Here is a 57671-nt window from a genome sequence, read left to right on the forward strand (position 1 = left end):
CGGTCAGAGCTCGGCGGCGTCCTGCTCGGTCGCCGGTATCGCGCCCGGCTTCACCCGTCGCCCGCGCCAATCGAACGACAACCGGATCCGTTGTTGCGTGAGCAGGATGCCCAACGCCACCAAGACGGCTCCGGCGGGTTCGTTCCAGCTCAGCGTCTCGCTCAGGATCAGCACCCCCAGCGCTACCCCGACAACAGGCACCACGTAGGTGACGGTCGAGGTGGCGGTCGGGCCCCACGCACGCAACACGTTGATGTTCCAGATGTAGGCGAAACCGGTTCCGAGCACGCCCACGGCGACCAGCGAGAGCACCACCCACACGTTGAGCGACAGTTCATGACTGATCACGATCGGGGTCAGCAGCAGCATGATGAACCCGGCGATCCCGATCTGCATGAACGCAACGGTGATGCCGGGGATCGGCCTGTGGCTGATGAACTTCTTCATATAGGCCAGGGTGAATCCGTAGGAAAAAGTCGCCCCGATTGACGCCAGCTGCCCCTTGAGGTCACCGGTCAGACCGGCCACCTGCCAGGGCGCGATGATCACCAGCACGCCGATGATTCCGATCGCGACCCCGAGGAACTGGCTGCGGTTCAGCGCCTCGACTCGAAAGACGAGTGTCACCATCAGCGCCGTTGCGATCGGTGTGACCGCGTTGTAGATGCTGGCCAAAGACGACGCGATGAACAGTTCGCTCCAGGAGATGAGCAGATAGGGGATGACACACCCGGTGATTGCGATGACCGTGAAGTGCGCCCACACGACGAGTTCTCGCGGCAGTGCCTGTCGGCGAACAAGCATGAACAGGCCCAAGAGGATGCTGCCCAGGATCAGCCTCGTCCAGACCACCTGGCCGAATGAGACGCCCTCGAGCGCGACCTTCATGAACAGGAAGCTGGAACCCCAGGCCAGGCCCATCCCTAAGAACTGGAAGAGTATCGTGGCCGAGCGCAGCCTGTCCCTTATTGATGTCACAGTTGAGATTACAACCCTTCTGAAGCCGTCCGTGCTCGCTCGGTGGCTCAGTCGAGCAGGTCGTGCCTGACGACGATCGCCTCCCGGTCGGCACCCACGCCGATCGCTGAGATTCGTGATCCGCTCATCGCCTCGACCGCGAGTACGTAATCGCGCGCGTTCTTCGGCAGGTCGTCGAACTCACGCACGCCGGTGATGTCTTCATCCCAGCCGGGAAACTCTTCAAAGATCGGTATCGCGTGATGAAAGTCTGACTGTGAGACCGGAACCTCGTCGTGGCGTTCTCCGTCGACGTCGTAGGCGACGCAGACCGGTATGGTCTCCAAGCCGGTGAGCACGTCGAGCTTGGTCAACACGAAGTCGGTCACACCGTTGATACGCGCGGTGTAGCGGGCGATCGGTGCGTCGTACCACCCACAACGGCGGGGCCGACCCGTGGTCGTGCCGAATTCGAACCCGTTGTCGCGCAGAAAGTCGCCGGAGGCATCGAAGAGCTCGGTCGGGAAGGGTCCGGCTCCGACGCGCGTCGTGTAGGCCTTGACGACGGCGATCACTCGGTCGATCCGGTTCGGCGCCACCCCCGAACCGGTTGCCGCGCCGCCGCTGGTGGCGTTCGATGAGGTGACGAACGGGTAGGTGCCGTGGTCGACGTCGAGCATGGTCGCCTGGCCGCCCTCGAAGAGCACGGTCTTGCCGGCGTCCAACGCCTGCGACAGCACCAGTGCCGTGTCTGCCACCATCGGCTTCAAGCGTTCGGAGTATGAGAGCAGGTCGTCGACGATCTCGTCGACGAGGATCGCCCGCCGGTTATATACCTTGACAAGCATGTGATTTTTCTGGTGGAGCGCACCCTCGACCTTCTGGCGCAGGATGTTCTCGTCGAACAGATCTTGGATTCGGATTCCCACCCGGTTGATCTTGTCGGCATACGCCGGACCGATCCCGCGGCCTGTGGTGCCGATCTGTCGCTTGCCGAGGAAGCGCTCGGTGACCCGGTCGAGAGTGCGATGGTATTGCGTGATCACGTGCGCGTTGGCGCTGACTATGAGCCTGCTCACGTCGACACCGCGTTCGATCAGGGCATCGAGTTCGTCGAACAGGACCTCGATGTCGACCACCACGCCGTTGGAGATGACCGGGATGACGTTGGGGGCCAGAATGCCCGAGGGGAGCAGGTGCAGCGCATACTTCTCATCGCCGACCACGACCGTGTGTCCGGCATTGTTGCCGCCGTTGAACTTCACCACGTAGTCGACACGGGGGCCCAAGAGGTCGGTGGCCTTCCCTTTTCCTTCATCGCCCCATTGGGCGCCGATCAGAACAATCGCAGGCATGTCAGTCTTCCCCTCTGATGACAAAAACTTCGGTCGGCGGGTTCGCCTCGGCGAGGCGCCGGATCTTCGCCTCGATCTGCTCGATCGCGGTCGGGTCTGCGTCACGCAGGAATGATGCCAGACGTGCCACCTCATCTGTCTCACCGATCGCCTCAGCACCTCGCATCAGGGCGTACAACGAGAGCAACACCCCGCGGTTGGGCTCGTGGGCATACGGAACAGGCCCCTGCCCGCGCCAACCGGCCCTACGCAGCGCATCCAGTCCACGGTGGTAACCGACCCGGGCGAAGGCGTAGGCCTCGATCACACGCCCAGAATCGAATGCCTCGTCGGCAAGCAACGCCCAGCCCAGTGATGAGGTGGGGTGCTCGGCGACCACGCCCTCGAGCGGCACCCCTGTTCGTTCAGCCTGGGCGAGGGCGTCGGCCAGTTCGGTGTCGGCGGGCAGCAGCGTCGGCGGTACCCCCAGCAAATTGTCACTATTCACATGCCCGATCCTATCGCGCCGGATTCCCGCTACCTGCGGCGCGTACCCCGCGCACCAGACGGCGGCACGTCGAGCGGTTCACCGCCCGACGAGGCCGAGTTCGGTCGCCCGCGCCAACGCATCCTCACGGCTGTTCACGTCGAGCTTGCGGTAGATGCTGCGCAATTGGCTCTTCACCGTGTTCACAGAAACGAACAGCTGTTCCGCAATCTCCGTGGCACCCGGGTGTTCGACCAGGCTGGTGAGCACGAGGTGCTCGCGCTTGGTCAGGGTGACTTTTTCGGCCTGGGCCGGTAACACGTCTGGAACCCGGGGGTCAAGTAAGAGGGTCGCGGCGTCGCTACCGGTTCCGGACAACTCCGCGAGCGCGCGACGGTCACTTGCCGGGATGAGCATCAGGGGTTGGCGCAGTCCGCAGTCCATCATTGTGCTGGTCGCTTGCCGCAGTGCGTCCAGGGCGAGTTCCGTCTGACCCCGGCGGTGAGCGGCTGCAGCGATGATCAGCTGTGACTCCGTCACAAGGCGTGGCGGAAGCGCATCGAGGCTGAGCGCAGACAACACGGCAATTGCCTCCTCCGGCTTGTCGGTGACCAGATGCACCCGTGCCCTGGCGATGGCCACCCGCGGAAAGGTCTCTGGAAGTCTTTTCAGAGCACCGGCCGCCTCCCCGGCCCGGCCGGATGCCAGCAGGAGAACACTTCGCGTGATGCTCAGCTGGGTCTGGGTGAGCGGCGTGGTCGCCGGTCGCACCCCGCGCTGCATCAGCAGCCTCAACTGGCTCTCCGCCTCCACCGCATTCCCCAGGCCAAGCTCCGCGATGGCACGTGCGTGGGCGAAGAACGCCCAGTGCTCGATCGTCTCGATGTGCGGATCCATGACGGTCACGTGCTCAATGGCGCGCCGTGAATCAAACTCCTCCAGCGCGAGAAGTGCCTCGGCCACGTGGTAAAGCGCTCCTCGGTAGCCATCGCGCCAGCCATCCGGCCAGTCGGCCCCCCGAGCGGATTCGAGAACCTGCCGCACCTGGAGGATCTCGCCCTGAATCGCCAAACCTCCCGCGATGAGGCTGAGGGCGTGCAACGCCGGCTGCTGCTGCTGGGGAGGAAGGCTGTAGCTGGCTCGAAACAGCTCCAGCGCACGGTCCACGTCACCGAGATACAGGATCGTGATGCCGACCTGGTCCATCAGCGGTGGCAAGATCCGGGCCATGCGCTCGCGCTCGTCTGGAGTCAACTGATCCAGGGTGTCCAGAAAGGTCTCGGCAGCCCTTCGGGATCCCGTGACACGCCCGGAGATTCGCAGGGCAACGCTTTCCAGCCCTGAGAACAGCGCGCGCTCCTCCGCACTCGCAGTCTTCGCGTGCAGTCGGGTGCCCAGCACGGCAACGCCGAACAGTTCCAATGCTCGCACGCGATGTGTCTTCTGTGCGTTGTAGATCAGAGCGAGCAGCAACGCCAGCAGCGGATACCGCCGGAGTGTCAGAAGCGACAGCTCTCCGATCAGTTCCCGTACCCGGAGGTGGTGCTTTTCCAGCAGGTTGAGGTAGTCCTGCTGGGCCACGCGGGACGCGAGCGCGTAGTCACCCAGACCGACGCTGAGAGCGAATGCACCGAGGTACTCGCCGCGCTCCTGTTTCCATTCGATCAGGATGCGTGTCAACGATTCCACCTCGCGCGGGAGCCGACAGCGCAACTCCCTCTGCAAAGCCTCCCTCACGAGCGGGGTGAGGCGAAGGGTTCCGTCTTCTCCCTTGCTGCGCACTCCGAGTCCGCTGTTCTCAGCGGCGAGAAGCAGCTCCCGGGCGTGGGTGGGATCCGCCATCCGCTCTGCGAGCTGAACGTTCACAGCGTCTGCCAGCGAAGTCCTCATCAGAAAATCCAAGAACCGGCCGGTACCACCATCGACGTCGAGGATCAACTCGCGCACGATATCCGTGCCGGCCGAATCCAGGTATTCGCTGAGGTCGGCCTTGTTCGCTTCAGCACCATCCCGCGAGAGGGCGAGGGCGACCGCCCGAACCATCAGCGGCAGCGCGCCCACGGATCGGTGAACCTCCTCAGCCAGCGAAGGGTCGAGGCCCTCTGAGCCAAGCACCGCCGAAATCTCATCAACGGTGAAGAGCAACTCCTCGGGGGGCACCACATTCACGTCCAGGCGAACCCGCACCGAGGCAGACTCGAGCGCGCTCACGGTCCGCGTCGCCACCACGACGGCCAGGTTCGGCACGTGGCCGAGCAACCACACCAGATCATCATGAACTTCCGGGTCTGTCACGAACTCGAAGGAGTCGATGACCAGAATCAATCCATCGGGAAGCTGCCGCAGGCCCCGTTGCAGCAGCCGTCGCAGATCATCGGTTGCCGCCAGCGCCGGGATCATCGTGCCGAGGGCCGCCCCCGGCCGAACCAGGCCGGCGTCATGCAACGTGGTGATCACCGCACTCCAGAATGAGAGCCTGTCTGCTGTGGCCTCATCGGCGGTGAACCACACGCCGGGAGCGGCGTCGCCGTCTGCCGCCTTGCACCATTCGGCAAGCAGTACGGTCTTACCCGCACCGCCCGGGGCGCGAACGACGGTAAGAGGGGTGGTCGGCCGAATGCAATCGGTCAGTCGCGGCCGGGAGATCACCGTGGCGGGCATCCTCGGAGCCCCAGACACGGGTTGGGGCGCCGAACCCGGGATGCCGGCGAACAAAAAAGCCTGCTCCTCGGCGAGCAGCTGGTCTCGCGGCGCTATGGACGGGGGCAATGAATCGTGATTCATTCGGGATGATCCTCCAGTTCGACCCCTCAGCCTAATCCGCCGCTTGCTTCGGCCGCGTGGTGAACATATCCCCAGAAGTTGGGCCCCTCCCGCCCACCGCCTGTTCGTCGCGGGTTTCCACCGTTCAAGGACCTTCGGGTTGCGCATGGCCCGAGCATCATCTAAGTTAGTTGGATTGTTACGCTTGTGTAACGACCCGACACAAAAGCCTGAAGAACTGACACGAGAAGCCTGTACTGGTACCGGAGCTATTTTTTTGTTACGAACTAAGCACGCGATTGAACCGTTGAAGCGCGGGCGCAGATCCACTGCCGTGGCTGTCCCCTCATCGGCGGTCAACAGCATTGATGTCGTCCCTCCCGCCCCGAGCGAACGGGCACGTCGCCGTCGCAGCGAAGACGCGATGAGCCTGCGGGCCCGCGTTCGCCGCATCACCGCAACCGGCGGAGTCTTGGCTGCGTGCATGGGAATGATGGTCGCCTTCGCTGTTCCCGCTCAGGCCGCCCAGACGGGCGTGTTCGACGGCCAGTTCGCCGCGCACAACCGCCTGCTCCAGCAACTGGAAGCCCAGACCCTGACGACGACGAACATCTCCGCCCCGTTGAGTGTCGTCCGCGACGGTGTGAAGGCGACCTCTCAGGAAGAACTCGATGCCGCCGCCGAGGAGAAGCGCCTCGAGCAGGAACGCGCTGCGGAAGCGGAGCGTCAGGCAGAACTGGCCAACTCGGCATCGGTGGCCAGCTCCGACTCCGGTGCCAGCTCCGGCTCGGGCGGCAGCTCCCCGGCCACCTACGCCGGCCCCCAGTCCTATAGCGGTGGGGGCGTCATCGGCTACGCATCGCAGTTTGTCGGCGTGGTTCCCTACGGTACGGGTAATCACCCCTCAGACTCGTTCTCCTGCGACGGTTACACGCAATACGTATTCGCCGGCGTGGGAATCTACCTGCCGCGCGGTGCGGACGCCCAGGGTTCAATGGGCACCCAGATCTCGCAGTCCGAAGCAGTGGCCGGCGACCTGGTCTGGTGGCCCGGACAGCACATCGGCATCTACGATGGTGCCGGTGGCATGTACGACTCTCCTGACTGGGGCCGCACGGTTCAGCACCGCCAAGGCAGTCTCTGGGGATCACCCGTCTTCGTCCGCCTTTAAATCCACTGCTCGTAAATACACTGCTCGCTCAGCTACGCGACGGCCCCAGGGAGAAGCATGGCCCTGCCGTTACGCCGGATGACCGAAACTTCGCAGATCACTGACTGAACAGATCACTGACTGAATTGATCATGACTGAACAGATCACTGACTGAAACTGACGTGCTGCATCACCCAGGCGTGCATTGTCACCGCCGCGGCAGCCGACGCGTTGATCGACCGGGTCGATCCGAACTGACTGATCTCAACGACGGCGGATGCCGCCTCCAACGCCTCGGCTGAGAGCCCCGGCCCCTCCTGTCCGAACAGAAGCAGACACCGGGCCGGAAACTCGAACGTCTCGATGATCACGCTGCCCGGCACGTTGTCGATCGCAATGATGGGCAACTCTTCCGTGGCGGCAAAGTCGACGAGGTGCGCAACATCCGGGTGATGTCTGACGTGCTGGTAGCGGTCAGTGACCATCGCCCCGCGCTTGTTCCACCGTTTGCGGCCGACGATGTGCACCGTGTCTGCCCCGAACGCGTTCGCGCTGCGCACGATGGAGCCGATGTTCATGTCGTGCTGCCAGTTCTCGATGGCCACGTGAAACGGATGCCGACTCTGATCGAGGTCGGCCACGATCGCGTCCATCAGCCAGTACCGGTACCGGTCGATCACGTTGCGGCTGTCGCCGTGGCGCAGCAGATCCGGGTCGTACTGGTCCCCCTCGGGCCAGACCCCCACCCACGGACCGAGGCCGTTCGTCGAGTGCTCGATCGAGGGGTTGTTGTTCTGGCTGGGCATCCCCCAAGGCTAATCGCCCCGGCCGCGAGGCGGCGCACACTTCGTCACAACGCCCACTTCGTCAGCGCCGCTGCCACTATCCGGCCGCAAGGCTGCCCTCGATCGGATCGCCGCTCGCCCTGTTGACGAAGCAGTAGTAGTTGCGCTGCTCCTCGCCCCATTGCGCGTCGGTCAACGGGTAGGTGCCTTCGACCCGAATGTCGGTGTAGGCCTCGGCGGCGGCGAAGTCGATCACATCGGGAGTGCCGCACAGCAGCGGGATCTGCTCGGCCAGGGCATCGGCCCCCGGGTAGGGCGCTTCGGGTCCACCCTCGAAGACATCGGTGAACACCATCTGGCTGGCGTGCGGCTTCCCGCAGTCGACGACCGCGAACGTCTCGGCCCACGGCGTGTCGAAGGGTTGCAGGCATTCGCCCCCGCGCAACTGGTCCCACGGGTGCTCGCCCTCGGCGGCCGGACCCGTGGAGGGTTCGGGAACAACCGGTAGCGGCGATGGCGAGAAAGAGGGGGGCGTTGAAGCCGCCAGGCTGGGGGAGCTCGACGGGCGTGCCGACGGGCCCGCTGGAGTCGCTCCCAGGGTGGTGCCGAGGTAGAAGAGCCCGATCAGGATGCCGGCACTGACGATGACGCCGGCCACCCACAGCAAGCATGTTCGCCGGTTGCGATGGGCTGAGACCTGCGGCGATGGGCTCTGGCGCCCCGGCGTGGCATCCGGATCGGAGGGTGTGGCCGCCGAGGTTCGGTGCTCATCGCCGGGCTGCACTACACGAGCCCCAGGTCGTCGAGTCCGATCGCGTAGTAGTACGGGTACCCGGCCGCCTCGATGACTTCGCGCGCACCGGTGTTGCGATCGACCACGACGGCCACCCCGGCGATTTCGGCGCCAACCTTCTTCAACGCCTCGATGGCGGCAAGTGGTGAGCCACCCGTGGTGGAGGTGTCTTCGAGCACGACCACGCGCTTGCCGGCGAGGTCGGGGCCCTCGACCTGGCGTCCGCGACCGTGGTCCTTGGGCTCCTTCCGCACGACGAACGCGTCATAGGCGAGTCCGCGCGCTGCGCCCTGGTGCAAAATGGCTGCGGCCACCGGGTCTGCCCCCATCGTCATTCCGCCGACGGCCTGCACATTCGGGATCTTGGCGATCACGTCGAGCATGACCTGGCCGATCAGCGGCGCCACCCGGTGGTCGAGGCTCACCCGGCGAAGGTCGACGTAGTAGCTGGCCCTCGCGCCGCTGGTGAGCGTGAAGTCGCCGTGGAACACGGCGTCGCTGGAGATATGGGCAATGAGTTGTTCTCTGGCATCCGTCACGGCACAGATTCTACCGGGCACGGGTGTTGCGCCCGGAAAGCACACGCAGCCGGTGACCCTCGGGAGTGATCCGCGCCCGGCTGCGGCCCGCGTCAATAGACTGGGCGGCATGCGTGTTGCGACTTGGAATGTGAATTCGATCAGAACTCGTGTGGGCCGCGTGGTCGATTGGATGGTGCGTGAAGACATCGACGTGCTGGGCATGCAGGAGATCAAGTGCAAGCCCGAGCAGTTTCCGGCCGAGGCGTTCGAGGATGCGGGCTATGAGCTCGCCATTCACGGGCTCAACCAGTGGAATGGCGTGGCGTTCGCCAGCCGTCTGCCGATCGAAGACCCGGCCACGAGCTTCGAGGGCATGCCCGGCTTCCTGAAGGGTGCCGAGGGCCCGGACCAGCCGCTTGAGGCACGGGCGCTCGGAGTGACCGTGAACGATGTACGGCTGTGGAGCCTCTACGTGCCCAACGGCCGCAGCCTGGACGACCCGCACTACGCGTACAAGCTCAACTGGCTCACGCAGCTGAAGCACGCGACCGCCCGGTGGCTGGCTGAGCGCCCCCACCAGCCCCTGGCGCTGATGGGCGACTGGAACGTCGCCCCGTTGGACTCGGATGTCTGGCCCACCTGGCCGTTCGAGGGCGCCACCCACACCTCGGCGCCCGAACGCGCCGCCTTCAACGCCTTCGAGACGATCGGACTGACCGACGTGGTGCGGCCGCTCATCCCCACGGGCTACACGTATTGGGACTACCAGCAACTACGGTTTCCTCGTGATGAGGGCATGCGCATTGACTTCATCCTGGGCTCACAGCCGTTCGCAGACCTCGTGACGGATGCGAGCATCCACCGCGACGAGCGAAAGGGCGACGCACCCAGCGATCACGTGCCCGTGGTCGTCGACCTGGACCTCGAGGTCGAGGACGAAGACCGCCCGATGATCTTCTGACGCCCGCTTTACCTTGACGCCCGCTTTACCTTCACGCCCCCCTCCCTTCACACCCTCTCCCCTTCACGCCCCCTCCCGACATACTTGTACACCCCGATCTGGCCGAGAGCGCAGTCGTTGCCGTTATCCGGCAATCATTACCTCACCAGCTCCCCTCTCGGCGGGCGGGCACGCAACTTTTCGCCCGGGACGCAAAACAACGCCGGGCCGCCCCGGTTAGGCTGACTAGAGAGCCGGTGGCATCCACGCGATCGGCCTTCAGGCATGCGCCAAGAAAAACTGGCCGCAGCGTTCACGACGGGAGGTTCACAATGTCTCAATTCATGCAAGACCCAACAAAAACAATTGTCGGAGAACCCGAGGTCGTCGAAGACGACGTTCACACTGAGCCCCGTCGAAGTGTCGAAGACGTTCTGTCGGTCGAGACGAACCCCGCGTGGCTGGCGCTGAAGGAGGCCGCCACCGCGATGCAGGCGCTCCAGGTGCAGGACGGCTCGATTCCCGAGGTCACGGTCAGAGGTGAGGCCCACCGTCACGTCGACACGATCACCTCGTCGATTGAGACCCTCGCACCGCTGTTCCCTCACGACGCCGAGTATCTCGCAGCGTCGGTCGTCGACTTTCGCCGCTGGGCGGACGAAGGCTTCGGCGTGCCAGACTTCTACGACTCGCTGGTCGCGTTCCAGCCTCAGCGCTCGCGCGCCGATGGCACACGCCACCTGGTCGTGTTTCCGATGTACACCCAGAACGGCAGTGCCAACCGGTTCGTCGAAGCCGTTCTGATCGAGGGTCTATGGCCGGAGTTCATCGCCGAGGTGGAAGAGGAATACACGAACAAGCTGTTCGTGCCCATCCGCTTCCTTGATTTCACCCCCGGCTACGACACCAACGCCGCAGTCCTGTTCCCAGAATCGGTTGCGATGCGCGCCATCCCAACGTTCACCTGGGGTGCGATCTTCGCCGACCGCGAGGCCGCCCGCTACCGCAGGGTCGTGCGTGCCGCAGCCGAGATCACGCGGCTGGAGCTGCCCGCCGACGCGGCGGCGCTCTTGGACGACCAGCACCTGATGGAGGAGGTCTTCGTGATGTGGGACCTCATCCACGACCGCACCCACATGCGCGGCGACCTTCCGTTCGACCCTTTCATGATCAAGCAGCGGATGCCGTTCTTCCTCTACTCGTTGGAGGAACTCCGTTGTGACCTGACCGCGTTCCGCGAGTCGGTCGCGATCGAGCACAACGAGAAGGCGAGCCCCGAGGCACGCAAGCACGCCAAGCTGGTGCAGTATGCCGTGATCTTCGACCGGATCTTCCGCTTCGCGATCACCGGCAACAGGGTACGCAACTACGACGGGCTGGGCGGTCAACTGTTGTTCGCCTGGATGCACCAGCACCACGTGCTGCACTGGACCGACACCGAGCTCAGCTTCGACTGGGAGTCGGTGCCGAACGTCGTCATCGCCCTGGGCCAAGCCATCGACGACCTGTATTGGCGCTCGATCGACCGGCCGAAGACCGCACACTGGCTGGCCGCATACGACATGATCCGGGAGACGCTCACCCCGAACCCGGCCTCGGTCTGGGCTCGTGGATTGCCCGACGAGATTCTTGCCGGGCCGCCCAAGGGCTACACGGATGCGGTCTTGGACGACGAGTTCCCGCTGTCGATGTTCTACGAGGCGCTGAGTAAGAAGATGAAGGATGTCATCGAGTCCACAGCAGGCATCACCGGACGTGACTGAGATGCCCTCCGCAGTTGCTGGTCGCACCGTGCTCATCGCCGGTGCGACCAGCAAGGCCGGGCGCACCGTCGCCGAAGCCCTCACGGCCGCTGGCGCAAAAGTGGTTGCCGTCGGCTCCAACCGGGGCCGACTCGATGACCTTCGCGAGCAGGTCGGGGATGTCGCCACCTACGTGTGCGACCTCGCCGATTTCGCGGCCGTCACCGAACTCGCGGAACGCGTGCGCGACGAACACGGTGGGATCGACGGCCTGATCCAGCTTGTCGGCGGCTGGCGCGGCGGGGGCGGGCTGGCTGGCCAGACCGACGAGGACTGGGATTTTCTGCACACCAACATCGTGCAGACGCTGCGCAACACGACGCGGGCCTTCAACGACGACCTGCTGGCCTCAACCGCGGGCAGGTTGGCCATCGTCTCGTCGACATCGGTGGCAAAGCCGGCCGCGGGAGGCGCCAATTATGCGACCGCAAAGGCTGCGGCCGAAACGTGGGTGCGAGCCGTCGGCCAGGGGTTTGCAAAAGCTGAAGCACCCGCTGCTACTACGATTTTCGCCGTCCGCGGGCTCGACGGCCTCGAAGGCCAACTCGCGGGTGCCGTGGTGGCGCTGTGGGACCAGGATGCCGTTTCGCTGAACAACAGTCGACACATCCTGCAGCCCGACGCCTCCTGAGCCGTTCGCGCAACACGGGGCGGCCCCGACCACTCAGCGGGCACCAAAAGCTCAGGAGCACAGCCGCACGGGCGCCCTCTGGGCGCCGGCTACCCGCTGCTCCTGAATTTCGGCGTGCGCAGAAATCGGGATCGGACGGCGCGGGATGCGTCACCGGGCGGGCACGGTCACCGCGCATGCAGCGACACGGCGCGGCGCGGCCAAAATCGTACTCGGCCGGAGATCCCGCGGCCACACGAATCATACGATCGTCCGGATCGATGATGACAGTGGCCAGAGCGGCCCAGCCGTGCCCGAATACAGCACCGGCTTCGGGCCGACAGCAGAGTTCTGCCTCGTCACCAGGCCACGTAACTCCTTCTCTCCGGGCCCCGAGCAGCAGTTCCCGCGCACACGAGGCAAGGTCAATCGGCTGTGGTCACCAGCTTCCCACAGGATCGCGGCACCGTCTCCTATGGCCCGGCTCGTATGGTCCGGCTCCAATGGTCCGGCTCCAAGGGTCCGGCCCCTGTTGTCCGGCTCCTATCGTCCGGGGCGCGCGCATCCGCCTTCAGGGGGATACACGATGCGCGCCGATTACCTACTCTTGAAGAATGACCGATTTCGTCGACTCCCCCGCCAGTGATTGGCAGAGGCCGCTCCCAGAGGCCGGCTGGTGGCGCACAGACCTGTGGGTCGCCATCGGGCTCGCTGCTGCCACGGCCGGAAGCGTCTCCCTCAGTCGCGCTGCCGGCGTTTTCGACGAATCACCGACGTGGCTGGTCATCATCTGGGTGATTCTACTCACGGTGCCGTTGGCTGTGCGCCGCAGGTGGCCGGAGGCGGCGGCGATCATCGTCTCCCTCACCTTCAGCGTCGGCGCGATGCTCGGCGTCGGCGACGTGTTGTTCGGGAACATCTGCCTCTATCTTTCTATTTACTCCGTCGGCGCGTGGGGCCGCAACCGGGTGGTCGCCCTCTGGGTTCGCGGTGCGATCATTCTGGGCATGTTCCTGTGGTTGTTCTGGGCGCTGTTGGACCAGTCGAATCAGGTGAATGTTCTTCCCGAACTGTCCAGGGAGGGCGCGTTCTCGCCCTACGCCGCGTTCGGTCTCCTGCAGGTTCTGATCAATATTCTCTACTTCGCGGCCGCCTACTACTTCGGGAATGCCTCCTGGAACTCCGCCCGCCGTGCGGCCAGTCTGGTGGCCCGCACCCACGAGCTTGCCGAGGAGCGGGAACGCACCGCACACCAAGCAGTAGTGCTGGAACGGGTTCGGATCGCCCGGGAGTTGCACGACGTCGTGGCCCATCACGTGTCGATGATGGGGGTGCAGGCCGGCGCCGCACGCCGGGTTCTCGGCAGCGACCCCGATGAAGCGGTTCTGGCGATCACACGCATTGAAGAGAGTGCCCGCAGCGCTGTCAAGGAGCTGCACGCCCTCCTGGGCGCCCTACGCGATGACGATGACCCGAAATCGCCGCCTGGGTCCCTGACCACCAGCGAGAGCATCAGCATCCGCGGGGCACACCAGTTGGAGCAACTGGTCGCCGAAAATCGGGCTGCGGGGCTCGCCGTCAAGTTCAGCCTGATCGGAGAGCCCATCACCGTGCCCGCCACCGTCGATGCGTGCATCTACCGCATCACCCAGGAAGCGCTGACGAACACGCGCAAGCACGCGGGTGCCGGTGCGACTGCCGATGTTCGGCTGCGCTACGAACCGCACGCCGTCGAGTTGGAGGTGACCGATGATGGGGTCGGCGCCGTGACGAGGTCGGCCGCCCCAGGCAGGGGTCTCGGCCACCGCGGCATGCGCGAACGCACGGATGCGGTGGGCGGCGAATTGCACCTTGGCGCCCGCTCACGCGGCGGTTACCTCGTGCGTGCCCGGTTCCCGTTGGACGGCGGTGCCATTTCCAACAACGACGCCGTTTCCGACGAAGGTGCGGCATCCAAACAAAACGCAGCCCCAAACAACACGGCAGTCTCGCACGACACGGCAAGCTTCCACGACGGGGCAGCCTCAAACGAAAGGCCCGCTTCAAACAACTGTGCCGCGCCGGCCTTCGGCACTCCGCTGGCCGAGAGATCGTCGGCCACCCCATGAGCCGCATCACGGTGCTGCTCGCCGACGACCAGGCACTGGTTCGCGCCGGTATCCGCACCATTCTGCACTCGGAGCCCGGCATCGAGGTCGTCGGAGAGGCCGCCGACGGAAACGAGGCGATCGAGCAGGCCACGAGACTCAACCCCGACGTGATCTGCATGGACGTGCAGATGCCCGGCCGTGACGGGCTGAGCGCAACGAGGGTGATCGTGGCTGACCCGAGCATCCGGTCTGCCGTTCTCATCCTGACCACGTTCGATCGGGAGGACTATCTCTTTGACGCCCTGCAACACGGTGCGAGCGGTTTCGTTCTCAAGAATGCAACACCGGAGGCGCTGATCGACGCCGTGCAAGTGCTGGCCCGCGGCGATGCCCTCCTCTCCCCCGATGTGACGCGGCGGGTCATCGAGCGCTTTGCTGGCGGTGGGGCGCCGACGACCCCCAGAACACTTCCCGAGGCACTCGATGACCTCACGGCGCGCGAGCGTGAAGTGCTCTCCCTGGTGGCCGCCGGCCTCGCAAATTATGAGATCGCGCGCACGCTCTTCCTGGGTGAAGCAACGGTGAAGACGCACGTCTCGAACACTCTGGCGAAGCTCGGCCTGCGCGATCGGATCCAGGCGATCGTCTACGCCTACGAGAACGGGATCGTCATCCCCGGCGCACAGGAAGAACCGCTGAACATCTGACGCCCCCCTGCAGACGGAGCCGATCTTCACCCGGCAGGCGGATGCGCTGGCAGCCGCTCTTTTCGTAACGTTGGTGGCAGCACCACAATCTCGGAGTGAACACAGAACGACAACAGGCGCCGGTAACCGGCACTGACCAGAAGGGCAACCATGCTCGAAGTAGCCGCCATCAACAAGCACTACGGTGCTCGCCAAGTATTGACCGACGTGAACTTTACGATCGGCGACGGGCGAATGACCGGCTTCGTCGGAGCAAACGGATCCGGCAAGACCACGACTATGCGAATCATCCTCGGGGTGCTTGCCGCAGACAGTGGCCAAGTGCTGCTCGACGGCATACCGTTGACTGCCGAAGTCCGCCGCCGGTTCGGCTACATGCCCGAAGAACGTGGCCTCTACCCGAAGATGCGCGTGCAGGAGCAACTGGTCTACCTCGCCCGCCTGCACGGTGTGCCTCCGAAGGCGGCCGCCGACAATGCCGACGCATTGCTCGAGCGGCTCGGCCTGACCGAGCGCGCGAGAGACCTGGTCGAATCGCTGTCGCTCGGCAACCAGCAGCGAGCGCAGATCGCCGCAGCGCTCGTGCACGACCCGGAGTTCCTGGTGCTGGACGAACCGTTCTCGGGGCTCGACCCGATCGCCGTCGAAACCGTGCTCGGGGTCCTGCGCGACTATGCCGCCGGTGGGGCACCCGTCCTGTTCTCGTCCCATCAACTCGACCTGGTCGAGCGGTTGTGTGACGATCTCGTGATCATCGCCGACGGGTCGATCCGCGCCGCCGGCCCCAGCCAGTTGCTGCGCGACGAACACAGCACCCCACGATTCGAGCTGCACGCCAATTCTGATGTCGGCTGGCTGCGCCAGGTCTCAGGCGTGAATGTGCTCGAGTTCGATGGCTCGTGGGCACAGTTCGAAGCCGAGTCCGAGTCGGTCAGTCAAGCAGTTCTGCGCGAGGCCCTCGAGCGCGGATCCGTCACCTCGTTCGGACGGGACCGCCCGAGCCTTGCCACCATCTTCAAGGAGGTCATCCAATGAGCATCCTCAGCCAGCACACGGCCACAGCTCGTCGGCAACGAACGGAGTACCAGGCGCCCACATTCGCCCAGAGCGTCTGGCTGGTGTCCAACCGTGAAATCACCGCACGGTTGCGCAGCAAGGCGTTCCTCATCTCCACCGGAATCCTGTTGCTGCTCACCATTGCGTCGGTGATCGTCGCGGGGATCGTGAGCGCCAACCCGCCACTCACCAAGGTTGCCGTACTCGATTCCACCAGCGAAGTTGTCGAGGCAACCGGCGTCCTCGAGGCGGTGTCAGCGTCCGGCGTCGCGGAAGCCGAAGAGATGGTGCGTGACGGCACTGTTTCGGCCGCGGTTGTGCCGGCCACCGGCGCCGACTCCGTTCTCGATGTGCGCGTCATTGCGCTCGACTCCGTTCCCACCAGCGTCCTGGGAGCCCTGAGCGTCATCCCGGATGTGACGGTGCTTGAGCCGGCGGCTCAGCCCGAAGTCCTGATCTACTTCGTCGCGATCGGATTCGGCCTCGTGTTCTTCCTTTCGGCGATGACATTCGGTACCACCATCGCCCAGAGCGTCGTGGAGGAGAAACAGACCCGGGTCGTGGAGATTCTCATGTCGGCAATCCCGGTGAGAGCACTGATGGCCGGAAAAGTGGTGGGCAACACCATCATGGCGTTCGCCCAGATCACGTTGATCGGGGTGCTCGTCTCGGCCAGCATGGCCGTCACCGGCCAACATGTGCTGCTGACCGACATCGGCGGACCAATCATCTGGTTCATCGTGTTCTTCACGTTCGGCTTCGTGTTGATCGCGGCGCTCTACGCGGCAACGGCATCGATGGTGTCGCGCCAGGAAGACGTGGGTTCTGTGACGGCCCCGGTCATGATGCTGGTCATGATCCCGTACTTCCTTGTCATCTTCTTCAACAACAACCCCCTCGTACTCGCCATCATGAGCTACGTTCCGTTCTCGGCCCCGGTCGGGATGCCCATGCGCATGTTCCTGGGCACCGCCGAATGGTGGGAACCCCTATTGTCCCTCGCAATCCTGCTCGTGACCACGTGGGGTGTCGTTGTACTGGGTTCACGCATCTATTCCAATTCCCTGCTGCGGATGGGCGGCCGGGTGAAGTTCACCGAGGCGCTAAGCGCGCGTTCCGGGTCGTAGGACGCGGTGCACCTCGGGCACGGCGCCCCGGACCGCCACGGGTTTCGCGAGAGAGTCGAGGGAGGTGGAAGAATGGATGACGTGACCGAACCCCTGACACTCCATGACTCTGCCCAGCGCGGCTTCGCCTCGGACAACTACGCGGGGGTGCATCCAGAAGTTCTGGCCGCGATCGCCGCTGCCAACGGCGGACACCAGGTCGCCTACGGTGAAGACGTCTACACCCAGCACCTGAACCAGGTGATGGCCGACCACTTCGGCGACGGGATCGAGGTCTTCCCCGTCTTCAACGGCACCGGCGCCAACGTGCTCGCGCTGCAGTCGCTGCTGCCCCGTTGGGGCGCCGTGATCTGCGCGACCACCGCACACATCAACGCCGACGAGAACGGTGCACCCGAGCGCGTTGGCGGCATGAAGCTCTTGACCGTGGCCAGCCCGGATGGCAAGCTCACCCCGGAGTTGATCGACGAGCAGGCCTGGGGCTGGGGCGACGAGCATCGCGCGCAGCCGCTCGCGGTGTCGATCACCCAGACCACCGAGGTGGGCACGCTCTACACGGTCGACGAGGTGCGCGCGATCGCCGACCACGTGCACTCGAAGGGCATGAAACTGCACATGGACGGGGCCCGACTTGCCAACGCCGCCGCCAGCCTCGGCGTGCCGCTGCGTGCATTCACCCGCGACGCCGGGGTCGACATCCTGTCATTCGGGGGGACCAAGAACGGGCTCCTGTTCGGTGAGGCCGTTGTCGTACTCCAGCCCGACGCATCTTCCGGCCTGCTCTTTCTGCGCAAGATGAACATGCAGCTCGCGTCGAAGATGCGGTTCGTGTCAGCGCAACTGATCGCGCTGTTGAGCGGTGACCTCTGGCTGCAGTCCGCCAGTCACGCGAATGCCATGGCCGCGAGGCTGCGCACCGCGGTCGAGGCCGGCATCGCCGATGGTTCGCTGCCGGGAGTGGGTTTCAGCCAGCCGACCCAGGCGAACGCGGTGTTCGGCGTACTCCCCGACGGCATCGCCGACCGCCTGCGCGAGTCGTTCCGGTTCTACGACTGGGATGCGGCACGCCGGGAGGTTCGCTGGATGTGCTCGTGGGACACCACCGAAGACGACATCGACGCCTTCGTCGCCGCCATGAAGAAAGAGCTGGCGCAGCACACCGGCTGACCGGGAGCTCAGACCTCACCGCAGCTCTATTCCCCCCCTTCGCAGCTTCTCCCCTCACCGAATCGTATCCCACAGCGAGCATCGCGCCACGAGGAACGCATCGCCCCTGCTTGAACGAGCGCGAAGCGTTCTGGTGGGGGCGCGGACGCTCAACCCGCGGGACCGAGCCCGCGGGACCGAGGCCGCCAGACCGAGCCCGCGGGACCGAGTCCGCTTGACGTCAGCCGGCCTTCACCCAGTAGCGGTAGTGCGACGCGGTGACGAAGCCGAGGCTTTCGTAGAACGCGAGCGCGCCGTGGCTGGTGGCCAGCACCTGCAGGCAGAGTTTGGTGACCCCCTGCGGCTCCGCGGCCGCCACGAGCGCCGCCAGAACTCGAGTGGCCAGCCCCTGGCGACGTGCATTCGGCCGCACGACCAGGGAGAACAGCGCCCCCCACTCATCGAGTAGGGCGAGCCGCCCACCCGCGCTCACGCCCGTCTCGTCGAGAATCGTGGCATAGAGAGCCGGCGCGCCGGTCATGATCGAACGGGCTGTGGCAAGGTCGGTCGTCGTTCCACGGCCGTCGACGCTCCACCACATCGTCATCCATTCGGCATCCGGTTCATCCGTGATGCTCACCTGCGCGAGGGCCTCGGACGGTATCGAGGAGAGCGCGGCTGCCACATCGGTGAGCACTGCGACCTGGGTCAGTGTCTCTCCTTCGCGGTGGTATCCCCGCGCCGCGAGTCGGTCGGTCAGATCCGGTGGCGATGTCGCGTCACTGATCTGGAACATGACGGGCAGCCCGCGTTCACGGTAGAACGACTCGACCGAGTCAATCGCCGCATCCGCGTCTTTGACCTCGCCAGCCGTGAGCACGGAATTCGCCCGACGGGTCACCCCCGAAGCGGAGCGAATCACCCAGCCATCAATTTCATGCGTGTCGGTAGCCGGCCACCCGCGGGCGGCGAGCTTGTCCAGTTCAGCTGCTGTTGCCAGCGACGTCTGTGTCATACCCCCATCTTAAGGCGCGGATGCCGGCTGCAGCGTGGGGGCGTCACTCGACCGGTGCGTGCGACTCGAGAAACTCGTACACCTCCGTGCTGTCGATGCCGGTGAAAGTCCCCGCAGGCATAGCGGCCAACAGAGACGACTCCAGGCGGGGACTCGGGAACGACTGGTCGGCCCAGCGCTCCGACAGCCCCGCCGGCGGCTGACGACAGCATCCGAGCTCGGGGCACGTCGACGCCCGACGGTTCGCGGTGTCGCGGCCGCGGAACCACTTCACGTGTGCGAACGGGGTGCCCACACTCACCGAGAACTCTCCCTGTCCTGTCGACTGGATGCTCGAGGTGCACCAATATGTGCCGTTCGGCTTGTCCGTGTACTGGTGGTACGGGCTGAACCGGTCGGCGATGTCGAATACCTGACGCGCACTCCACTGCCGGCACACCACCTGGCCCTCCACCGCCCCCAACACGTCTTCCGGAAACTTCGCGTCGTCGTTCTCGTATGCCTTCGATATCGCACCCGACGAGTGCGCCTTGATGAAGTGCACCGGAATGCCGAGATGCTCGGTGGCCAGGTTGGTGAACCGGTGGGCCGCCGTCTCGTACGTCACCGCGAAGTTGTCTCTGAGGTCTTCGACCGAGAGTTCCCGTTTGGCGCGCGCTTCGCCGAGGAATCGCACCGCATCCGCCTCGGGCACCAACAGCGCAGCGGCCAGATAGTTTGTCTCCACCCGTTGCAGGAGGAACTCGCCGTAGCCGGTGGGCTCGGTCGCACCGAGCACGTGTCCGGCGAGCGCCCGCAGCAGGGATCCGCGGGGGTCGCTGCCCTGGTGACTCACCGGCAGGTAGATGCGCTTGTTCGCCAGGTCACTGATCGACCGGGTGGAGCCGGGCAGGTCGTTCACATAGTGCAGCGAGTAGCCGAGGTATGCGGCGAGGTCGGATGCCACCCGTTGCGACAGCGGGCCACCCGTGTGCCCGACCGCCGCCAAAAGCTTTCGGGCCTGCTCCTCCAGTTCGGGAAAATAGTTGTTCTGCCGGCGCATCTGCTGCCGCAGCCGGGTATTGGCCCGACGAGCCTCCTCCGGCGTGGCCGCACGTTCCCGGTGCAACCGCTCCAGTTCGGCGTGCAGGCCGAGGATCGTCTCGATCGCCTGGTCGCTGAGCCCCTTGCGCACAGGCAGGGCGGGCAGCCCCAGTGAGGTGAACAGCGGGCCACCCTGGGCACGCTCCAATGCGATCTCCAGCGCAGCCCGCCGGCTGGGTGCCTCGGTGCTGAGCAACTGGTCGAGGGGAACCCCCAGGGCTCGGGCCACCGCTTGCAGGTCGCTCAGCCGCGGTTCACGCTTTCCGTTCTCCATCACGCTCACCTGCGACGCGGCCCGCCCGATCGCCACGCCCAGATCGTCGAGGGTCATCGCGCGATCGCGACGCAATTGTCGGATGCGCTTGCCGATCGTCAGGGCATCGAGGATGCCTTCGTCGGGATCATCCGTCGCGGTGCTGAAGTGCGCGGTGTTGAGACCCGCGGTGTCGAATGTCGCCGTGTTGAAAGTCGCCTTGTTGAAAGTCATCTGCCTACCTTGCCATGGAATGTTCTTGCGCGAAATAGAAGAACTGCGATTCTTCTATCCGCTTTGCGGGCCACGAAGCATGGTTCTTGCCCCAGAGTTGAACAAACGCCGCCGCATTCATCCGAATCGGCAGCGCAGTACCTCTCGAAGATGTACGACCAGACCGCCGAACCAGAACGATTCTTTAGGAGACGAAGACATCATGAGCATCCGCCCCGGAGACCAGACACAGACCGCCCAGGAACTCGAGCGCACCTGGAAGACCGACGCCCGCTGGAACGGCGTCGTGCGCGACTACTCGGCCGAAGACGTCGTGGCGTTGCGGGGCCGGGTACGCGAAGACCGCACCCTGGCCCGCCGCGGCTCGGAGAAACTGTGGGAGCTCATCCAGAACGAGGGCGACGAGTGGGTCTCTGCCCTGGGGGCCCTCACCGGCAATCAGGCGGTGCAGCAGGTCCGGGCCGGGCTGAAGGCCATCTACCTCTCTGGTTGGCAGGTCGCCGCCGACGCCAACCTGTCTGGCCAGACCTACCCCGACCAGAGTCTGTACCCGGCCAACTCGGTGCCCGCCGTGGTGCGGCGAATCAACAATGCCCTTCTTCGCGCCGACCAGATCGAGTCGTCGGAGAACGGGGGCCCCGCGGGAGGCATGGAGGCCGAGCGTGACTGGCTGGTTCCGATCGTCGCCGATGCCGAGGCCGGCTTCGGCGGTGCCCTGAACGCCTACGAGCTCATGCACTCGATGATCGAGGCGGGGGCTGCCGGTGTGCACTGGGAGGATCAGCTCGCGAGCGAGAAGAAGTGCGGCCACATGGGCGGCAAGGTGCTGGTTCCCACCGGGCAGCACATCCGCACCCTGAACGCGGCCCGCCTGGCCGCCGACGTGGCCGGGGCTCCATCGATCATCATCGCCCGCACGGATGCCCTCGCCGCCACCCTGGTCACCAGCGACATCGACGAGCGCGACAAGCCGTTCATCACCGGCGAGCGCACCGCAGAAGGCTTCTACAACACCACACCCGGCATCGAGACCGTGCTCGCACGCGGCCACGCCTATGCGCCGTACGCCGACCTGCTCTGGGTCGAGAGTGCGACGCCCGACCTGGAACTGGCGCGGACCTTCGCCGAGTCGATCCACAAGGAGTTCCCGAACAAGAAGCTGGCGTACAACTGCTCACCGTCGTTCAACTGGAAGAGCCACCTCGACGACGACCAGATCGCGAGCTTCCAGCGGGAGTTGGCCGCGATGGGGTACGCGTTCCAGTTCATCACCCTGGCGGGATTCCACGCACTCAACCACTCGATGTTCACACTCGCCCAGGACTACGCCGGGCGCCAGATGAGCGCCTACGTCGAACTGCAGGAGGCCGAGTTCGCTTCCGAGGCCGACGGCTACACCGCCACCAGGCACCAACGCGAGGTGGGTACGGGGTACTTCGATCGCATCGCCACCGCCCTGAACCCCGGCAGCCAGACGTTGGCGCTGGTCGGATCGACTGAAACCGAACAGTTCCACTGATCCGCGCGCCCCGCCACCGGCATCGCCACATTCACGATCCATCCACGATCCATCCACGAAAGACACGACCATGACCATCACTCAGACCCCCACCACCATCCAGGTCCACGGACCGATGTCGGAGCGCTACGACGAGATCTTGAGTTCCGATGCCCTGCGGTTCATCGCCGACCTGCACGACAACTTCGCGGGGCAGCGCCACGAACGCCTGGCGGCCCGCATGGAGGTGCGCTACCGACTCGGCAACGGGCGCAACCTCGGCTTCTTACCCGAGACGCGGGCGATCCGTGAGGACACGAGTTGGCGCGTTGCCGGAGCAGGCCCCGGCCTGGAAGACCGCCGGGTCGAGATCACCGGACCAACCGACCCCAAGATGACCGTCAACGCACTGAACTCCGGCGCGAATGTCTGGCTGGCCGACCAGGAGGATGCCACCAGCCCGACCTGGGCGAACGTGATCGGGGGCCAGCTGTCACTGTTCGACGCGATTCGCGGCCAGGTCGACTTCACCAGCGATGAGGGCAAGCTCTACCGGGTGACCGGCGACACCCCGACCATCGTGATGCGACCGCGCGGATGGCACCTGGTGGAGAAGCACCTGCAGCACGTGGATCGGGCGGGGCGCGCGATGCCCACCTCCGGCTCGCTGGTCGACTTCGGCCTGTATTTCTTCCACAACGCCGCCGCACTGATCGCGGCCGGACGCGGGCCGTACTTCTACCTGCCGAAGCTGGAGAACCATCTGGAGGCCCGACTGTGGGATCAGGTGTTCAGCTACTCTGAAGAACGCCTCGGCCTGCCGCACGGCACGATCCGGGCAACCGTCTTGATCGAGACGATCCCGGCCGCGTTCGAGATGACCGAGATCCTGTACGAGTTGCGGGATCACTGCGCCGGACTGAACGCGGGGCGCTGGGACTACATCTTTTCGATCATCAAGAACTTCCGCGGCCGCGGCGCCCGGTTCGTGATGCCCGACCGCGATCAGATCACGATGACGGTGCCGTTCATGCGCGCATACACCGAGCTGTTGGTCTCCACCTGCCACCAGCGCGGCGCGTACGCGATCGGCGGCATGAGTGCATTCATCCCGAATCGGCGCGACCCCGAGGTGACCGCGCAGGCGTTGGAGAAGGTGGCGGCCGACAAGCGTCGAGAGGCCGCCGACGGCTTTGACGGCACCTGGGTGGCCCACCCAGACCTGATCGATACCGCCCGCACCCAATTCGACGCGGTTCTCGGCGATCGGCTCAACCAGCTCGATCGGCTGCGTGAAGACGTGCACGTGACCGCCGACGACCTCCTCGACATCCCATCAGCGCAGGGAACGGTGTCAGACGCCGGGGTGCGCGACAACGTGAGCATCGCGGTGCACTACATTGAGTCGTGGCTGCGCGGGGTGGGGGCCGCCGCCATCGACAACCTCATGGAGGATGCTGCGACCGCCGAGATCAGCCGGTCCCAGATCTGGCAGTGGATCCACCAGAATGTGCGCACCACCGACGGTGAGCAGATCACCACAGCGCGCGTCGAGCAGATGCTGGCCGAACTGCTGCAGTCGGTTCCGCGCACGGCCGACGATCGGTTCGATGATGCAGCGGAGGTGTTCCGCACCGTCGCACTGCAGGAGGAATTCCCCACCTTCCTCACGCTGTGCGCCTATTCGCGCTTCCTGGTGGAAGGACCGGTGGCGCAACTGGCCGCCTGAGCGCCCATCCGCTCGTGGTTCCACGCTGGCTCGGCCGGCGTGGAACCACGAGCACCCAGCGAGATCGCCACCGTCCATTTTCTGACACGCGGATCCAGGCTGAGTTCAGCGATCCACCGGGCATCATCGACGAACACGTTGCGCAGACTGTCCAGGCCCTGGTGCACCCCCGCGGTGTGCGCTCACGACCGAAGAGACCGCGCTGGTGGCATTGCCGGATGGCTATGGTGTCAGCACCCTCGCGAGTCGGCGCACACCCTCGCGGATCTCGTCCGGGGTGGAGAAGGAGAAGGACAATCGAATATGCGCTTGTCCGCCGCCGTCGGCGTAGAACGCGGAGCCGGGAATATAAGTGACAAGCTCAGTCACCGCCCGTGGCAACAAGGCCTTTGCGTCCATCCCCTCGGGCAGAGTGAGCCATACGAAGAATCCACCTTCGGGGTTCGTCCAGGTCAACTCGGGCACATAGTCGTTCAGGGCTCCGATCATCGCAATCTTGCGCTCCCGGTAGACCTCGCGGGATGCGTGAATCTGACCTTTCCAATTGGCGTTCGCCAAGTATTCCGAGATGATCATCTGACTGAACGAGCTGGGGCAGAGCACAGAGGACTCGTTCGCGAGCACCAGCTTCTCTCTGATCTCCTTGGGTGCAAGAGCCCACCCCACTCGAAATCCAGGGGTCAGCGTCTTGGAGAAGGTGCCCAGATAAATCACGCCGTCAGAATCCAGCGAATACAGCGCATCCGGAGCCGGCTCATCGAAGTACAACAACCCATACGGGTTGTCTTCGAGGATCAGAACGCCGTTGGCCTGGCAGATCTCCAAAATCTCGGATCGACGTGAACCGGACAGCGTCACACCAGTCGGGTTCTGGAAGTTCGGAATGGTGTACACGAATTTGATTCGACGACCGGAGGCAGTGACCTCAGCGATCGTCTTGCGCAGATCGTCGGGGTTCATGCCCTCATCATCGATGCTGACGTGCACAATATCCGCGCGGTGAGAGCGGAAGACTCCGATAGAACCCATGTAGCTCGGGGCCTCGACCAGGACGACATCGCCCGGGTCGATCAATATCCCGGCAACCAGATCAAGGGCATGTTGCGAGCCGGTCGTCACCACAATGTCGTCGGCGGTGGCCTCGATGCCTTCCAGCGCCATTACCTCGAGAATCTGCTCACGCAGCAGCGGAACTCCCTGGCCCGGACCGTATTGTAGGGCCACGCCGCCGTGATCGCGCAGCACATTCGACACGGCGTGCATCACGAGATCCGGGGGCAGTGACGATTCGAAGGGCATTCCGCCCGCCAATGACACCGCTTCACTCCGTGAGACCTTGGCGAACGCCGCACGCAACTCTGACTTTCTCAATCCCGCGACACGCGTGGAGAAATGTCCGCTCCATCGACCAGTCGTGGTGAGGTCAGGGCCGCTCACGTTCAATTCAGGTTGCTCTGCAGGGCTGGCGGTTTCGGCGATAGTCGTCTTCGACGTGAGAACGCCGTTCTCCAAACTCTCATCGGTGACTGTTTTCACGTCAGACATTATTTCTCCTTATATTCGAGCCTTCAGATCCCGGCGTTTTCCGGGCGGCACAACGATCAGCATGACGAGGAGCCTCCGGGGTGGGCGGCGCGCACGGCGATCACGGGACGCGGGTGGAACGTGCTCCGATTTCAGCAACCAGCTGCGGGACTATCTCGAACGCGTCCCCCACCACGCCGAAGTCGGCGATGTCAAAGATCGGCGCGTGCTCATCGGAGTTGATCGCGACGATGGTCTTGGCCGCCTGCATCCCCGCGCGATGCTGGATCGCCCCGGAGATCCCCACGGCGATGTACAAGTCGGGCGCGACTGTGACTCCGGTTTGTCCGACCTGCGTGTTCTGCGGCGCGTAACCCGCGTCGACGGCCGCCCGCGATGCCCCGACAGCGCCATCGAGCAGATCCGCCAGGGTCTCCACCAAAGCGAAGTTCTCCTTCGACCCCAGCCCCCGGCCGCCAGAGACCACGGTGGAGGCGCTGCGAAGTTCCGGTCGATCCTGTTCAACCGTCTTTTCAGCCACCTCGCCGATGACGACATCGACATAGTTCGCTGCCGTGACCTCCACCACGTCGACGGTCGCACCCTCGGTCGCCTCGAGCGGCTCTCCGACGCCTTGACGCACCGTCACGATCGGAATGCCGTCGTGAACAGTCGACTCAACGAGGTAGGCACCGCCAAAAATGGAGTGTGCGGCCACGACGGCGCCGTCCTGCAGGCGCAGTTCGACGGCGTCGATGATCAGGTTCATGCCCACCCGCACGGCCAACCGTCCAGCCACGTCGCGCCCGTCCACCGAGTTTGCGATGAGCACGGCCGCTGGTGCAAAATTCTGAACAGCGGTCGTGAGTGCTTGCACGTGCGGCTCCACCAGCGATGCGGTCGTCTGGTCGGTTGACGCGAACACGACGTGGCCGGCGCCCGACTGAGACAGTTGCTGTGCTATCGATTCACGTCTCTCTGGCGATGCGGAGACCACACAGATCGGGTGACCGAGCGTGGCTGCGACGCCAAGGAGAGGCGCGACTGTGTTTCGGAGCTCTCCGGAGGGCGAGGTCTCAATGAATACCAAAATATTTGACATCGAAGCCCTTCCTTAGATCAGACGACCAGCGGACAGGAATTCGGCAAGCTGGGCCGCCGCTTGACCCTCATCGGTTATCTTGATGCCGGCGGTTCGCGCAGGCCGTTGGGTGGAGGTCAGGACCACAGACCTGCCACCGCTCCGGTCAGACCCAAGGTCAATATCGAGGTCATCCAGCGACAGCGCGGAAAGTGGTTTTCTCTTGGCAGACATGATTCCCCTGAAGTTGGGAAACCGCGCCTCCGGCGCCCGCTCTGTCACGGAGACGACCGCTGGCAGGGTGGTGTGGACCGTTGCGGAGGCATAGTCAGTCGACCGTTGCGCCCGCAGAGTGGTGCCGTTTATCTCGAGAGAATCGAGGGCGGTCGCGGCGGGAAGGGACAGATGCTCGGCAAGCATTGCGGGGAGCGTTCCGCCCTGACCGTCACTGGATTGGTTCCCCGTGACGATCAGATCGAACCCTTCCTTCTTCAGAGCAGCGGCAAGCACTCGCGCGGTCGTCACCAGGTCTGCCCCGACCAATTGGTCGTCGCACACGTGAACCGCCGAGTCCGCCCCCAACGACAGCGCCTTCCGAAGAGCCTCCGTCACGGATTCCGGCCCCATCGAAAGCGCCACAACCTGCGTGCTCTTGTCTTTGTCTTTGTGAGACAGCGCAATTTCGAGGGCGCGTTCGCTGATCTCATCGATCACGGATTCCTTGGCGCCTCTGACGATCACACCTGTCGCGGAGAGCTTCCGTTCCCCGTAGGTGTCTGGCACCTGCTTGATGAGAGCAACGATTTTCACGGGCTCATCCCTTCCTTCGTGTGCTTGCGGTGACTTCGTTCAGTCTCGGCGCCATCCGTGGCGACCTTACTTGGGGGCACCGGCACCCATGCTGTTCGACAAACCGTGAGGATCGACGTGGACATCAATCAGCAACGGACCGCTCCGACGTTCGACGATTTCGGCGAGACCGTCCAAGTCGTCGAGGGATCGGATGCTGACACCCTGGCCGCCCAGTGCATCTGCAAGCACTGCGAAGTCCGGCCAGGTGAACTCGGTGAGCGTCGGGTCGAGGTCGCGATTCTTGAACTGGATGTGTTCGGCACCGTAGGCGCTGTCATTGACGACAACGACGATAAGGTCACGATTGAAACGCACGGCCGTGTTGAATTCGGCAATGCCCCCCAGCATGAAGCCCCCGTCACCGGTGACCAGCACGACCGGGGCGTCCTCGGCTCCGAAAGCCATCCCGACGGCGTTGCCCATCCCCATCCCGATGGCTCCGAAGTTGTTGGTGTGGACGTACGCGTGGGGACGTGGCACACGAATGTTTCGCCACGCTTCAATCACAAAGCGCCCGAGGTCAGTGGCGAACGAACGCTCCGACGGCAGCAGCGCATTGATTCGCTGCAGCGCGGTCCGAACTGGAACAGTGCCCTCCTTGGAAGTCGCATTGGCCGCCTCGTTGGCCTCTGACGCAGCGATCTGGGCCTGCATTTCGGGGGTGCGGAAGCCGGACGGCGGAATCTCGCTCTCCTGGAGCCATTCCAGCATGGTCTCCGCAACCATCCGCGCGTCTCCGACGATGCCCGCATCGACGGGCGCGTTGTGGCCGATCGCGGCAAGGTTCGTGTCGCAGTGGACCAGGGTCTTCCCTTCGAGGAAGGAACCTTCAGCCGTGGTGAATTTGTTGAGGGCCGCACCGAACGCAATGATGCAGTCACTCTTGAGGATGATCTCGGTCGTCGCATCGCTGGCGAGCGTGCCACAGATTCCCAGATCATAGGGGTGCCCCTGGAACAGCGACTGCCCCTGAAGCGTTGTCGCCACCGGAGCGCCGATCTGATCCGCCAATCTCGTCAGGGCGTCGCCCGCGCCTGCCGCTCCCTTGCCGGCAAGAATGAGCGGACGCTTCGCGCTGGCGATGATGCCGAGCGCGACGTCGAGCGCCTCGGGGTCGGGAGTTCCGACTTGGGGGTTCTCGAATCGCAGTTCGACGCCCGTGTAGTCGATCTCCTCAAGGTTGAACTCCCGGGGCACGTTGAGAACGATCGGTCGACGCTCGGCCAGGGCCCGTCGAAACGCTTGAACCAGGTCTTCGACCGCGGTTCGCGGCGAACGCATCTGCTCGAAACCAGCACCGGTGGGCATGACCACGTCGCGCTGGGCGATGTTCTGGCTGTGGTCGCGCGCCTCGGCGGGGGTGTCCCCGGCGATCAGAACCATCGGGGTGCGTCCCCGAACGGCGTCGGTGAGAGAGGTCACGCAATTGGTCAGGGCGGGACCATGCGTCACCGTCGCGACACCAACCCTGCCAGAAATACGTGCATAGCCGTTGGCCATGAGTACAGCGTTCGCCTCATGCGCGGCCGAGACGTAGGTGCCGCCCTGTTCCTCGACGAAGCTGTCCACGAGCCACAGGTTGCCGTCTCCCATGAGCCCGAACACTGTATCGACTCCGAGGTCCTTCAAAGCGTGGGCCAAAGCCGCATGTACTTTCACTGGATTCATTCTCTCTCCCGTCGCCTGAACGGAGACGTGTCTGGTTGATGGTTGATCAGAAACTGCCGGGCAGACAGCGAAGCCTGCGCCGATCCGGGACCTGTTCGCGCTCAGGCCGAGCCGTTACCCTGTCGTGCTCTCAGCAAGGTACGGGTCAGGCACGAACGCTGCGTTCTCCCGACGGAACGAGTGTGCGAAGTCCGGCCAGAGCGAGGTCAGCCTCCCATTGCGTGGGTCGACGTACCAGGTCTGGCAGCCCTCGGACAACCAGACCGTTCCCTCGCCGCGGCTCTCGACGCCCTCGACGTAGGAGTTCTCCGCCTCGGCAGAAACCTCCAGCACCGCGTCAGGACGCTGGGCCATGAACTGGAGAGCCCCCAGGATGTGGTCGATCTGGGATTCAATGACATAGATGGCCGAGTTGTGGCCCAGGCCGGTGTTGGGCCCGCCCATGATGAACAGGTTTGGGAACCCGCTGACCGCCAGTGTCGCGTAGGCCTGCATACCGCCGCTCCAGGCATCGGCCAGACTTCGCCCCTGCCTGCCCCTGATGATGTAGGAGATGGGGAGATCGGTGGTTTCGAATCCGGTGGAGGCGATGATGACATCCAGTTCATGCACGTCACCGCTGGTCATGATGACCTGTTTGCCTTCCACCCGGTCGATTCCCGCGCACTCCAGGGTGACGTTTTCGCGGTTGAAGGTCGGATAATAATCGTCCGACCGGAGGCCGCGCTTGCAGCCGTACACAAAATTCGGCTTCAGCTTCTCCCGTATTTCCGGGTCGATCACCTGCGCCTCGCGGTGTTTGTGAGCAACCGCAGCGGCGGCTTCGAGCAGGGCTGGCAGGGCTTGTCTCTCGACCAGTCGCGCCTCGTTGTTCCAGAACATCTCGGCCCTGAGCTCCTGAAGCGATTCGGGGACCCTGCGGAACATTCTCTTCTCAGCCGCAGTGTACTGGCGGTTCGGGCGCGGCCGAACGTATGGTGCGCTGCGCTGGAAAACGGTCAGGTGAGACGCCACCTCCGCGACCTCGGGGATGATCTGAATCGAGGAAGCCCCGGTGCCGATGACACCGATGCGTTGGTTCTCGAGCGCTACGTCGTGATTCCAACCCGCCGAGTGGAAAAGATGGCCTTCGAAAGAATCAAGGCCGGGAATGTTGGGATATTTCGGGTCCGAGAGATGACCTGCTGCGGTCACCAGAACCCGACTCGTGAACGAGCCCCGCGAGGTACTGACTCGCCACAGATTCGCGACCTCGTCCCACTCGGCGCCGACAACCTCGCAGCCGAATCGGATGTGGGGCAACAGGCCCTCTTCGCGAGCCGTTTCACGCAGGTATTCGTGAATCTCTGCCTGCGGCGAATAGACGTGCGTCCAGTCGGGGTTGGGCCGAAAAGACAATGAATACAGGTGTGAGGAAACATCACACGCTGCACCCGGATAGTCGTTGTCTCGCCAAGTCCCGCCGACATCGTCAGCACGCTCCAGCAGCAGGAACGATCGCTCGCCCGCTCGGGCAAGTTTCGTGCCCAGACCCAGGCCCGAAAAACCAGTGCCGACGATGATGATTGCGACATCCGTCGTCGATCCGATGGCACCATCGTCGGTGGCTTGAAATTCGTCGCTCATGTTTCTCCGAGTATCAGGTTGTCAAATTATCAGGTGCGGCAGTCTCGTCCCGGGGGCAGTCTCGTCCGGCGCCTGCGTGAATGAATCGATCAGTTGAAAAATCTCTGCGGGCCGCTCCGACATGACGGCATGACCTGCCTTCACCTCAGCGAAGCGGGCATCGTGGATCGCCCCGAACAGCAAACGACTTTGCCGAATCGGTGCAATCTGATCGTCAGTGCAGCCGACAACCAAGGTCGGCGCCTCCACCTTTTCTGCCTCGCCGGTGAGGTCGATGCTGCTGTTCAGGAGCATCTGTCGGGCACGGTCTGGGCCCGGCCGGGATGCGTCGGCCATCGCTTGGACCTCTGCCCACGGCTTCCCCGCAAGGTATGCAGTCCCGAATGCCATGAGAACCTGGAAGGAGCCCAAAGCCTCTGAACCCGACTCCTGCAGAGTCCGGTACAGCTCGTTGCGAAGCCTCTGTTGTGGGTCGGTCGCGATCCATCCGGCGATGGCGACCAGACTTGCAACTCGATCACGGTTGCGCGCGGCATAGGCAGTCGCGATCACGGCACCGAGGGAGTAGCCGACCACGTCGACCTGGCCGCCCGGCGAGCTGTACTCCGTGACGCCGGCCAACTTGTTCACCAAGTGATCGAGGGTGAGCGGGTCTTCGCGACCCTCCTCGCCATAGTCGAAAGCGATCACCCGCCTGCGAGCAGCGAGCATGGGGAAGAGTAGACCAAAGTGTTTCTCCGCCGTCCCCCCACTGCCGTGCACCAACACAAGCGGCCTCCGGGCCTGTGCGTCGTGGCCCGAGTCGTAGACAGGAACGTTCACCCCGTCGACGCTCACGAAAGCCTCAACCACACCTGGATAAATACTCAAGTCACTCCTCATAGTGGTGGGCGAGCGCGGTGCTCCGACGATCAAACTCTGTCCTCAGGGTCATCGCCGGGGCGCCCTCAAGCCTAGGAGAATCGCGGGAAATGGGAAAAGCAAAAAACCCTATGCGGTTCATAGCTTCGAGCTATGAGTGCGTTCCGGCTACGCCCGCCCCTGCCATAGTCGACGACTATTCCGGGCATAGAAGACTTTGCTTTCCGGTTGGTCAGGAACCACTTTAGTGTGAGTTTCAAGTCTTTCGAAAAAATGAGGAGTATCCGCATGAACGACGTACGACGCGTCTTGGTCATTGGGGGAGGTGTAGGCGGCCTTGCGGCCGCGACTGCCCTGGCGCAACGCGGAGCTGACGTTCTGCTCATCGAGAAGCAGGCGACGTTCGACCTGCCCGGGGTGGGCCTCGGCCAGCCCGCGAACGCGTTGCGCGTGTACCGGAACCTGGATGTCCTTGACGAAGTGCTCGACGGCGGTTTCATCTACAACACCATGGACTACTTTGACAAGGACAGAAATCTTGTCGTTCAACACAAGTTTCTCCTCGGGGACGATTCGACCCCCGCGGTCTGCGCTCTGACCCGAGTTCGTCTGCACCAGATCCTCCGGGACGCGGCCGTCAGTGCAGGAGCAGAGATTCGGCTCAACACCACGGCAACGGAAATGAATGACTCGCCTGACGGAGTACACGTGGTGTTCTCCGATGGCGGTTCCGACACGTTCGATGTCGTCGTCGGTTTCGACGGCATCCGATCCTCCACCCGGTCCCACATCTTTGGAGAGGCGTTCGTCCCGAGGCCGACCGGCTACGGCGCATGGCGCGTCCAGCACCCGCGGCCCGATTATGTGAAGTCGATGGAATTCTTGCAGGGCATCGGCAGCAAAACTGGCGCGATGCCCCTGGACGACGATCTGTTGTACCTCTTCCACATCAGGCCAGAAGATCCCGATGTCTGGATCGAACACGACACCTTGGTCGACAATCTCAGGCAGAGGCTCGAGGGCTACGGAAGCTATGTCGCTGAGGCACGCGATGGGCTCACCGCTCAGTCAAACGTTGTCTTCAGCCCGCTTGAAGTACTGCTGATCCCTGGCCCGTGGCACTCCGGGAGAATCGTGCTCGGCGGCGACGCCGCTCACGTCGTTCCCCCGCACCTGACCCAGGGCGCCGGACTGGCGGTCGAGGATGCCGTGGTGCTCGCCCAAGAACTCCGCGGGGAGGGCACTGTCGAGGAGAAGCTCAACAGGTATGCGGAACGCCGGTACGCCCGCGCCGCATTCGTGCTCACCTTCGCACGCCAAATGCTCGACGACGAGCAGTCGGCCCGCAGCCCGCAGGCGTACGAGCGCGTTCTTCGCGACACTGCACTCTACGGCTCACAGCGAATCGCCGTGAGCGACCGAATCCTGAACACGCCCGTGATCCACGAAAGGGCCCTGGTATGAGCCTCACCGTAGTTCGTGAGGGTGCCATCGTGCACATCACGCTGAACCGTCCGGAGCAGGGCAATCGGCTCAACCGGGAGATGTTGCTCGAGCTCAAGCAATCCCTCCAGGATGCACAGGGCGCGGACGAACCGGCTGCGGTAGTCACTCTCACCGCAGCCGGTGACGACTTCTCGCTGGGAAGAGAGCGAGTGCCTGGCACCCCGCAGAACCCGAAGGCCGTCACTGCTGAATTCGAGCTGATCCAGTCTCTCAATCAGGCGCTCACCGACTGTTCAGCGGTGACGATCGCCGGCATCCGAGGGCGCGCCGAGGGGGCAGGGCTCTCGCTCGCGGCCCGGTGCGACATCGTCGTCACAGCCGACGACGCTTCACTGTCGTTCCCGGAAATTCCCCATGGGATCCCGCCAACCATAGTGCTGAGCCATTACAAGTATGTGTTGCCTCGGAACATCCTTGGTGACCTCATTTTTACGGGTCGTGTGCTCAACGGGCCGGAAGCTGTCGTGCACGGTCTGGCCGCTCGAAGTGTTTCCGCGGACACAGTCGAACAGACGGTCCAATCCCTGGCACAGCAGATCTCCGGCTATGACCACGCCTCCATCCACATGGTGAAGAACTTCTTGAGCCGGTCAGCGACACTGTCTCCAGCCGAAGCTCCCAATCTGGGCATCGCCATGTACGCCGTGGAGATGGCAGATCGGGCTTTCCCCCAGCCCGGCTAGGTTCAGCTCAGGGAAACCAGTCAACATTCCGCTCTCGCAGAACCGCGGGGCTGAGCAGGACCAGAGCAAAGGAAACACTCGTGCAGAACTTTCAGGGCAAGGTAATCCTCATCACCGGCGCCGCCGGCGGCATCGGCGCCACGACGGCGAAGCTATTCGCCGAACGAGGCGGCAAGGTCGTCCTGGCCGACCGCGACGAAGCCGGCGCTCAAAGGCTTGCGCACGAGATCGGCAAGAATGCCCTGCCCGTCGCCGTTGACGTCACGGATGCCGCATCTGTCGAGGCCATGGTTCGCGCCGCTGAGGAGGAGTTCGGCGGCCTTGACGTGCTGGTGAACAATGCCGGGATCTCGAACCCCAAGGCAAAGATCGAAGAGACCCTCGAGGCCAATTTCGATCGGGTCTTTGACATCAATATCAAGGGAATCTACCTGTGCACTCGCTACGCAGTCCCGGCCCTGCGGCGGCGAGGCGGGGGCGTCATTCTGAATTCGGCGTCTGTCGCTGCCTTGGTCCCGAGGAAGCACTCAGCAATCTATGCCGCCTCCAAGGGTGCGGTCGTGACGTTCACTCGGGCGCTCTCGCTCGAGCTCGCGCCCACGATTCGAGTCAATTGCGTCTGCCCAGGAACCATTGACACGGACTTCATGGCCACAGTCTTTCCTGACGGCGACGACCTCGCGTCGTTCCGCGACCGGCTCCACTCGAGCCCCGGCCACGGCGTTCCGATGGAACGCCTGATCCAGACCTCGGACGTTGCAGAGGCATTCGCCTTCCTGGCCTCCGATGCAGCGAGTTCAATCTCAGGGATCGCCCTACCCATCGACGGCGCGCGCAGCGCAGGTGACGCCTCGTAGGCGTTTTCCCGACGTCCGGATAATTTCCAGCCGACACACCAACACCGGCAACCATCACAAGCGAATTGCGGAGCTACTGAAAAGATGAATACACAAGGCCCCAACCGGGTAGTAATTGTGGGCGCGGGAAATGCGGCACTGTCGGCGGCATTGAGCGCTCATGAGAACGGCGCCGAAGTCCTCATTCTTGAGGCTGCCCCAATCGAGTTGCGAGGCGGCAACAGTCGATTCTCCAACGGTTCTTTTCGCTTCGCACACGGAGGGCTTTACCCGGATGCGCCGGATGACGTGGGCCGGCTGCTCACTCCCGAGTCACTGGTTGATTCCGAACGGGTCGCGATCAGCCCATATTCAGCGGACGAATTCGAGCACGACGTTCTGAGCACCAGCCAGTATCGGTCCAACCGCGAGGAGCTCGGCTCCCTGGTCGACCACTCGTACGACGCCATGGAATGGCTGAAGGGGTATGGCGTGGAGTGGGAGCTGAACCTCGGCTTCAGCAATTTCAGCAGTGCCACGGTCACGGATCCCCTCGTCATGGAGCCGGGCGCCTGTGTCGCCAGCAAAGGCAGCGGTGAAGGGCTCATGGCCGCAGAGTTCGCGGCCGTCGAGCGGCTGGGCATCGAAGTCTGGTACAACGCAGTGTTCCAGGACTTCCTGATCGACGAGGGCGCGGTCAGAGGTGTCACAGTGCTGCTCGACGGCATCCTCACCGAGGTCTCCGGTGTCGTGATTCTGGCGTGCGGCGGCTTCGAATCAAACCCGGAGATGCGACGCAAGTATCTCGGCGAAGGCTGGGATCTCGTGGCCGTTCGCGGTACGCCGTTCAACACGGGAGCCGGTCTGGTCAAGGCGTTGGACGCGGGCGCCCTCGCCGGCGGACACTGGGGGGGCAGTCATGCGGTCCCCACCGATGCCGACATCCCCCTCATCGGTGATCTTGAGAAATCTCGCAGCAGTGAACGGTACGCCTACCACAACGGCATACTGGTCAATTCGGCGGGCCACCGTTTCATCGATGAGGGTGAAGACAGCTTCCTCATGACCTACACCAAGGTCGGGGCCGCTATCTGCGGACAACCGGGCAGCTTCGCCTATCAGATCTTCGACGCCGAACAGCGTCGCAACCTGCACCACCACTACGACTCGCACGGCACCCCGATCGAAGCCGACGACATCGGCTCTCTCGCGCGCAAGCTGGGCATCCCCGAGGCGGCACTCGAGAAGACTGTCTCGGAGTTCAACGCAGCGTGTGCGAACGGGACGGACCGGCTGAATGGTGCTGGCCAGGCGACCACCGGTCTCTACCCGGCCAAGTCGAACTGGGCGTGGCCGTTGCAGGCCGGACCGTTCGTGGCCTACAAGGTCACCGGCGGGATCACCTTCACCTATGGGGGTCTCGTGACCGACACCCGGATGAATGTTCTGCAATTGGGCGGCCGGCCCATGCCGAACCTCTTTGCCGTGGGCGAAATCGTGGGCGGACTGTTCTACCATGATTATCCAGCCGCGGCTGGGCTGACCCGAGGCACCGTATGCGGTCGCATCGCGGGCAAGGCGGCGGCCTTGATCGCCCAGGAGGTTCCGGAAATGAGTTTGACCGTCTAGCAACGGTCGTGCTGGCTGGACGAGTATTGACTTCCGGCATTGCACAACGAATACCCGACCACGGAATCTGGACGGGTATCGGCCTCCGGGACGCCCGTCCCACAGGGGCGGACACCGCGACGGTCGGGACGCGTGGACTGGGCTGTAGTTGACTGCAGCGCCAGGGACAGCCCGCCGCATTCAACCCTTCCTGATCAGACTCAGTGCTCGCCCAGGATCACTCGCGACCAGAGTGCGTTCGGCCCGGTTTCGATGACCCTGCTGCCGAGTCGCACTGCGAGCTCCGCCTCTGTTCCGTCTTCGTCGCGCCACGCCCACAGGCGCCTCGTGCTCAGGTTGAGCGAGTACTCCTTCGTGAAGCCGATGGCTCCGTGAACCTGGTGACCCAGGGTGGTGACGACACCGGCGCTCGAGCCGGCGCGAATCTTCGCCGCGGGCTGTGCCAGCGACGCATCCCCTCCGCGTCCGGCCACCGCCGTCACCGCGGCGTCGACCGCAGCCCGCGCACAGACCACTTCGCCGGCCATCGATGCCAGGTAGTGGCGCACGACCTGCAGGCGTGCGAGAGGTCTGCCGAACTGGACCCGCTCCTTCACATAGGACAGGGAGAGATCAAGAACACGCTCCATGGCGCCCACCATCAGGGCGCTGCGCGCGAGGGCGGCTCGGTCCTGCACGTCCGCCACGCGCAGTCCGGTCACTGTCGACCAACGCGGCTGCGGCAGCTCGAGCAGTCGCACGGTGTCCCTCGGCTCGCCCGCCATGTTGGTGCCGTGCTCGATCTCAAGGTGTTCGGCCGTCTCGTCGACGTCCACCAGACCAATGGCGAGCCCGCCCGGGCGCTCTGCGTAGACCACGAAGTGACTCGCCGCTCGCGCCCAGGGAACGATCGGGATGACTCCCGACATTCGTTCGGCACCGATCCCCGCCAACGCAGAAACCTCGAGGGCGGCAAGCGGGCCAGCCGGGATCATGTGGCCGGCCGCCGCCGCCAGCCAGGCTCCGATCAGCGAAGACTCGGCGATCGGTGCGCACGCAGAGTGGTACCCCGCAAGGCGCACCACCGAGATGGCATCCGCCAGCGTCCCCCCACCCCCTCCGAGCGCTTCTGCAACATCGATGGAGGTGAGCCCCAACGAGGAGAACTCTTCCCAGAGCGTGGCAGACCACGTTCCTTCCGAAGCCTCGACCGATCCGACATCCGAGTGTTCGCCCAGAACGTCATTCACAGCCTGTTCCAGAAGTTCCTGCTCGCCCGTCACAGCCCCAACCCCTTCGCCACTATCCCGCGTAACACTTCATTTGTCCCGCCTCGAAACTTTCCGCCGGGGTTGAGCAGCACAGCCTCTTCATACCGCGCGGCGAGGGACGGATTCTGCGCCCGCTGCACGGGTGAGAACACCGCGCGCGTGACTTCCGGCACTCGCTGCTCGAACCGGGTCCCCGTGTCCTTGACCAGCGCCGCGGGAATGCTGGGGTTCTCTCCTGCTTCGATCGCCGTGGCGATGGTCAGTGACATCCGGCGCAGGGCAATGAAATCTGCGACGAGCTCACCGACCGCCTGAACCCCCTGAGGAGTCGGCGCGGCGGCAACCGCTGCCACCAATTCTTCCAGGAGCGGGAAGTTGCTCATGAAGCGCTCCGGGCCGCTTCTCTCCAGGGCGAGCTCAGCAGAGATCTGACTCCAGCCAGCGCCCTCCTCACCGAGAAGGAGGTCGTCGGGGACAAAGACATTGTCAAACATCACTTCGTTGAAGTGGTGCGAATTGTCGAGGATGCGTATCGGTCTGACGATCACGCCCGGGGAGGTCAGGTCAACGATGAGCTGACTGAAGCCCGCGTGCCGGTCATCCTGGCTCTGGCTGGTGCGGCAGAGGACGGTGATGAAGTGGCACTGATGGGCGTGGCTCGTCCATGTCTTTGTTCCGTTGAGAATCCAGCCGCCGTCAGCACGCCGTGCCCGGGTGACCAGGCTCGAGAGGTCGGAGCCGGCCTCTGGTTCGCTGATGCCCAGCGCGAAGTAGATTTCACCGGCTGCCATTCCGGGGAGAAAGCGTTGCCTCTGTTCCTCGGTGCCGAACCGCAAGAACCCGGGTCCGCTCTGACGGTCGGAGACCCAGTGCGCAGCCACCGGGGCGCCCGCCGCCAAGAGCTCCTCGGTCACGACGAAGCGCTCCAGGACGGATCTCTGGTGCCCGCCGTACTTCGTGGGCCAGCTGATCCCCAACCAACCACGCTCTCCCAGCGCCGCACTGAAGGCCGGGTCGAAGCCTGTGTGCCAGGCGTCGCAATGCGGAATGAAGGTCCCTTTTGCGCGCTCGGCGGTGAGGAACTCGCGAACTTCGCTCCTCAGCTGAACAGCAGCTGCTGGCAGGTCGATATCCGGCAGGTTCAGTAGGGCGGACACTCCATGATTCATTGATGACTCCTTACGAGGCCATGGTGTGGTGGACCACAGGTCGACCACTGCTGAATTGCTGGGGGCTGCTTCCAGCCGCTGTGCGGCTGGGCGTCAGGCGATGACTCCCTGATCCCTCAGGCGCTCAATGTCGTCCGGGGAGTAGCCGATTTCGGACAGTACTCGGTCGGTGTCTGCGGCGAACACCGGCGGGCTGGCCATTTCGCTGCTGAGGCTCTCCAACCGCACGCCTCGCCCCGCCACCTTTTCACCGCCGTCGAGGGTTTCCTCCACCTGCAGCTCCTTGACCTGCGGATGGTCGAAGACCTCTCCCGTTCCAAGTACGGGCCCAGCCGGCAGATCGACCTCGGCGAACCGAGTCAGCCAATGAGCGCGATCCCGTGTCGCCAGAACTGGCTTCAGCTCGGCATGGATCTCGTGATAGCCGTCGACGCGATTCTGATAGTTGTTGAACCGAGGGTCGTCCTGAAGGTCAAGGCGATCGGTCGCTTCCAGAAGGCGAAACCAGAATTTCTCGGGGGATGAGAGGTGAATCACCAACGGCTTGTCGTCCGAGGCCAGGAAGCCGTAGGACTGGGACTGTCGCGGTCGGGTCAGCGTATCCTGCGGAACCCCGGTCGTGAAGTAATGTGCCGCCGGTTCGGCGAGAAAACTAATGGTCGCTGCCAACATCGAGGTCTCTACGCGTTGTCCGCGTCCGGTTCGCGTCCGCTCGAGCAGGGCGGCCTGGATCCCATATGCGGCCATCAGGCCTGTGATCGAGTCTGACAGTGCCGGCCCCAGCGGCTGCGGCTGCTCGGGCGCTGAGAATTGGCTCATCAGGCCGCTGAGCCCCTGCCCGATGGCGTCATACATGGGCACGGTCGCCAAGGGCCCCGAATCGCCGGCGCCCGTGATGGAGCAGTAGACCAGCTGCGGGCAGGCATCCTTGACGGACGCGTAGTCGAGCCCCAGTCTCGCCATGACTCCGGGGCGGAAGTTCTCGATATACACATCCGCTGTGGCGAAGATCCGCAGCAGTGCGGCCCTGCCTTCGTCGGTGCGCACGTCCAGCGCGACCGAGCGCTTTCCGCGATTGTAGGCGAGGAATCGAGCGGATACCCCGGGACCGGCGTTGCGGAACGGATCGCCACCATCAGGAGACTCGATCTTGATGACCTCGGCGCCCAGATCCGCCAGAAGCATCGATGCGTAGGGTGCGGTGATGAAGCGTCCCGCCTCTACTACGCGAATCCCATGAAGCGGGCCGTGGGTCATGTTCCTACCTCTTCGCACCGGGGCCCGTGCCGTTGCCGGCGAACGGGCCCCCGTGCATCCATCTAGTGAATCGAACTGTTGTTGTGAACTGAGCAGCGTCAGTTACTCCGCGGTGCTCATCGGGTACGGGTCGTGGGCCGGCCGGTACGACTTCTCGTCGACGAACGCGGACAGCCCGGTGTCGTACCCGCGGTTGGAGTCTGTGGCCTTCAACTGCGTGAACTTCGCACTCATGTAGTCGAACGACTGATCGAAGTCCATGCCGCGCTTGATCGCCCGGTACACCTGCTTGGTCGCAACCACGACGTTCTGGTTCTTCTTCATCATTTCTTCGGCAAAGGCCTGCGTCCTGGCTTTCAGCTCAGCAGACGGAACGGCGAAGTTCGCGAGCCCCAACTCGACTGCCCGGGCGCCATCGAAGCGCTCACCCGTCATGCAGTAGTAGAGACCGGCACGGTAGCCCATGGCCTCAACGACAGCCTTGCTGACCATTCCGCCGGGGATGATTCCCCAGTTGACCTCGGAAAGGCTGTACTGTGCCTCATCGGAGGTAATGGCGAAATCGCAGGCGATGAAGTGGGTGAAAGCCCCACCGACACACCAGCCGTCGACCATGGCGATGGTGACCTTGGGGAAGTTCCACAGGCGCTCCCAACGCCATTTGCCGTAACGCTGCTCCTGGCGGAAGCGCTCTGCCGGGTCGTTCTCGAGGCCGCGGAAGGTCTCCTTCAGGTCCTGGCCGGCGGAAAAGACGCCGCCTTCGCCGGCGATGACCACGATCTTGACATCGTCGTCGAGTTCCAGCTCATCGAAGGCTTCGCTCATGTCGCGGTGAACCTGCGGGCTCATGGCGTTGCGCTTCTCTGGACGGTTGATGTAGACCCACGCGATCCCATCGCCGTTGCGTTCGATCTTCACGGTGGAAAGTAGCTTTTCGGTCAAGATGTTTTCCCTTCGGTAATTTAAATGTTCCTAGCCAAGATGCTCGAGCGCGCCACCTCCGCACTCCGGATGGGGAGTCGTGAACAGGCGCACACCAGTTCAGGCGGTTTTCACTGCCCCAGTAACATGTGGATGGTCTTCTGGCGCGTGTAGCTGACGAGCTCCTCGACGCTTTCTTCCCGGCCGACGCCTGAATTGCTGATGCCGCCGAACGGGGTGCCCGCGAAATGTGCGGCCGTGTCATTGATCCAGACGTAGCCGCAGGTGAGTTGATGGGCCAGTCGATGCGCCCGCTTCACGTCATTCGTCCACACCGCAGCGGTGAGTCCGAAGTCCACACCGTTCGCGATGGCAAGGGCCTCGGCCTCATCGGACCAGCGGATCACCGAGAGAATCGGGCCGAAGACCTCTTCTTGCGCAATCCGCATCTGGGGCGAGACATGGTCGAACACCGTCGGCTCGAGGTAGTACCCCGGCCCCTCCGGCAGCTGCTCCGGGTATTTGCCGCCGGCAATGAGCTCGGCCCCTTCGTCCAGCGCGACCTGGATGTAGTCGAGTGATTTCTTGTATTGGGGCTCGCTCGCGAGGGTGCCCATCTGGGTGTCTGGAGAGAGCGGGTCACCGATACGAATCTGTCTGATGATGCTCAGCAATTCGGCGACCACCTCATCCGCGATGGACTCGTGGACGAGCAGTCGCGTCGTGGAACTGCACGACTGGCTCTGCCAGCCCATGAAGTTCATGCCTTTGACAGCGCCTGCTGCGGCCTCTTTCGGATCCGCATCAGGGCACACGATCATGGCGTTCTTGCCCCCGAGCTCCAAGGTGATGTCCTTGAGAGTGTGTTCGGCGGCTTCGCGCTGGATCGATCGGCCGGTCTGGACGCTGCCGATGAAACCGATCCGTTTGATCTCCGGGTGCCGCACGATTGCCCGCGGAAGATCGGCACCCTTCCCGACCAGAACGCTCAGCAGGCCCTTCGGCAGCACCTCCGAGAAGAGCTCCCCCATCCGCAGCGCCGACAGGGGGCTCACGTCTGAGGGCTTCAGAATGACCGCGTTGCCCGCAACGAGCGGTGCGGCTATCTTCTGAAGAGCGAAGCTCACCGGGTGGTTGAACGCAACGATGCGCGCGACGACTCCGTAGGGTTCCCGCAGCGTGTAGTGAAGATGGGTGTTGGTGGCGGGCAGCGTCTCCCCACCCAAGGCGGATGCCATGTCGGCCATGAAGTCGATCATGTCGATCCCGAAGTCGACATCAGGCATCATCGAGGAATAGGTGTTGCCCACGTCGACGGCGTCGAGAGCCGCCAACTCCGAGCGGTGCTCTCGTGCAATTCGCCCCAGCTCGCGAACAATGGCTCCGCGCTCACGAACGGAACGCCGGCCCCACTCGATGGCGGCGATTCGGCCCTGTTCGAATGCGGCCTCGACGTCGTCCGCGTCGCCGTCCGGCACCTGGCAGATGATGTCGCCGGTCACCGGGCTGGGGTTGTCGAAGCGCCGTCCGCTGATGGCTGGGCGGCGCTCACCTCCGATGATGAGCTGCCAATCGTGGTTCTTTGCCCACTCCGCCACGCCGGCTGGGGACTGGTCTGTGAGCGTGATCACGCTCATCGAAGGCCGCCACCTTGTATCTCGCTGGGGAGGAGTCCTCCGGAGCGCTCATGAACTCGGGCGCCGGTGGACACCGCCACGCAGATCATGATTTCATCGGGCCGAGGCCCATCTGGGGCGACGAGGGTGATGGCGTCATAGTGTGAACGGACATAGAGCGCGTCCTTGTGCGCCAGCGGAAGATCGATGCTGGTGCCGGCCGCGCCGACCTTGGTGACCGACGAAACCCAGGCCTCGCCGCCACCGACAGTTTCGCGCAATGCGTCGCCGAAGACCGAGGTGACGCAGGCGACAACGTGCTCCTGCTCGCCATTCACCCCGACGATGCCGCCCTTGCCGTAGCTCGCGGCCGCGCGCCCATCGAGCAATTTGAGAGCACGTCGGCCCAGTTCACGGCCGAGCTGTGGGCTGGGGGAGATGAGTGGTGAGAGATCCTTTTCGTAGCGGCCGGCGAACGGGTTCGCAAAAAGGACCCCCACTGCGGCCTTCAGAAGCGGTTCGGCCAGAGGCTCTCCGCCGTCATGATGCACTTCCTCCACGTGACTCACCCAATTACGAATTGCATAGTTCATTGACGTGACACTGCCTTTCCAAAGTCTTGCCACTATTCAATCGTGCCCACCCCGGGCCGAGGAAGACGATGTTTCCTATGAGCGACATAGTCGGCTTCTATCCTCCGCGGATTCGAACGATGGGGCAGCGCGCTTCGAGCGCGACGTCCTCTAGCGTAGGGCTCTTCGAATCGCTGTGTTCTTCTGCGCGGCGCTTCACCGGCGTTCAGAATACGCACCACTTGCGGTGGCCGACCCCGCCTCTGGTGCGCAGGGGCCCAGCCGGCAAGCTGGCACGGGTGGTGCAGTGGCGACATGTTAAGCTTTTGGGGTATGCAGCGTTGAGTGGGTCGACCAAATCGACACAAGAACAGGGGTCGACGAGAATGGATGCGTCACGAGGTGGACCGGCAACGCGACGTGTCGATTTGCGACGGGTCGACCTGAACCTCTTGGTCAGTCTGCACTACCTCTTGGAAGAGTGCCAGGTCACCGCAGCCGCCGCCCGGATGTCGATCAGTCAACCGTCGATGAGCGCATCGCTCTCTCGCCTGCGGTACCTTCTGGATGACCCGCTCATGGTTCGGGCCGGACGAAAGCTCGTTCTCACCCCGCTCGCTCAGAGCCTGGTGGAGCCTGTTGCCGAGATCCTCCGAGATATCGAACAGACGCTGTCGGCGCGACCCACCTTCGACCCCCGCACAGACGCGCGTCAGTTCATTGTGGCGACCACGGATTACATCACCCTGGTGCTGCTGAAAAAGCTCGTCACCGAACTCGCCTTCTCCACGGAATTGCACCTCGAGATCCAACCGGTATTGGCCAGTCATGTCGAGGATCTCCGGCAGGGCCGAATCGATCTGATCATCGCCCCCAGAGAGGTCATCGGAGATCTTGATGATCTGGTCGGGGTGAATCTCTTCAAGGACCGATTCATCGGCATGGCGAGCGCCAAGAATACCGACGTGGATGACCTCACGGTAGAGAAGTTCAGCCAGCTGTCGTATCTTGCCTATCGTTCCGACGGGGCGCGATCCAATGTCGACCGACAGTTTGACGCCTTGGGCGTGGCGCTCAACGTCGAGATGACAACGGAGAGTTTTGTCGTCGTCCCCTTGCTCGTCGCTGAAAGCAACTTCATCTCCATGATTCATGAGCGCCTGGGTCGGGTCATGGCGGACTTCGTGGAACTGCGCTTCTTCGAATCCCCAATCCCCTTGTCGTCCATCACCCAGACCATCTATTGGCACCCCCGGCGCTCGGATGATCCGGGCCATCGGTGGCTTCGTGAGAAGATCATCGCGGAGGCACGAAGCCACCGCTAGCCGCAGGCCACCACAGGATGTTCGGGTCAGTCCAGCGCAACCGCTCGCTTGCCGGCTGGCGTGTTGCGACTTCTGGTGACACGCAGCTCACCCCGCGAGATCACCATCGTCACCGCCGGCAGGTCCCCGATCGCGAGCGCATCGAACGCCGAATCTGCGCGTGACCCGAGCGGGGCATCGAGCGCCACGAGGTTTGCGGGTCGGCCGACTTCCAGCAGCCCTTCCTCCAGTCCGTACACAGCGCTGACGTTTCCGGTGGCTGCGCTCACGGCCTGTTCTGGAGTGAGCGGACCCAGAGAACACAACTCCGCCATTTGACGGAGCATGCCGAGCGGAATCACGCCGGTCCCTGTCGGAGTGTCGGTGGCAATCATGATCCGGTGAAACTGGGCTTGCTGCAATGCCTGCTCAGCGATGTCAATTGCCGACCGCAGGTTGCCGGCATGAACGAGCTGCAGGGCGATTTCATCACTCTCACTGACGATCCTCGCGTTCTCCTCTGGGGTCAGCGACGTGGGTCCGCCGTTGATGTGCCCAGCGATATTCGGGTTCATCTCGAGCAGCACATCGACAGCGATCTTGTCCATGCTGCCCGGAATCGATCCGCCGCCAGAATGACACATCACGACGATGCCGGCCTTCCGTGCGGAATGAACCATGGGGATGTACTCCTCGGGGCTGTTGAACGCCCCGAAACCACCTTTCGCCAGCCAGACACCGGCTTGTCTCAGCTCAACGAAGTCTGCGTCGCTCAGACCGGGCTCGAGAATCACCGAGCCACCGTGCACGGTCATTCCTCCGGGAAAATAGTTGCGGTAGCTGTGATGCGCTGCGATCGCGAGTGCCTTGATCCCGACCACGTCCGTGGGCCTTCCCGGCACGTGAACTTCTGACGCGGAGATGGAGGTCGTGGTGCCACCGTGAACGTAGCTTTCAAGGAAGCCGACGGTGTTCTGCCGCGGCGTGTAGTCACCGAAGGTCGTGTGCACGTGAGAGTCGATCAGCCCGGGAATTACAGTCATCCCCCGCACGTCGATCGTTTGCGGGTGATCCCCGCTGGCGACGTCGCTGGTTTGCCCTATCCATGCGATCCGTCCGTCCTTGATGACGATCGCGTCACCTGCCAACGACTCCCCTGCGAAGTTCCCGGTGTGGGACCTGCCGATATTGACCACCGCGACTGTCATTGCTGCTCCTCTTGCCGTTCCGAATCGTGCACTTTCACATCCACCGATCAGACGCGAAGGCGTCTGGTGGCCTCCGCCACAGCCGAATCTGAAGCGGTGAGTGAGAGGCGCACATGGTTGCGCCCAGAAGTTCCGTAGATTTCGCCGGGCACACAGACGATTCCGAGGCGAGCGAACCAGTCGGCGATCTGCCAGCAGTCTTCGCCGGCGCGGCTCAGCCACAGGTAGAGCCCGCCCTCGGAATACTTAACGGTGAAGCCCGCTGCCAGCACTGCAGGCTTGATGCTCGCGAGACGATCCAGATACAGTTCTCGCTGTACGAGCACGTGGTCTTCGTCGAGAAGTGCTGCGGTCATTGCCGCCTGCACCGGCCCTGGCACCATCTGGCCCATGTGCTGGCGATAATCCAGCAGCGCGGCGATCAGTGTGGGGTCGCCTGCGAAGAACCCAGCGCGGTAGCCCGCAAGATTGGATCTTTTTGATAGCGAATTGATTACCAACAGCCCGGTCGGATCGTCGTCGCACACCGCGGAATCCAGAATCGAGACTGCGGGGCGATCCCAGCCGAAATCCAAATAGCATTCGTCGCTGACGAGCAGCGTCTTCGTTGCTCTCGCTCGCGAGACCAGAGTTCGCAGTTCAGCAACATCGAGTATCCGACCTTCAGGGTTGCTGGGTGAGTTGATCCAGAAGACAGCGACATTCTCGGTATCCACCTCCATCGGGTCTGAATAGCGGTGCGGAGTCGCGCCGACAGCCAACGCACCGATCTCATACGTCGGGTAGCCGATGTCGGGAAAGGTAATGGTGTCGTTCGAGTTCAGTCCGAGAAACGCGGGCAGTTGCCCGATCGCTTCCTTGGATCCGATAGTGGGAAGAACCATTGTGGCGTCGAGACAGCGCACGCCTTTGCGGGAGTAGTAATTCACAATTGCTTCGCGAAGCTCGCTTGTGCCGGCGATGGCGGGATAGCCGGGAGCATCCGCAGCCTTCGCCAGCGCGTCGCGGATGATCGCCGGCGTCGGGTCAACGGGCGCCCCGATCGCCATATTCACGACGCCGTCCGGGTGAGACCCCGCCACCTTTCTCAAAGGCGCCAGATGCGACCAAGGGAATTCAGGAAATAGCTTGTTGCTCAGGGTCGCAGACCAGCGCGGAGGCGTCATGTCGTCCTTCTCGATTGTAGAAATTGGTCACAAATTCGTGGCGAAAGTCAGTCATCCCGACGCCACGGGGCAACGCAGTCGGGAGTTCTGTTTCTTCACGCGGTTTCTCGGGAGTGGCGTAGGGCCAACTCGGCGAGGAATGCCGAGGTGCGCTCGAGTATGGCGTCGTCGAAGACGACCTGTGGGGAGTGTCCGGGCGCAGCCTTCTCGTGGTCGCCAAGCGCTGCTCCGACCCCGAAGTAGGCAGAGGGAGCATGTTGCATGACGTAGGCGAAGTCATCACCGCTACCCGCGGGGGTCGTGCTCTGAATGAAGTTCTCGGCACCGAAGAGGTCTGTGACGACATCTTTGGCGAACTCGAACTCGTTCGGATCATTGACGCAGCCCGGGTACCCGGGTACGTAGTCGATCTCCACCTCAAGGCCGTGCGCATCAGCGATTCCGCGCACGACGCGAGGCACGATTTCGGCGATGAGCGACCTGGTCGATTCGGAGAACGATCGGATCGTTCCGCCGAATTCGACGACCTCGGGGATCACGTTGTCCTTCGAGCCACCGATGAACCGGCCGACGGTCAACACCAACGGGTCGAAAATGTTGAAGGAGCGTGTGATCTGCGCCTGAAGGGCAAGCACCATTTCGCACGCCGCCGGCAGCGGATCTTTACACCTAGCCGGCGCCGAGGCGTGACCGCCAGCGCCCTTCACTCGCACGGAGAATTCATCGCAGTGAGCACAGATTGTCCCGGGCATGCTTCGGAATACGCCGAACGGGAGCCCCTGAGTGTGAACGTGGACGCTGTAGGCGGCGTCGATTGGACGCCCGGCCGCTTCGAGCAGGCCTTCGTTGATCATCGGGAGCGCGCCGCCCGGATCCTCTTCGCCGGGCTGGAACATGAAGATCACGTCACCCGCGATCTCTTTCCGCATCGCGGACAGGATTTTTGCCGCGCCCACCAGACCGGCGGAATGAAGATCGTGACCGCAGGCGTGCATGGCGCCTTCATGAGTGCTCGAGTAGTCGACACCAGAATCTTCAGTCACGGGCAGTGCATCCATGTCGCCACGCAGGAGGACGACCCGACCGGGGCCCTCTTTCTCCCCGCGCAGCACCGCAACGATTGAGTTGAGTTCCCGGCCAACGGTGATCTCGAGCCCCAGGCCTTCGAGAGCATCAAGGAGAAGCTTCTGCGTCTTCGGCAGATCGAGACCGATTTCCGGCACCTGGTGCAACGCGCGTCGGAGGGCGACAAGTTCGGGGAGCAGGGTCTCTGCAAGGCCTAGAACGGCAGACTTCGTCATTGTTTCCTTCAGTTCGTCTTCTGGGTGCTTGTGTGGATCACGCGCATTGGCAAAGCGCTTGTCGAGGGAGGAGTGGTCGACGGAAAATGGCAGGCGATGAGATGCCCCGGTTCCGGTTCGGTCACCGGTGGCGCCTCGACGGCGCAGATGTCTTGGGCGATCGGGCACCGTGTCCTGAACACGCACCCCGAAGGAGGAGCTAAAGGGCTCGGCAGATCCCGCGACAGAACGATTCGCTCCCGGGATCTGGCAGCTGGGTCCAGGATCGGCACCGCGGAGAGCAGCGCATGAGTGTAGGGGTGCATCGGCCGGTTGAACACGACATCCATCGGGCCGCGCTCCATGATCTGCCCGAGGTACATGACCGCGACCTCATCCGCGATATGCCGCACGACTGCGAGGTCGTGCGCGATGAAGACGTAGGCGACCCCGGTCTCATCTTGGATGTCTTTGAGCAGATTCACGACCTGAGCCTGAATCGATGCGTCCAGTGCCGACACCGGCTCATCACAGACGATGAGTTTCGGGCTGAGGGCGATCGCACGCGCAACGCCGATCCGTTGCTGCTGCCCCCCAGAGAATTCGTGAGGATACCGGTTGTAGTGCTCCGGGTTCAGGCCGACGCGATCCATCAGGTCTTGAATGGCCAGACGCGTTCCACCCGGCGGGGTGACCTTCTGGATCCGGAACGGAGCGCTGAGGATCGTACCGATGGTCTGGCGGGAGTTCAGCGAGCCCTTGGGGTCCTGGAAGACCATTTGCATCTGTCTGCGCAGCATCCGCAGGCTCTCGCCCTTGACCCGAGTGATGTCCCTCCCGTCAAACTCGATCTTCCCTCCTGTCGGCTCGAGTAGACGCATGATGGTTCGACCCGCAGTCGACTTCCCACAGCCGGACTCGCCGACCACCCCGAGGGTCCGACCCGCGTGAACGTCCAGACTGATGCCATTCACCGCGTAGACAGTGGCGCCATTTCGCTGCAGAAGCCCCTTGCCCGGCAACGTGAAAAACTTCTCCAATTCGCGCACCTTGAGCAGGGGCTCGGCGGCTGCAGACGTTTTGATCGTAGCTTGCTCAGACATCGCGGCTTGGTTCCTGTGTGTCACGAGCGGTGGTTTTTGGAGTCAACGGCAGGAAGCATCGCACAGAGCGGCCTTCCGCGTGCGGGGTCAGTTGCGGTTCGGTCGTGAAACAGCCCGCTTCTTCTGACCGAAACGCGCATCGGGGATGGAATTTGCATCCTGGGGGCGGCATGAGCATCGACGGTGGACTTCCCGGGATGGCTTCCAAGCGCCTTTGAGTCGGGAGGTCGATGCGTGGCAGCGATCCAAGTAATCCAGCGGTGTACGGGTGCGCTGGTTGGGCAATCACTCTCTCGACTTCACCCACTTCAGCCACCGCGCCGGCATACATAATCAGCACTCGATCTGCAATCTCACCGACCACTCCAAGGTCGTGGGTGACCATGATCATCGCCGTACCGAGTTCAGCTTGGACCTGAACCATGAGGTTCAGAATTTGCAGTTGAATCGTAACGTCGAGTGCGGTCGTGGGTTCGTCAGCGATGAGAACTTTGGGCTCGTTCACCATTGCCATGGCAATCATCGCGCGTTGACGCATCCCTCCGGAGAACTGGTGAGGATACTCATCCACCCGGGTGCCGGGACTGGGAATGCCAACGAAATCGAGCACCTCCACGGCGCGGGCGCGCGCAACGCGGCGAGAGACCGGGCGATGCAATCGAATCGCCTCGATGATCTGATTCCCGATTGTGTAGTACGGGTGGAACGCCGACAACGGATCCTGAAACACCATTGCGATGTCGTTGCCCCGGATATGACGCAGCTCTCGTTCGGACATGGTGGTCAGTTCCCTGCCGTTGAACCGAACCGAACCTGTCACAGTGCCGTTGGTCTTCCGGTGCAGACCCATAATCGCCTGCCCCGTCACCGACTTTCCGGAACCGGATTCGCCGACGATCGCCAGCGTCTCTCCATGTGCAACCTCGAAGCTCACGTCGTTGACCGCCCGAACAGTGCCATCGGGGGTTTCGAAGCTCACAGACAACCGGTCCAGGGTGAGCAGGGGTTCATTCTCTTTTCTGGATGGTGTGGTCAGCGACGGTGCCACGATCGTGTTCATGCGTGCCTCACTCTCGGGTCGATGATCCCGTAGATCAAGTCCACGGCGAGGTTTGCCAATGTGTAGGCGGTTGCAGCGATGAGCACAACTGCGACGATTACCGGAAGGTCAACGTTGGTCACGGCATCTATGGCCAGCTGTCCAAGGCCGCGCAGGCCGAAGATCTGCTCCGTGACGATCATTCCGCCGAGTAGCCCCCCCAGGTCAAGGCCAGCCATAGTGATAACCGGCGTCAGCGAGGCGCGCAGCGCATGCTTGACGGTGATGCTTCGCTCCCGGACTCCCTTGGCCCTGGCTGTTCGAATGTAGTCTTCGCCCAGCGATTCGATCATGTACGCGCGGCTGAGCCGAACGTAGCCCGCCGCCAGGACGACGGCTAGGGCCGACCACGGCAGGATGAGGCCCGTGGCCCAGGCCAGGGGATCTTCGACGAAGGGTGTGTAGTAGGGGATGGGCAACCACCCCCAGCGGATCGAGATGAAGGTCAAAAAGAGTAGTCCGACGAAGAACGTCGGGAGTGAGTATCCGATGAGTGCTGCTCCGACCAAGCCTCGGTCTATCCAACTGCCTCGCCGTGTCGCAGCGAGAACTCCGGCTCCCACACCGACGATCATCCATAGCACGAAGGCACCGAGCGCCAAGGAGACAGTTACCGGTAAGGCATCCGCCACGAGGCTGGATACTTCTTTCTGCTTAAGGAAGGAGTAGCCCAAGCACGGGGCCTCGCATACGACAACTGTCTCAGGTGCCCGCTCGCGGAGGACGGGATCATCGGGATAGTACCGATCGGTGAACAGCCCCTTCACCATATTTGCGTATTGCACGGTTATCGGCTTGTCGAGGCCCATCGCTATCCGATTGGCTTCAAGCGTCTCTACAGTGCACTCGCGGCCGCAGGTCAGAGAAGCCGGGTCGTTGGGCGCCGCGAAGAAGATCCCGAACGTGATGATGCTGATGACGAACAGCATGCCAACCACCGCCGCGAGACGCCGGATAATGAGAGAAATCACGTTTCGATCAGCTCTTCCGATTGTCTTTGGGGTCAAGAACGTCGCGCAGACCATCTCCGAGCAGGTTGAAGCTCAAGACGATGATGGCCAATACCAGCCCCGGAAAGAGGAAGTAGGTGGGCATCACCGACGCGTATGAAACGGAATCGTTCAAGATGGAGCCCAACGATGCGGTCGGCGCCTGGATCCCGAGCCCGAGGAATCCCAATGTGGCCTCTGCGGCGATGTACTGCGGAATGACCAGCGTGGCGCAGATCAGCAGCGGCGCTGCAAGGTGCGGAAGGATCTCCCGAAAGTAGAGGTATGTCCTGCTTGCTCCGAGGGAGACTGCAGCCTCCACGAACTCACGTTCCCTCAATGAAAGAACCTGGCCGCGTACGATTCGCGCCGGGTACGGCCATCCGAATGCACCGAGCACCAGAACCATGAATGCGATCTGCGACGGCGGTCCGTCGGGAATGTGGAGTCGCTCATTGAGAACACCGACAAGGACCGGCGCGAGCGTCAGCAACATGAGCAACTGCGGAAAGCTGAGCACCAGGTCAATCAGCCTGCTGATGAACCAATCCACTTTGCCCTTGCTCAGGCCGGCGATAAGACCGAGCACTGTTCCAATGGTGAGACTCAGCAGGCTGGAGAGAATCGCGACGGCCATTGAGACGGTGAGGCCCGACACGATTCGGGAGAGGAGGTCGCGGCCCGTACCGGGCTCCACGCCCAGTGGATGGGCCCACGACATTCCGCCCCACGCACCCCCGGGTAAAGAGCCAATGCCTTTGACCAGTTCGGAGTTGAAGCCGATCGGGTCGATGACTCCCCAGTGCTGAAGCAATGGTGATCCCGCCGCGCCCAAAACGACGATCGTGCAGACCACCATCGCAACGACGGTGAGTCGGTCTCGACGAAGGCGTCGAAGGAACAGGCCGAATTGAGTACGAGAAACCGTGCTGCTCAGACTGGGGTCCAAAACTCGCGCAGATTGTGTCAAGACAGACTTCGTCCGACCCGATTCGCTCATCCTCTTCCTCCTTCCCTTCAACGCCTTCGTCGGCGGCCTAACGTGCCGTGAACCTACTTGACGGAGATCTCCGCAAAGTCGATTTCGATTGTGCCCGGCACACTCTCCCCCGCGCTGCCGAGATCGATAGAGGATCCGTATGGAAGCAGAGCCGTCTGCCCCGCGAGCGCAATGTATCCGCCATCGCGAGCGATCGCTAATGACACCGCACCCCACGCCTGCTCACGCTCGCTATCGTCGACGATGAAGGCCGCCTCATCCATCGTGGCGTTCAGCTCAGCGTTGTCGAAGTATCCATAGTCGAGGCGTGTGCCAGCTTCAGAGAGGTTGATCCTACTGTCGAACAGGTTGGGAACGACCGTCCCTGCGGACGGCCAGGAAATGCCCCACGTGTTCCAGAAAACATCGTACTTGTCTGCCGACGCTGGGCTGGCTGCTACCGAGTAGTAGTTGTCGGCAATTCCCTGCAACTTCACATCGAACCCTGCGGCCTTCCATCCTTCGGCCAGAGCCGCCATCGCTTTATCAGAAGTCGATGATTTTTTGTAAGCAACTTCGATTTTCACCGGCAGACTAACTTTCGCCGACTCCAACAACGACTTTGCCTTCTCGCTGTCCCCAGTCAGCGGTTCGCCGAATGGCGGTTCATCCGATGACGCTTCCAGCCCTGGGTAGAGAACGCTGTAAGACGGGGGGAACAACTCTTCCCCGCCGAGGGCCTGCGCATAGCCGCTGCGGTTTGTTGAGACTGCCAGCGCCTGACGAATCACAGGGTCGCTCATAGTTTCGCTACGGTAATTCGGCTGAAGGAAGTCGATACCGCTGCGCGAAGCGATGAGCGTTCGATCCATCAGCTTCTGATCCATCATGATGAGTGGTTGCTGCGCCGGCGTGGCTGGAACTAGCGTGACGGCGGCTGCATCCTTACCGCTGTTGGCGATGATCCGCTGGATGGGTGCGTCCTCAGACAGGCCCTCTTCGAAGACGATCTCGTCGGGCAAGCCAAGTCGGACGTCATGATCGGAGGCCTTCCAATAAGGATTTCGAACGAAAGTTCCTCCCGCACCCGACTTCCATTCATCTTTGATCATGTACGGTCCAGCGGAAAATACTGTGTGCAGTGATTTCGCGCCCTGGTCCTGGTCCTTGCGGTAGGCCATAAAGCCGCTCGTCGACAGAGTCAGGTGGAAGTCGAACTGCGGCTTGGCGAGGTGAAAGGCAATCGTATTGGCATCACAGGTGACCGCCTTGTCGTAATGCTCACTTCCTTCACCGCTGTACGGTCCCTTGTAAAGGCTCGCGCCTTCCTCATCCTTGGGGATGTCCAGGAAGCGCATTGCGTACGTGGATCCACCGGTGATCTGGTCGATCGCGAATGATCGCGAGATTCCGTACTTGACGTCGTCACACGTCACAGGCTTACCGTCTTGCCAAAACGCATCGTCGCGAATATCGAAAGTCCACGTCTTTCCATCGTCAGAGACGCTGCCGGCATCGGTTGCTAGGTCACCGACCATTTTTCCGGTGCCAGGCTCTGCTGTCGTAAGTGAGCGCCAAAATGTGCGGATCGCGAAGTTATACGCGGCGGATTCAGTGTTGCGTTGCGGATCCCACGTTTCAACTGTGGTCGAGTTGAGCACATGAACCGTTCCGCCCGCCTGGCTTTCAGCTGGCGCTTCAGAACTGCCCGTAGAGTCACCTTGGGACCCTCCGCCGCAAGCGCTCAGTGCCATTACAGCTATTACTCCGGCCGCCATAGCCGCTGTGGTTCTTTTTTTCGCCACAATCACTCCCTTGGGATTTGTCATTCCCCACCCGTCATTGGCCTCGGGTAAGAATATACAGTATACAGTAGCCATTTTGGCTCATGCGATAAAACTCACCCTAATCCGCTTCGCTTCAGGCCAAAAGTCGATAGCGACTATGGCATTGATAGGCATGAGCTATGTAGGCGCGGGCACTCGGCTCCTGCCTTTCAAGGCTCTTCCAGAGGCCTGAAAAAAGGCGCCTCGTGTTGCCGAGTAGCGCTGCCCATTCGCCGCGAGACATGTTCCTTCACTGAACCAGACCGCGTGTGCGCTGTCGCAGGTCGGCATAGGCGACGAGGAGGGCGAGCACCACAACAAGGATGATCGCCACGAAACCCACTCCGAAAGAGACCGCCCAGTTGGTGAATGGAAGCACTCCGAACGCAAGCGCGGTGATCACCGCGATGCCCACAGAGGTGCCGATCCGCTGCCCCGTCTGCATGATCCCACCCGAACTGCCGGCGTAACGCAACGGCACCTCGGCCAGAGTGAGCGCCTGGTTGGGGCTCATCACCAATCCCTGGCCGGCCCCGACGAATGCGAGGCTGAGCAGCAGCCACCATTCGCTGGCAAGTCCAGCGTCGTGCAGGAAGACGACGAGGATGCTCAGAACCAGCCCGGCAATCGCACTGTACATGCCGCTGATGACCACGATGCGGCCGAACTTCGTCACATTCCGGCCACCCCACACGGCCGCAAGTGCCGAAAAAACAGCACTGGGCAGGCCGACCACACCCGATTCGAGGGCCGAATGGCCGAGTCCGTCTTGCATGTAGAGAGCCACCAGCACCCAGACGCTGGTGACCCCGGTGAAGTACAGGCTGATGAGCAATGTGCCATTCGCAAAACTTCTCGTGCGAAAGATGGCCAGGTCGACCATGGGACTGCGTCCACGCCTCTTATATCGACGTTCCCATGCCAGCCAGAGCAATGTGAGTCCGATTCCGGCCGGCAGCGACAGCCAGAGGATCGGGTGTCGCTCGGCCTCGACGAATGGCAACAGCACTGCGAAGACTGCCAGGCCGAGAAGGATCGCACCGATGGGGTCGAGGTCGCGGCGGACAGGGGCTCCGGTCGGATCGAATTGGGGGGTTCGGCCCAGCAGAGGTTTGGGGAGCCAGAGCCACGCGAGGATGATGGCGGCGATCCCCACCGGCACGTTCACGAAAAACGTCCAACGCCACCCCTGTTCGACACCACCGGCCTCGATGAGAAGACCGCCCAGGAGGGGACCCACGGCAACCGAGATGCCGACAGCGCCTCCGAAGATGCCGAACGCACGGCCACGTTCTGCGCCCCGGAAATACTGCTGGATCAACCCCAGCGCCTGGGGGCTGAGCAGGCCCGAGCCGATCCCCTGAAACGCACGCGCGATGTTCAACCAGAAAGCGTCCGTGGCGAATCCGGAAGCGATCGACGAGAGGGTGAACACGGCCACCCCGGTGATGAACAGGGCTCCACGGCCGTAGATGTCGCCCGCGCGGCCCGCCGCGACCAGGAGCACACCAAAGGTCAGTGCGTAACCGGAGAGCACCCATTGCAGCTCAGACTGGCTCGCATCCAACGACGATGCGATGGACGGGAGCGCCACATTCACGATGCTGACACTGATCAGTGACATGAAGATCGCGAGGACGAGCACAAAGAGCACCCGCCACCTGTGAGGATCAGGGCGGTAGTTCTCAGACACGATCGATGCGGTCACTGTTCGACTGTATACCGATCATCAACCGGCCCGGCGCCCGAATAATCCCCGCGAGGACAGGGGCCCCTTCGGGCTGTCCACTATGGGGACAAACCCTTCGGTGACGAGCTCGAGCGATCTACACTGACTGTATTGTGAGTGTTTCTGGCCCGTCACACCGGCCGCACCATCCCGTCGGCACGCTCTACGAACGCGACCGCGAACTTGAAGCCTTGACGACTTTGATCGAAGAGGCCGCGGGGGGACTCGGTGGTCTCGGCCTGGTCGAGGGCGGCCTCGGTGCCGGCAAGACCCGCCTTCTGGCCGAGCTGACTGAGCGCGCCGAGCGCGCCGGATTCCGCGTGCTTTGTGCCCGAGGGCGTGAACGGGAACAGGCGACGCCATTCGGCGTGGTGCGCCAGCTCTTCGACGAGCTCGCTGCAAGCGACGACTCCGCCCGCTTGTTCTCCGGGGCAGCCGGGGCAGCTCTCTCTTTACTCGATGCGGGTTCAGATGCGGCAATTCTGCTTTCAGACGACGGCGTCAGCGTAATGCGGGGACTGCACTCCCTCACTGTCGAACTGGCCCGCACCCAGCCGCTCGCGATCACCATCGATGACCTGACCCGGTGCGACCCATCCTCACTCCGCTTCGTCACCTATCTGGCTGCCCGGCTGGAGCATCTTGCTGTTTTGCTTCTGGTCGCCGTGCCAGACCGTAGCAACGATCAGGATGCGGCGCTCGTCGAAGAGCTCGCCCGCAATCCGGGAGCGATCACGGTGCGGCCGACCATGCTCAGCCGCGACGCAGTGCGGGATCTGTTGCGCGAACGATTCGGCGTCGAGCCCGGCCCCGGGGTCGCCCACGCCTGCTTTCTCGCGACCGGGGGAAACCCGCTCCTTGTCACCGAACTGTCGCGCGCGGCCCACGACGAAGGCTTGCAGGCAGACGCCGCCACGCCGGTCGACTTCCAGAGGGTGGGAGCCCGCGCCGCCGCCCGCATCGTGCGTGCGCGGCTGGCTCAGCTTGACCCGGATGCGGCACCCGTCGCCCGCGCACTGTCGGTGTTCGGCTCCGGAGCCAGCATTACTGGGCTGTCAAGCCTGACGGGCCTTACCGAGTCGCGGGTGGCGTTGGCCTGTCACAGTCTGATCGACGGGGAATTGCTCAACCCTGAGCCGCCGTTGGAGTTTCTCTACCCCGTGATCGGTGCTGCTGTGTACCACGACCTCGCCCCGGGCGAGAGGGAACTGCAGCACGCGCGCGCCGCCCGGGTTCTGCTCGATGCCGGCGAACCGGTGAGTCAGGTGGCCGCGCAACTCGTACGTGTTCCACCACGAGGCGCCAGGTGGATCGTCGATCTTCTCCGGCAGGCTGCCCAGGTGGCCGTTGACCGGGGAGACTCCTATCGTGCAGCCCACTGGTTGCGGCGAGCACTTGCCGAGCCTGCCGCGGAACAGCACTATCCGGGCCTACTTCTCGAGTTGGGTACCGCCGAGGCTCTCGTGAATGACCCGCGGGCCCATGAGCATCTTTCCGTGGCGCTGGCGGCGCAAGACGATCCAGGTTCACGGGCTCGCGTCGCGGCTGTTTTGGCTCGAACGCTTGTGACCCGCGGCTCGCGTGACCGGGCGACCGCTCTCATCATTGCGGCGGCCCGAGAGTTGCCTGCGGCACCAAACCCAGAACAGGGCGCCGCCGAGGACCCGTATCTGGGCGAGCGCAGGCGCTTGGCCGCAATCGGCCTGTTCGCGGCCGGGCCAGGACCAGTTGAAGACGACGTGAACCGCCTCATCGATAGTTCTCGGCCCTCTGACTTCCCGCCGTTGCTCGGAACCGGGACCGGGTCTGGAGCTGAGACCGGAACGGCCATGCTGCGGGCCATGCTCGCCTGGCGC

Annotated in this window: 47 protein-coding genes (1 of these 47 only partly in view); 17 read left to right on the forward strand and 30 right to left on the reverse strand. The window is 63.3% G+C overall.

All coding sequences use genetic code 11. From position 1 onward, the window contains the following. Positions 1 to 3 precede the first annotated feature (3 nt). From DL891_RS09425 to DL891_RS09440, 4 genes are all read right to left on the reverse strand, one after another. Entirely contained in the window at positions 4 to 978 is a 975-nt protein-coding gene (locus DL891_RS09425) for a DMT family transporter (RefSeq protein WP_232819095.1), read from the reverse strand. Between the two features lie 47 nt (positions 979 to 1025). Next, positions 1026 to 2312: an adenylosuccinate synthase gene (locus tag DL891_RS09430; protein ID WP_111720184.1), complete on the reverse strand. Its 1287-nt coding sequence runs from the start codon at positions 2310 to 2312 to the stop codon at positions 1026 to 1028. Position 2313: 1 nt separating this feature from the next. Further along, a complete protein-coding gene (locus DL891_RS09435; protein ID WP_111720185.1) occupies positions 2314 to 2799 on the reverse strand; it encodes a DUF3151 domain-containing protein in 486 nt (161 codons plus the stop codon). Between the two features lie 78 nt (positions 2800 to 2877). Beyond that, positions 2878 to 5562, reverse strand: coding sequence for a LuxR C-terminal-related transcriptional regulator (locus DL891_RS09440; protein WP_157962459.1), 2685 nt, complete (start codon positions 5560 to 5562; stop codon positions 2878 to 2880). A gap of 313 nt (positions 5563 to 5875) precedes the next feature. Here DL891_RS09440 and DL891_RS09445 point away from each other — a divergent pair, with 313 nt between their 5' ends. Then, a complete protein-coding gene (locus DL891_RS09445) occupies positions 5876 to 6712 on the forward strand; it encodes a C40 family peptidase (protein WP_157962460.1) in 837 nt (278 codons plus the stop codon). A gap of 144 nt (positions 6713 to 6856) precedes the next feature. Here the strand turns inward: DL891_RS09445 and DL891_RS09450 are convergent, their stop codons facing one another. The 3 genes from DL891_RS09450 to pyrE form a co-directional block, all read right to left on the reverse strand. Then, positions 6857 to 7498 (reverse strand): TrmH family RNA methyltransferase, encoded by a 642-nt coding sequence (locus DL891_RS09450; protein WP_111720188.1) that lies wholly within the window; start codon positions 7496 to 7498, stop codon positions 6857 to 6859. Between the two features lie 76 nt (positions 7499 to 7574). Next, positions 7575 to 8261, reverse strand: a complete 687-nt coding sequence (locus tag DL891_RS09455; RefSeq protein ID WP_111720189.1) for a hypothetical protein — start codon at positions 8259 to 8261, stop codon at positions 7575 to 7577. Continuing rightward, complete coding sequence (pyrE, locus tag DL891_RS09460; RefSeq protein ID WP_111720190.1) at positions 8261 to 8809, reverse strand: orotate phosphoribosyltransferase; 549 nt, start codon at positions 8807 to 8809, stop codon at positions 8261 to 8263. Before pyrE ends, DL891_RS09455 begins: the two co-directional genes overlap by 1 nt. Positions 8810 to 8918: 109 nt before the next feature. On the opposite strand from pyrE, the gene DL891_RS09465 reads away from it, so the two are divergent. From DL891_RS09465 to DL891_RS09500, 8 genes are all read left to right on the forward strand, one after another. Further along, positions 8919 to 9752 carry an exodeoxyribonuclease III gene (locus DL891_RS09465; protein ID WP_111720191.1) on the forward strand — a complete coding sequence of 278 codons (834 nt, stop codon included), beginning with the start codon at positions 8919 to 8921 and terminating at the stop codon, positions 9750 to 9752. A gap of 311 nt (positions 9753 to 10063) precedes the next feature. Beyond that, a complete protein-coding gene (locus DL891_RS09470; RefSeq protein ID WP_111720192.1) occupies positions 10064 to 11494 on the forward strand; it encodes a DUF6421 family protein in 1431 nt (476 codons plus the stop codon). A 1-nt stretch (position 11495) separates the two neighbouring features. Next, complete coding sequence (locus DL891_RS09475) at positions 11496 to 12164, forward strand: SDR family oxidoreductase (protein ID WP_111720193.1); 669 nt, start codon at positions 11496 to 11498, stop codon at positions 12162 to 12164. Between the two features lie 593 nt (positions 12165 to 12757). After that, positions 12758 to 14251 (forward strand): sensor histidine kinase, encoded by a 1494-nt coding sequence (locus DL891_RS09480; RefSeq protein WP_111720194.1) that lies wholly within the window; start codon positions 12758 to 12760, stop codon positions 14249 to 14251. Beyond that, the gene (locus tag DL891_RS09485) at positions 14248 to 14940 is read left to right on the forward strand and encodes a response regulator transcription factor (protein WP_111720195.1); all 693 of its coding nucleotides are present in this window, start codon (positions 14248 to 14250) and stop codon (positions 14938 to 14940) included. Before DL891_RS09480 ends, DL891_RS09485 begins: the two co-directional genes overlap by 4 nt. A gap of 150 nt (positions 14941 to 15090) precedes the next feature. Next, complete coding sequence (locus DL891_RS09490; RefSeq protein ID WP_111720196.1) at positions 15091 to 15975, forward strand: ABC transporter ATP-binding protein; 885 nt, start codon at positions 15091 to 15093, stop codon at positions 15973 to 15975. Then, on the forward strand, positions 15972 to 17123 hold the full coding sequence (locus DL891_RS09495; protein WP_111720197.1) for an ABC transporter permease: 1152 nt from the start codon (positions 15972 to 15974) through the stop codon (positions 17121 to 17123). Before DL891_RS09490 ends, DL891_RS09495 begins: the two co-directional genes overlap by 4 nt. A gap of 81 nt (positions 17124 to 17204) precedes the next feature. Next, entirely contained in the window at positions 17205 to 18290 is a 1086-nt protein-coding gene (locus DL891_RS09500) for a low specificity L-threonine aldolase (RefSeq protein WP_232819096.1), read from the forward strand. Between the two features lie 220 nt (positions 18291 to 18510). Here the strand turns inward: DL891_RS09500 and DL891_RS09505 are convergent, their stop codons facing one another. Both DL891_RS09505 and DL891_RS09510 read right to left on the reverse strand, forming a co-directional pair. Continuing rightward, the gene (locus DL891_RS09505) at positions 18511 to 19284 is read right to left on the reverse strand and encodes an N-acetyltransferase (protein ID WP_111720199.1); all 774 of its coding nucleotides are present in this window, start codon (positions 19282 to 19284) and stop codon (positions 18511 to 18513) included. 43 nt (positions 19285 to 19327) lie between these two features. Then, complete coding sequence (locus DL891_RS09510) at positions 19328 to 20854, reverse strand: helix-turn-helix transcriptional regulator (protein ID WP_111720200.1); 1527 nt, start codon at positions 20852 to 20854, stop codon at positions 19328 to 19330. Positions 20855 to 21056: 202 nt separating this feature from the next. Here DL891_RS09510 and aceA point away from each other — a divergent pair, with 202 nt between their 5' ends. After that, positions 21057 to 22373, forward strand: coding sequence for an isocitrate lyase (gene aceA / locus DL891_RS09515; protein ID WP_111720201.1), 1317 nt, complete (start codon positions 21057 to 21059; stop codon positions 22371 to 22373). A 70-nt stretch (positions 22374 to 22443) separates the two neighbouring features. Next, positions 22444 to 24081 carry a malate synthase A gene (gene aceB, locus DL891_RS09520; RefSeq protein WP_111720202.1) on the forward strand — a complete coding sequence of 546 codons (1638 nt, stop codon included), beginning with the start codon at positions 22444 to 22446 and terminating at the stop codon, positions 24079 to 24081. A 222-nt stretch (positions 24082 to 24303) separates the two neighbouring features. Here aceB and DL891_RS09525 read toward each other — a convergent pair whose 3' ends face one another. The 6 genes from DL891_RS09525 to DL891_RS09550 form a co-directional block, all read right to left on the reverse strand. Continuing rightward, positions 24304 to 25626 (reverse strand): PLP-dependent aminotransferase family protein, encoded by a 1323-nt coding sequence (locus DL891_RS09525; protein WP_111720203.1) that lies wholly within the window; start codon positions 25624 to 25626, stop codon positions 24304 to 24306. 100 nt (positions 25627 to 25726) lie between these two features. Continuing rightward, positions 25727 to 26707: an electron transfer flavoprotein subunit alpha/FixB family protein gene (locus tag DL891_RS09530; protein ID WP_111720204.1), complete on the reverse strand. Its 981-nt coding sequence runs from the start codon at positions 26705 to 26707 to the stop codon at positions 25727 to 25729. Between the two features lie 12 nt (positions 26708 to 26719). Beyond that, on the reverse strand, positions 26720 to 27496 hold the full coding sequence (locus DL891_RS09535) for an electron transfer flavoprotein subunit beta/FixA family protein (RefSeq protein ID WP_111720205.1): 777 nt from the start codon (positions 27494 to 27496) through the stop codon (positions 26720 to 26722). A 66-nt stretch (positions 27497 to 27562) separates the two neighbouring features. Beyond that, positions 27563 to 29197 (reverse strand): thiamine pyrophosphate-binding protein, encoded by a 1635-nt coding sequence (locus DL891_RS09540; protein ID WP_198668836.1) that lies wholly within the window; start codon positions 29195 to 29197, stop codon positions 27563 to 27565. Between the two features lie 123 nt (positions 29198 to 29320). Next, positions 29321 to 30832: an NAD(P)/FAD-dependent oxidoreductase gene (locus DL891_RS09545; RefSeq protein WP_111720207.1), complete on the reverse strand. Its 1512-nt coding sequence runs from the start codon at positions 30830 to 30832 to the stop codon at positions 29321 to 29323. 21 nt (positions 30833 to 30853) lie between these two features. Beyond that, the gene (locus DL891_RS09550; RefSeq protein ID WP_157962461.1) at positions 30854 to 31702 is read right to left on the reverse strand and encodes an alpha/beta fold hydrolase; all 849 of its coding nucleotides are present in this window, start codon (positions 31700 to 31702) and stop codon (positions 30854 to 30856) included. 279 nt (positions 31703 to 31981) lie between these two features. Here DL891_RS09550 and DL891_RS09555 point away from each other — a divergent pair, with 279 nt between their 5' ends. From DL891_RS09555 to tcuA, 4 genes are all read left to right on the forward strand, one after another. Further along, positions 31982 to 33157, forward strand: coding sequence for an FAD-dependent oxidoreductase (locus tag DL891_RS09555; protein ID WP_198668837.1), 1176 nt, complete (start codon positions 31982 to 31984; stop codon positions 33155 to 33157). Next, positions 33154 to 33882, forward strand: coding sequence for an enoyl-CoA hydratase/isomerase family protein (locus tag DL891_RS09560; protein WP_111720210.1), 729 nt, complete (start codon positions 33154 to 33156; stop codon positions 33880 to 33882). The genes DL891_RS09555 and DL891_RS09560 overlap by 4 nt, the downstream gene beginning before the upstream one ends. A gap of 80 nt (positions 33883 to 33962) precedes the next feature. After that, positions 33963 to 34739, forward strand: a complete 777-nt coding sequence (locus DL891_RS09565; RefSeq protein WP_157962462.1) for an SDR family NAD(P)-dependent oxidoreductase — start codon at positions 33963 to 33965, stop codon at positions 34737 to 34739. 84 nt (positions 34740 to 34823) lie between these two features. Beyond that, positions 34824 to 36347: an FAD-dependent tricarballylate dehydrogenase TcuA gene (gene tcuA, locus DL891_RS09570; protein ID WP_111720212.1), complete on the forward strand. Its 1524-nt coding sequence runs from the start codon at positions 34824 to 34826 to the stop codon at positions 36345 to 36347. Positions 36348 to 36547: 200 nt separating this feature from the next. Here the strand turns inward: tcuA and DL891_RS09575 are convergent, their stop codons facing one another. From DL891_RS09575 to DL891_RS09600, 6 genes are all read right to left on the reverse strand, one after another. After that, positions 36548 to 37609, reverse strand: a complete 1062-nt coding sequence (locus tag DL891_RS09575; RefSeq protein ID WP_111720213.1) for an acyl-CoA dehydrogenase family protein — start codon at positions 37607 to 37609, stop codon at positions 36548 to 36550. Next, positions 37606 to 38766, reverse strand: a complete 1161-nt coding sequence (locus tag DL891_RS09580) for an acyl-CoA dehydrogenase family protein (RefSeq protein WP_111720214.1) — start codon at positions 38764 to 38766, stop codon at positions 37606 to 37608. Before DL891_RS09580 ends, DL891_RS09575 begins: the two co-directional genes overlap by 4 nt. 93 nt (positions 38767 to 38859) lie before the next feature. Continuing rightward, on the reverse strand, positions 38860 to 40023 hold the full coding sequence (locus DL891_RS09585) for a CaiB/BaiF CoA-transferase family protein (protein WP_111720215.1): 1164 nt from the start codon (positions 40021 to 40023) through the stop codon (positions 38860 to 38862). 102 nt (positions 40024 to 40125) lie between these two features. After that, complete coding sequence (locus tag DL891_RS09590; protein WP_157962463.1) at positions 40126 to 40965, reverse strand: p-hydroxycinnamoyl CoA hydratase/lyase; 840 nt, start codon at positions 40963 to 40965, stop codon at positions 40126 to 40128. Positions 40966 to 41075: 110 nt separating this feature from the next. After that, positions 41076 to 42581, reverse strand: coding sequence for an aldehyde dehydrogenase family protein (locus tag DL891_RS09595; protein ID WP_111720217.1), 1506 nt, complete (start codon positions 42579 to 42581; stop codon positions 41076 to 41078). Beyond that, positions 42578 to 43153 carry an amino acid synthesis family protein gene (locus DL891_RS09600; protein ID WP_111720218.1) on the reverse strand — a complete coding sequence of 192 codons (576 nt, stop codon included), beginning with the start codon at positions 43151 to 43153 and terminating at the stop codon, positions 42578 to 42580. Before DL891_RS09600 ends, DL891_RS09595 begins: the two co-directional genes overlap by 4 nt. 365 nt (positions 43154 to 43518) lie before the next feature. On the opposite strand from DL891_RS09600, the gene DL891_RS09605 reads away from it, so the two are divergent. After that, positions 43519 to 44457: a LysR family transcriptional regulator gene (locus DL891_RS09605; protein ID WP_198668838.1), complete on the forward strand. Its 939-nt coding sequence runs from the start codon at positions 43519 to 43521 to the stop codon at positions 44455 to 44457. Between the two features lie 26 nt (positions 44458 to 44483). On the opposite strand, the gene DL891_RS09610 is transcribed toward DL891_RS09605, so the two are convergent. The 9 genes from DL891_RS09610 to DL891_RS09650 form a co-directional block, all read right to left on the reverse strand. Continuing rightward, the gene (locus DL891_RS09610) at positions 44484 to 45644 is read right to left on the reverse strand and encodes an amidohydrolase family protein (RefSeq protein WP_111720220.1); all 1161 of its coding nucleotides are present in this window, start codon (positions 45642 to 45644) and stop codon (positions 44484 to 44486) included. A 47-nt stretch (positions 45645 to 45691) separates the two neighbouring features. Next, on the reverse strand, positions 45692 to 46810 hold the full coding sequence (dapC, locus tag DL891_RS09615; protein WP_111720221.1) for a succinyldiaminopimelate transaminase: 1119 nt from the start codon (positions 46808 to 46810) through the stop codon (positions 45692 to 45694). A 95-nt stretch (positions 46811 to 46905) separates the two neighbouring features. Continuing rightward, positions 46906 to 48111 (reverse strand): M20 family metallopeptidase, encoded by a 1206-nt coding sequence (locus DL891_RS09620; protein ID WP_111720222.1) that lies wholly within the window; start codon positions 48109 to 48111, stop codon positions 46906 to 46908. An 8-nt stretch (positions 48112 to 48119) separates the two neighbouring features. Continuing rightward, positions 48120 to 49193 carry an ABC transporter ATP-binding protein gene (locus DL891_RS09625; RefSeq protein WP_111720223.1) on the reverse strand — a complete coding sequence of 358 codons (1074 nt, stop codon included), beginning with the start codon at positions 49191 to 49193 and terminating at the stop codon, positions 48120 to 48122. Further along, positions 49186 to 50253, reverse strand: coding sequence for an ABC transporter ATP-binding protein (locus DL891_RS09630; protein ID WP_111720224.1), 1068 nt, complete (start codon positions 50251 to 50253; stop codon positions 49186 to 49188). Before DL891_RS09630 ends, DL891_RS09625 begins: the two co-directional genes overlap by 8 nt. Then, positions 50250 to 51263, reverse strand: coding sequence for an ABC transporter permease (locus DL891_RS09635; RefSeq protein ID WP_111720225.1), 1014 nt, complete (start codon positions 51261 to 51263; stop codon positions 50250 to 50252). The genes DL891_RS09630 and DL891_RS09635 overlap by 4 nt, the downstream gene beginning before the upstream one ends. A 7-nt stretch (positions 51264 to 51270) precedes the next feature. Continuing rightward, positions 51271 to 52140, reverse strand: a complete 870-nt coding sequence (locus DL891_RS09640) for an ABC transporter permease (RefSeq protein ID WP_157962464.1) — start codon at positions 52138 to 52140, stop codon at positions 51271 to 51273. 194 nt (positions 52141 to 52334) lie between these two features. Beyond that, on the reverse strand, positions 52335 to 54089 hold the full coding sequence (locus DL891_RS09645; RefSeq protein WP_157962465.1) for an ABC transporter substrate-binding protein: 1755 nt from the start codon (positions 54087 to 54089) through the stop codon (positions 52335 to 52337). 247 nt (positions 54090 to 54336) lie between these two features. Then, the gene (locus DL891_RS09650; RefSeq protein ID WP_111720228.1) at positions 54337 to 55794 is read right to left on the reverse strand and encodes an MFS transporter; all 1458 of its coding nucleotides are present in this window, start codon (positions 55792 to 55794) and stop codon (positions 54337 to 54339) included. 134 nt (positions 55795 to 55928) lie between these two features. Between DL891_RS09650 and DL891_RS09655 the strand changes: the two genes are divergently transcribed. Next, a protein-coding gene (locus DL891_RS09655) for an AAA family ATPase (RefSeq protein ID WP_111720229.1) crosses the window boundary here: on the forward strand, positions 55929 to 57671 show its 5' portion. It continues 1245 nt past the right edge of the window; 1743 of the gene's 2988 nt are visible here — the first part of the coding sequence; the start codon lies at positions 55929 to 55931; the stop codon falls past the right edge of the window.

The organism is Homoserinimonas sp. OAct 916 (assembly GCF_003260275.1).
In the GTDB taxonomy this organism is placed as follows: Bacteria; Actinomycetota; Actinomycetes; order Actinomycetales; family Microbacteriaceae; genus OACT-916.

What these genes read in the sequence shown, in the direction of transcription:
- DL891_RS09490 (WP_111720196.1), top strand. Translation starts at nt 15,091, where the DNA reads ATGCTCGAAGTAGCCGCCATCAACAAGCACTACGGTGCTCGCCAAGTA.
- DL891_RS09595 (WP_111720217.1), bottom strand. Translation starts at nt 42,581, where the DNA reads ATGAGCGTGATCACGCTCACAGACCAGTCCCCAGCCGGCGTGGCGGAG.
- DL891_RS09555 (WP_198668837.1), top strand. Translation starts at nt 31,982, where the DNA reads ATGAACGACGTACGACGCGTCTTGGTCATTGGGGGAGGTGTAGGCGGC.
- DL891_RS09645 (WP_157962465.1), bottom strand. Translation starts at nt 54,089, where the DNA reads ATGACAAATCCCAAGGGAGTGATTGTGGCGAAAAAAAGAACCACAGCG.
- DL891_RS09510 (WP_111720200.1), bottom strand. Translation starts at nt 20,854, where the DNA reads ATGACTTTCAACAAGGCGACTTTCAACACGGCGACATTCGACACCGCG.
- DL891_RS09620 (WP_111720222.1), bottom strand. Translation starts at nt 48,111, where the DNA reads ATGACGAAGTCTGCCGTTCTAGGCCTTGCAGAGACCCTGCTCCCCGAA.
- DL891_RS09450 (WP_111720188.1), bottom strand. Translation starts at nt 7,498, where the DNA reads ATGCCCAGCCAGAACAACAACCCCTCGATCGAGCACTCGACGAACGGC.
- dapC (WP_111720221.1), bottom strand. Translation starts at nt 46,810, where the DNA reads ATGACGCCTCCGCGCTGGTCTGCGACCCTGAGCAACAAGCTATTTCCT.
- DL891_RS09580 (WP_111720214.1), bottom strand. Translation starts at nt 38,766, where the DNA reads ATGAATCATGGAGTGTCCGCCCTACTGAACCTGCCGGATATCGACCTG.
- DL891_RS09430 (WP_111720184.1), bottom strand. Translation starts at nt 2,312, where the DNA reads ATGCCTGCGATTGTTCTGATCGGCGCCCAATGGGGCGATGAAGGAAAA.
- DL891_RS09440 (WP_157962459.1), bottom strand. Translation starts at nt 5,562, where the DNA reads ATGAATCACGATTCATTGCCCCCGTCCATAGCGCCGCGAGACCAGCTG.
- aceB (WP_111720202.1), top strand. Translation starts at nt 22,444, where the DNA reads ATGACCATCACTCAGACCCCCACCACCATCCAGGTCCACGGACCGATG.
- DL891_RS09625 (WP_111720223.1), bottom strand. Translation starts at nt 49,193, where the DNA reads ATGTCTGAGCAAGCTACGATCAAAACGTCTGCAGCCGCCGAGCCCCTG.
- DL891_RS09480 (WP_111720194.1), top strand. Translation starts at nt 12,758, where the DNA reads ATGACCGATTTCGTCGACTCCCCCGCCAGTGATTGGCAGAGGCCGCTC.
- DL891_RS09485 (WP_111720195.1), top strand. Translation starts at nt 14,248, where the DNA reads ATGAGCCGCATCACGGTGCTGCTCGCCGACGACCAGGCACTGGTTCGC.
- DL891_RS09505 (WP_111720199.1), bottom strand. Translation starts at nt 19,284, where the DNA reads ATGACACAGACGTCGCTGGCAACAGCAGCTGAACTGGACAAGCTCGCC.
- DL891_RS09465 (WP_111720191.1), top strand. Translation starts at nt 8,919, where the DNA reads ATGCGTGTTGCGACTTGGAATGTGAATTCGATCAGAACTCGTGTGGGC.
- DL891_RS09545 (WP_111720207.1), bottom strand. Translation starts at nt 30,832, where the DNA reads ATGAGCGACGAATTTCAAGCCACCGACGATGGTGCCATCGGATCGACG.
- DL891_RS09610 (WP_111720220.1), bottom strand. Translation starts at nt 45,644, where the DNA reads ATGACAGTCGCGGTGGTCAATATCGGCAGGTCCCACACCGGGAACTTC.
- tcuA (WP_111720212.1), top strand. Translation starts at nt 34,824, where the DNA reads ATGAATACACAAGGCCCCAACCGGGTAGTAATTGTGGGCGCGGGAAAT.
- DL891_RS09530 (WP_111720204.1), bottom strand. Translation starts at nt 26,707, where the DNA reads ATGTCAAATATTTTGGTATTCATTGAGACCTCGCCCTCCGGAGAGCTC.
- DL891_RS09585 (WP_111720215.1), bottom strand. Translation starts at nt 40,023, where the DNA reads ATGACCCACGGCCCGCTTCATGGGATTCGCGTAGTAGAGGCGGGACGC.
- DL891_RS09470 (WP_111720192.1), top strand. Translation starts at nt 10,064, where the DNA reads ATGTCTCAATTCATGCAAGACCCAACAAAAACAATTGTCGGAGAACCC.
- DL891_RS09560 (WP_111720210.1), top strand. Translation starts at nt 33,154, where the DNA reads ATGAGCCTCACCGTAGTTCGTGAGGGTGCCATCGTGCACATCACGCTG.
- DL891_RS09495 (WP_111720197.1), top strand. Translation starts at nt 15,972, where the DNA reads ATGAGCATCCTCAGCCAGCACACGGCCACAGCTCGTCGGCAACGAACG.
- aceA (WP_111720201.1), top strand. Translation starts at nt 21,057, where the DNA reads ATGAGCATCCGCCCCGGAGACCAGACACAGACCGCCCAGGAACTCGAG.
- DL891_RS09600 (WP_111720218.1), bottom strand. Translation starts at nt 43,153, where the DNA reads ATGAACTATGCAATTCGTAATTGGGTGAGTCACGTGGAGGAAGTGCAT.
- DL891_RS09630 (WP_111720224.1), bottom strand. Translation starts at nt 50,253, where the DNA reads ATGAACACGATCGTGGCACCGTCGCTGACCACACCATCCAGAAAAGAG.
- DL891_RS09605 (WP_198668838.1), top strand. Translation starts at nt 43,519, where the DNA reads ATGGATGCGTCACGAGGTGGACCGGCAACGCGACGTGTCGATTTGCGA.
- DL891_RS09525 (WP_111720203.1), bottom strand. Translation starts at nt 25,626, where the DNA reads ATGTCTGACGTGAAAACAGTCACCGATGAGAGTTTGGAGAACGGCGTT.
- DL891_RS09475 (WP_111720193.1), top strand. Translation starts at nt 11,496, where the DNA reads ATGCCCTCCGCAGTTGCTGGTCGCACCGTGCTCATCGCCGGTGCGACC.
- DL891_RS09640 (WP_157962464.1), bottom strand. Translation starts at nt 52,140, where the DNA reads ATGGTGGTCTGCACGATCGTCGTTTTGGGCGCGGCGGGATCACCATTG.